The organism is Glycomyces sp. NPDC050141 (assembly GCF_055586545.1).
Genome location: NZ_JBVJHZ010000023.1, coordinates 1 through 55,869 on the forward strand (window position 1 = coordinate 1; position 55,869 = coordinate 55,869).

Annotated in this window: 53 protein-coding genes and 1 pseudogene (1 of these 54 only partly in view); 29 read left to right on the forward strand and 25 right to left on the reverse strand. The window is 70.8% G+C overall.

Annotation, left to right across the window (positions count from 1 at the left end; all coding sequences use genetic code 11):
- The first annotated feature begins 278 nt into the window (after nt 1–278).
- On the forward strand, nt 279–1,154 hold the full coding sequence (locus ACZ60M_RS14925) for an NHL repeat-containing protein (protein WP_465418348.1): 876 nt from the start codon (nt 279–281) through the stop codon (nt 1,152–1,154).
- Between the two features lie 10 nt (nt 1,155–1,164).
- On the opposite strand, the gene ACZ60M_RS14930 is transcribed toward ACZ60M_RS14925, so the two are convergent.
- Nucleotides 1,165–1,722, reverse strand: coding sequence for a CGNR zinc finger domain-containing protein (locus ACZ60M_RS14930; protein WP_465418350.1), 558 nt, complete (start codon nt 1,720–1,722; stop codon nt 1,165–1,167).
- Between the two features lie 85 nt (nt 1,723–1,807).
- On the opposite strand from ACZ60M_RS14930, the gene ACZ60M_RS14935 reads away from it, so the two are divergent.
- The gene (locus ACZ60M_RS14935) at nt 1,808–2,674 is read left to right on the forward strand and encodes an alpha/beta fold hydrolase (protein WP_465418352.1); all 867 of its coding nucleotides are present in this window, start codon (nt 1,808–1,810) and stop codon (nt 2,672–2,674) included.
- A 31-nt stretch (nt 2,675–2,705) separates the two neighbouring features.
- On the opposite strand, the gene ACZ60M_RS14940 is transcribed toward ACZ60M_RS14935, so the two are convergent.
- Nucleotides 2,706–3,152 (reverse strand): PaaI family thioesterase, encoded by a 447-nt coding sequence (locus ACZ60M_RS14940; RefSeq protein WP_465418354.1) that lies wholly within the window; start codon nt 3,150–3,152, stop codon nt 2,706–2,708.
- A 74-nt stretch (nt 3,153–3,226) separates the two neighbouring features.
- The gene (locus ACZ60M_RS14945) at nt 3,227–3,781 is read right to left on the reverse strand and encodes a TetR/AcrR family transcriptional regulator (RefSeq protein WP_465418355.1); all 555 of its coding nucleotides are present in this window, start codon (nt 3,779–3,781) and stop codon (nt 3,227–3,229) included.
- Between the two features lie 61 nt (nt 3,782–3,842).
- Between ACZ60M_RS14945 and ACZ60M_RS14950 the strand changes: the two genes are divergently transcribed.
- Entirely contained in the window at nt 3,843–4,811 is a 969-nt protein-coding gene (locus ACZ60M_RS14950; protein ID WP_465418357.1) for an alpha/beta hydrolase, read from the forward strand.
- A gap of 63 nt (nt 4,812–4,874) precedes the next feature.
- Here the strand turns inward: ACZ60M_RS14950 and ACZ60M_RS14955 are convergent, their stop codons facing one another.
- Nucleotides 4,875–6,164, reverse strand: coding sequence for an extracellular catalytic domain type 1 short-chain-length polyhydroxyalkanoate depolymerase (locus ACZ60M_RS14955; protein WP_465418359.1), 1,290 nt, complete (start codon nt 6,162–6,164; stop codon nt 4,875–4,877).
- 265 nt (nt 6,165–6,429) lie between these two features.
- Entirely contained in the window at nt 6,430–7,062 is a 633-nt protein-coding gene (locus ACZ60M_RS14960; RefSeq protein ID WP_465418361.1) for a LysE family translocator, read from the reverse strand.
- 257 nt (nt 7,063–7,319) lie between these two features.
- On the opposite strand from ACZ60M_RS14960, the gene ACZ60M_RS14965 reads away from it, so the two are divergent.
- Nucleotides 7,320–9,053: a hypothetical protein gene (locus tag ACZ60M_RS14965; RefSeq protein ID WP_465418363.1), complete on the forward strand. Its 1,734-nt coding sequence runs from the start codon at nt 7,320–7,322 to the stop codon at nt 9,051–9,053.
- 41 nt (nt 9,054–9,094) lie between these two features.
- Here the strand turns inward: ACZ60M_RS14965 and ACZ60M_RS14970 are convergent, their stop codons facing one another.
- The 4 genes from ACZ60M_RS14970 to ACZ60M_RS14985 all read right to left on the reverse strand — a co-directional run bounded on the left by ACZ60M_RS14970 (nt 9,095) and on the right by ACZ60M_RS14985 (nt 13,052).
- The gene (locus tag ACZ60M_RS14970) at nt 9,095–9,637 is read right to left on the reverse strand and encodes a histidine phosphatase family protein (protein WP_465418364.1); all 543 of its coding nucleotides are present in this window, start codon (nt 9,635–9,637) and stop codon (nt 9,095–9,097) included.
- A 70-nt stretch (nt 9,638–9,707) separates the two neighbouring features.
- The gene (locus ACZ60M_RS14975; protein WP_465418366.1) at nt 9,708–10,526 is read right to left on the reverse strand and encodes an SAM-dependent methyltransferase; all 819 of its coding nucleotides are present in this window, start codon (nt 10,524–10,526) and stop codon (nt 9,708–9,710) included.
- Nucleotides 10,527–10,808: 282 nt separating this feature from the next.
- The gene (locus tag ACZ60M_RS14980; protein WP_465418368.1) at nt 10,809–12,521 is read right to left on the reverse strand and encodes a cellulase family glycosylhydrolase; all 1,713 of its coding nucleotides are present in this window, start codon (nt 12,519–12,521) and stop codon (nt 10,809–10,811) included.
- 219 nt (nt 12,522–12,740) lie between these two features.
- Nucleotides 12,741–13,052, reverse strand: a complete 312-nt coding sequence (locus ACZ60M_RS14985) for an ArsR/SmtB family transcription factor (RefSeq protein WP_465418370.1) — start codon at nt 13,050–13,052, stop codon at nt 12,741–12,743.
- 117 nt (nt 13,053–13,169) lie between these two features.
- On the opposite strand from ACZ60M_RS14985, the gene ACZ60M_RS14990 reads away from it, so the two are divergent.
- Nucleotides 13,170–14,321, forward strand: coding sequence for an MFS transporter (locus tag ACZ60M_RS14990; protein ID WP_465418372.1), 1,152 nt, complete (start codon nt 13,170–13,172; stop codon nt 14,319–14,321).
- Nucleotides 14,322–14,378: 57 nt separating this feature from the next.
- Nucleotides 14,379–14,861 (forward strand): MarR family winged helix-turn-helix transcriptional regulator, encoded by a 483-nt coding sequence (locus ACZ60M_RS14995; protein ID WP_465418374.1) that lies wholly within the window; start codon nt 14,379–14,381, stop codon nt 14,859–14,861.
- 98 nt (nt 14,862–14,959) lie between these two features.
- Here ACZ60M_RS14995 and ACZ60M_RS15000 read toward each other — a convergent pair whose 3' ends face one another.
- Nucleotides 14,960–16,063, reverse strand: a complete 1,104-nt coding sequence (locus ACZ60M_RS15000) for an NAD(P)/FAD-dependent oxidoreductase (protein WP_465418376.1) — start codon at nt 16,061–16,063, stop codon at nt 14,960–14,962.
- A gap of 86 nt (nt 16,064–16,149) precedes the next feature.
- On the opposite strand from ACZ60M_RS15000, the gene ACZ60M_RS15005 reads away from it, so the two are divergent.
- Complete coding sequence (locus tag ACZ60M_RS15005) at nt 16,150–16,323, forward strand: hypothetical protein (protein WP_465418378.1); 174 nt, start codon at nt 16,150–16,152, stop codon at nt 16,321–16,323.
- A gap of 6 nt (nt 16,324–16,329) precedes the next feature.
- Here the strand turns inward: ACZ60M_RS15005 and ACZ60M_RS15010 are convergent, their stop codons facing one another.
- The gene (locus ACZ60M_RS15010) at nt 16,330–17,049 is read right to left on the reverse strand and encodes an SDR family NAD(P)-dependent oxidoreductase (protein WP_465418380.1); all 720 of its coding nucleotides are present in this window, start codon (nt 17,047–17,049) and stop codon (nt 16,330–16,332) included.
- A 149-nt stretch (nt 17,050–17,198) separates the two neighbouring features.
- On the opposite strand from ACZ60M_RS15010, the gene ACZ60M_RS15015 reads away from it, so the two are divergent.
- Nucleotides 17,199–17,828: a TetR/AcrR family transcriptional regulator gene (locus tag ACZ60M_RS15015; RefSeq protein WP_465418381.1), complete on the forward strand. Its 630-nt coding sequence runs from the start codon at nt 17,199–17,201 to the stop codon at nt 17,826–17,828.
- A 7-nt stretch (nt 17,829–17,835) separates the two neighbouring features.
- Here ACZ60M_RS15015 and ACZ60M_RS15020 read toward each other — a convergent pair whose 3' ends face one another.
- The 5 genes from ACZ60M_RS15020 to ACZ60M_RS15040 all read right to left on the reverse strand — a co-directional run bounded on the left by ACZ60M_RS15020 (nt 17,836) and on the right by ACZ60M_RS15040 (nt 23,807).
- The gene (locus ACZ60M_RS15020) at nt 17,836–18,294 is read right to left on the reverse strand and encodes a hypothetical protein (RefSeq protein ID WP_465418383.1); all 459 of its coding nucleotides are present in this window, start codon (nt 18,292–18,294) and stop codon (nt 17,836–17,838) included.
- Between the two features lie 158 nt (nt 18,295–18,452).
- On the reverse strand, nt 18,453–19,007 hold the full coding sequence (locus tag ACZ60M_RS15025; RefSeq protein WP_465418385.1) for a GNAT family N-acetyltransferase: 555 nt from the start codon (nt 19,005–19,007) through the stop codon (nt 18,453–18,455).
- Nucleotides 18,997–20,493, reverse strand: a complete 1,497-nt coding sequence (locus tag ACZ60M_RS15030) for an APC family permease (RefSeq protein WP_465418387.1) — start codon at nt 20,491–20,493, stop codon at nt 18,997–18,999. The genes ACZ60M_RS15025 and ACZ60M_RS15030 overlap by 11 nt, the downstream gene beginning before the upstream one ends.
- A 35-nt stretch (nt 20,494–20,528) precedes the next feature.
- Nucleotides 20,529–21,212, reverse strand: coding sequence for a GPP34 family phosphoprotein (locus ACZ60M_RS15035; protein ID WP_465418389.1), 684 nt, complete (start codon nt 21,210–21,212; stop codon nt 20,529–20,531).
- Nucleotides 21,213–21,431: 219 nt separating this feature from the next.
- A complete protein-coding gene (locus ACZ60M_RS15040; RefSeq protein WP_465418390.1) occupies nt 21,432–23,807 on the reverse strand; it encodes a xyloglucanase in 2,376 nt (791 codons plus the stop codon).
- Between the two features lie 289 nt (nt 23,808–24,096).
- On the opposite strand from ACZ60M_RS15040, the gene ACZ60M_RS15045 reads away from it, so the two are divergent.
- A complete protein-coding gene (locus ACZ60M_RS15045; protein ID WP_465418392.1) occupies nt 24,097–26,016 on the forward strand; it encodes a glycoside hydrolase family 3 protein in 1,920 nt (639 codons plus the stop codon).
- Between the two features lie 13 nt (nt 26,017–26,029).
- On the opposite strand, the gene ACZ60M_RS15050 is transcribed toward ACZ60M_RS15045, so the two are convergent.
- Nucleotides 26,030–26,596, reverse strand: coding sequence for a DinB family protein (locus tag ACZ60M_RS15050; RefSeq protein ID WP_465418394.1), 567 nt, complete (start codon nt 26,594–26,596; stop codon nt 26,030–26,032).
- 141 nt (nt 26,597–26,737) lie between these two features.
- Between ACZ60M_RS15050 and ACZ60M_RS15055 the strand changes: the two are divergent.
- Nucleotides 26,738–27,721: pseudogene (locus tag ACZ60M_RS15055) on the forward strand (erythromycin esterase family protein); the annotation flags it as partial.
- A gap of 153 nt (nt 27,722–27,874) precedes the next feature.
- Here ACZ60M_RS15055 and ACZ60M_RS15060 read toward each other — a convergent pair.
- Entirely contained in the window at nt 27,875–28,999 is a 1,125-nt protein-coding gene (locus tag ACZ60M_RS15060) for an NAD(P)/FAD-dependent oxidoreductase (RefSeq protein WP_465418396.1), read from the reverse strand.
- A 49-nt stretch (nt 29,000–29,048) separates the two neighbouring features.
- Complete coding sequence (locus ACZ60M_RS15065; RefSeq protein ID WP_465418398.1) at nt 29,049–29,891, reverse strand: RNA polymerase sigma-70 factor; 843 nt, start codon at nt 29,889–29,891, stop codon at nt 29,049–29,051.
- 60 nt (nt 29,892–29,951) lie between these two features.
- Between ACZ60M_RS15065 and ACZ60M_RS15070 the strand changes: the two genes are divergently transcribed.
- From ACZ60M_RS15070 to ACZ60M_RS15080, 3 genes are all read left to right on the forward strand, one after another.
- Nucleotides 29,952–30,668, forward strand: a complete 717-nt coding sequence (locus tag ACZ60M_RS15070) for a YqjF family protein (protein ID WP_465418399.1) — start codon at nt 29,952–29,954, stop codon at nt 30,666–30,668.
- Nucleotides 30,669–30,707: 39 nt separating this feature from the next.
- A complete protein-coding gene (locus ACZ60M_RS15075) occupies nt 30,708–31,742 on the forward strand; it encodes a S66 family peptidase (RefSeq protein WP_465418400.1) in 1,035 nt (344 codons plus the stop codon).
- 67 nt (nt 31,743–31,809) lie between these two features.
- Complete coding sequence (locus tag ACZ60M_RS15080) at nt 31,810–33,015, forward strand: glycosyltransferase (RefSeq protein ID WP_465418401.1); 1,206 nt, start codon at nt 31,810–31,812, stop codon at nt 33,013–33,015.
- 7 nt (nt 33,016–33,022) lie between these two features.
- Here ACZ60M_RS15080 and ACZ60M_RS15085 read toward each other — a convergent pair whose 3' ends face one another.
- Nucleotides 33,023–33,685 carry a cellulose binding domain-containing protein gene (locus ACZ60M_RS15085; protein WP_465418402.1) on the reverse strand — a complete coding sequence of 221 codons (663 nt, stop codon included), beginning with the start codon at nt 33,683–33,685 and terminating at the stop codon, nt 33,023–33,025.
- Nucleotides 33,686–33,953: 268 nt separating this feature from the next.
- Between ACZ60M_RS15085 and ACZ60M_RS15090 the strand changes: the two genes are divergently transcribed.
- From ACZ60M_RS15090 to ACZ60M_RS15105, 4 genes are all read left to right on the forward strand, one after another.
- Nucleotides 33,954–36,305 (forward strand): FdhF/YdeP family oxidoreductase, encoded by a 2,352-nt coding sequence (locus ACZ60M_RS15090; RefSeq protein WP_465418403.1) that lies wholly within the window; start codon nt 33,954–33,956, stop codon nt 36,303–36,305.
- A gap of 33 nt (nt 36,306–36,338) precedes the next feature.
- On the forward strand, nt 36,339–37,160 hold the full coding sequence (gene fdhD, locus ACZ60M_RS15095; RefSeq protein ID WP_465418404.1) for a formate dehydrogenase accessory sulfurtransferase FdhD: 822 nt from the start codon (nt 36,339–36,341) through the stop codon (nt 37,158–37,160).
- A 334-nt stretch (nt 37,161–37,494) separates the two neighbouring features.
- A complete protein-coding gene (locus tag ACZ60M_RS15100; RefSeq protein WP_465418405.1) occupies nt 37,495–38,337 on the forward strand; it encodes an LPXTG cell wall anchor domain-containing protein in 843 nt (280 codons plus the stop codon).
- 255 nt (nt 38,338–38,592) lie between these two features.
- A complete protein-coding gene (locus ACZ60M_RS15105; protein WP_465418406.1) occupies nt 38,593–40,302 on the forward strand; it encodes a DUF6055 domain-containing protein in 1,710 nt (569 codons plus the stop codon).
- A 48-nt stretch (nt 40,303–40,350) separates the two neighbouring features.
- Here the strand turns inward: ACZ60M_RS15105 and ACZ60M_RS15110 are convergent, their stop codons facing one another.
- A complete protein-coding gene (locus tag ACZ60M_RS15110; RefSeq protein WP_465418407.1) occupies nt 40,351–40,926 on the reverse strand; it encodes a TIGR03086 family metal-binding protein in 576 nt (191 codons plus the stop codon).
- 150 nt (nt 40,927–41,076) lie between these two features.
- Between ACZ60M_RS15110 and ACZ60M_RS15115 the strand changes: the two genes are divergently transcribed.
- Complete coding sequence (locus tag ACZ60M_RS15115; RefSeq protein ID WP_465418408.1) at nt 41,077–41,787, forward strand: hypothetical protein; 711 nt, start codon at nt 41,077–41,079, stop codon at nt 41,785–41,787.
- Nucleotides 41,788–41,850: 63 nt separating this feature from the next.
- On the opposite strand, the gene ACZ60M_RS15120 is transcribed toward ACZ60M_RS15115, so the two are convergent.
- Together ACZ60M_RS15120 and ACZ60M_RS15125 are read right to left on the reverse strand one after the other, a co-directional pair.
- Nucleotides 41,851–44,091: a rhamnogalacturonan lyase family protein gene (locus ACZ60M_RS15120; RefSeq protein ID WP_465418409.1), complete on the reverse strand. Its 2,241-nt coding sequence runs from the start codon at nt 44,089–44,091 to the stop codon at nt 41,851–41,853.
- Between the two features lie 207 nt (nt 44,092–44,298).
- Complete coding sequence (locus tag ACZ60M_RS15125; RefSeq protein WP_465418410.1) at nt 44,299–45,081, reverse strand: AraC family transcriptional regulator; 783 nt, start codon at nt 45,079–45,081, stop codon at nt 44,299–44,301.
- A 76-nt stretch (nt 45,082–45,157) separates the two neighbouring features.
- Here ACZ60M_RS15125 and ACZ60M_RS15130 point away from each other — a divergent pair, with 76 nt between their 5' ends.
- Both ACZ60M_RS15130 and ACZ60M_RS15135 read left to right on the forward strand, forming a co-directional pair.
- Nucleotides 45,158–46,318 carry an MFS transporter gene (locus tag ACZ60M_RS15130; RefSeq protein ID WP_465418411.1) on the forward strand — a complete coding sequence of 387 codons (1,161 nt, stop codon included), beginning with the start codon at nt 45,158–45,160 and terminating at the stop codon, nt 46,316–46,318.
- Between the two features lie 141 nt (nt 46,319–46,459).
- On the forward strand, nt 46,460–46,759 hold the full coding sequence (locus ACZ60M_RS15135) for a hypothetical protein (protein ID WP_465418413.1): 300 nt from the start codon (nt 46,460–46,462) through the stop codon (nt 46,757–46,759).
- 7 nt (nt 46,760–46,766) lie between these two features.
- Here the strand turns inward: ACZ60M_RS15135 and ACZ60M_RS15140 are convergent, their stop codons facing one another.
- Nucleotides 46,767–47,585: an NAD(P)H-binding protein gene (locus ACZ60M_RS15140; RefSeq protein ID WP_465418414.1), complete on the reverse strand. Its 819-nt coding sequence runs from the start codon at nt 47,583–47,585 to the stop codon at nt 46,767–46,769.
- Between the two features lie 172 nt (nt 47,586–47,757).
- Between ACZ60M_RS15140 and ACZ60M_RS15145 the strand changes: the two genes are divergently transcribed.
- The gene (locus ACZ60M_RS15145; RefSeq protein ID WP_465418492.1) at nt 47,758–48,162 is read left to right on the forward strand and encodes a MarR family transcriptional regulator; all 405 of its coding nucleotides are present in this window, start codon (nt 47,758–47,760) and stop codon (nt 48,160–48,162) included.
- Here the strand turns inward: ACZ60M_RS15145 and ACZ60M_RS15150 are convergent.
- Nucleotides 48,159–49,187 carry a LacI family DNA-binding transcriptional regulator gene (locus tag ACZ60M_RS15150; protein WP_465418416.1) on the reverse strand — a complete coding sequence of 343 codons (1,029 nt, stop codon included), beginning with the start codon at nt 49,185–49,187 and terminating at the stop codon, nt 48,159–48,161. The genes ACZ60M_RS15145 and ACZ60M_RS15150 overlap by 4 nt on opposite strands.
- A gap of 245 nt (nt 49,188–49,432) precedes the next feature.
- Here ACZ60M_RS15150 and ACZ60M_RS15155 point away from each other — a divergent pair, with 245 nt between their 5' ends.
- From ACZ60M_RS15155 to ACZ60M_RS15190, 8 genes are all read left to right on the forward strand, one after another.
- Entirely contained in the window at nt 49,433–50,254 is an 822-nt protein-coding gene (locus ACZ60M_RS15155) for an SGNH/GDSL hydrolase family protein (RefSeq protein ID WP_465418418.1), read from the forward strand.
- A gap of 137 nt (nt 50,255–50,391) precedes the next feature.
- Nucleotides 50,392–51,207 carry an SGNH/GDSL hydrolase family protein gene (locus tag ACZ60M_RS15160; RefSeq protein ID WP_465418420.1) on the forward strand — a complete coding sequence of 272 codons (816 nt, stop codon included), beginning with the start codon at nt 50,392–50,394 and terminating at the stop codon, nt 51,205–51,207.
- Between the two features lie 61 nt (nt 51,208–51,268).
- Entirely contained in the window at nt 51,269–51,673 is a 405-nt protein-coding gene (locus tag ACZ60M_RS15165) for a YchJ family protein (protein ID WP_465418422.1), read from the forward strand.
- Nucleotides 51,674–51,794: 121 nt separating this feature from the next.
- Nucleotides 51,795–52,355 carry a TetR/AcrR family transcriptional regulator gene (locus ACZ60M_RS15170; protein ID WP_465418424.1) on the forward strand — a complete coding sequence of 187 codons (561 nt, stop codon included), beginning with the start codon at nt 51,795–51,797 and terminating at the stop codon, nt 52,353–52,355.
- 187 nt (nt 52,356–52,542) lie between these two features.
- A complete protein-coding gene (locus tag ACZ60M_RS15175; protein ID WP_465418426.1) occupies nt 52,543–53,286 on the forward strand; it encodes an SDR family NAD(P)-dependent oxidoreductase in 744 nt (247 codons plus the stop codon).
- A gap of 87 nt (nt 53,287–53,373) precedes the next feature.
- The gene (locus ACZ60M_RS15180; protein ID WP_465418428.1) at nt 53,374–53,949 is read left to right on the forward strand and encodes a hypothetical protein; all 576 of its coding nucleotides are present in this window, start codon (nt 53,374–53,376) and stop codon (nt 53,947–53,949) included.
- 40 nt (nt 53,950–53,989) lie between these two features.
- The gene (locus ACZ60M_RS15185; protein ID WP_465418429.1) at nt 53,990–54,826 is read left to right on the forward strand and encodes a family 1 glycosylhydrolase; all 837 of its coding nucleotides are present in this window, start codon (nt 53,990–53,992) and stop codon (nt 54,824–54,826) included.
- A 627-nt stretch (nt 54,827–55,453) separates the two neighbouring features.
- Nucleotides 55,454–55,869, forward strand: the 5' end (the start) of a protein-coding gene (locus ACZ60M_RS15190; protein WP_465418431.1) for a TerC family protein. It continues 583 nt past the right edge of the window; only the first 416 of its 999 coding nucleotides appear in the window; its start codon is at nt 55,454–55,456; its stop codon lies beyond the right edge, outside the window.

Sequence of the window (55,869 nt, forward strand, 5' to 3'; positions counted from 1 at the left end):
CCCCCCCCCCCCCCCCCCCCCCCCCCCCCCCCCCCCCCCCCCCCCCCCCCCCCCCCCCCCCCCCCCCCCCCCCCCCCCCCCCCCCCCCCCCCGACGGCCTGCGCTGTCGTACCCCCGTGTCACCCTTGATGCCGGGGGACCGACGTGCGACCCGCCCGACCGCGCGGGAGGGACGATCCGGGCACGTTGCCGATATTGACCAACCAACCGGTTGGTGTTCTAATGGGGCAATGCGGCAGGAAGCCGATCGATCCGATCCATTACGGAGTGAGCAGACCATGCACGCGAACCCCATGCGGCCCACCGAGAACGCCAACGGCCGGGCGCGGCGCCTCCTCGTCGTCCCGGCGATGGCGGCGATCGTGGCCGCGACCGCATGCACCGCAACCGATTCGACCTCCACCGGCTCCGACTCCGGTTCCACCCAGGGCCCCGGCGAGGCGGTCTGGGGCGACCTCTCCTCGCCCGTGGGGATGGCCTACGACGCCGACGGGGCGCTCTACATCGCGAACTGGTCCGGCGGCACGATCGAGCGGTTCGCCGCCGACGGCGACCGCAGCACCTTTGCGAGCGGCCTCGACGGCCCCTCCGGCCTCGCGATCGACGCCGAAGGCGTCGTCTACGCGGCGTCGTACAGCGGCGACGTGGTGTGGCGGTTCAGCGAGGACGGCGAGCCCGAGGTGTTCGTCGAAGGCCTCGCGACCCCGGCCGGGCTGTCCTTCAACGCCGCCGGGGAGCTGCTCATCGCCAACCGGCAGACCGACGAGATCCTCGCGGCCGACGCCGACGGCGAGACCCGCGTGGTCGCGACCGGGCTCCAGACCCCCGTGGGGGCAGTGGAACTCGACAACGGCGACCTCATGGTCAGCAACATCAACGGCGGCGTCTCGCTCGTCTCGGGCGGCACCGAGGCCGAGCACGTCAACACCGAGCTCGCGAGCCCCGGCCCCGGCATCGCCCCCGCGGGCGGCGGCGCGGTGTACGTCGTGGACTACGGCGGGTCGACTGTGGACATGATCGAGCCGGACGGCACCCGCACCACGGTCGCGGACGGCTTCGACAGCCCCACCGGCATCACGGTCGCGCCGGACGGGCGACTCGCCGTGTGCGACTGGGGCACGCAGTCCCTCTACCTGATCGACGCCATCCACTAAGGAATAGCGGTCAGCGGCCCGCCTTGCGTCGCTCGTAGTGGCGTGCGACGCGGACGCGGTTGCCGCACCGCTCGGGGGAGCACCACTGGCGGCGCGGATGGGCGGGCACGAACAGCATCACGCAGTCCTGCGCGCCGCATCGGCGCAGTTTCGCCGCGGCCGGATCGGTGAGCAGGTCGATCGCGGCCTGGGCGAGTGTGGCGGCGAGCCGCTGCGCCGCGTTGCCCTGTCGCCGCACCGAGGCGGTCACGGCCGTCCCGTCCCAGGTGAGGCGGGTGCGCCCGGGCGCGGCGTTCACTGCCGCCGCGAGGCCCTGCAGGCCCGCTTCAGGCGGGCGCCGGTCTTCAAGGAGCGCGGCGAAGACGGCGGCCGCGTGTCCGCGCACCGCTAGTACCTCGTTGAGCGCCAGTCGGTCCGCGGTCGCGCCGGACTCCGGCAGGCGGTCCGCTTCGAGCGCCAGCCACGCGCGCAGCGCCTCGGGGCCGTCGAGGAAGTCGCCCTCGGCGGTCACGGTGTTCACCAGATCGATGGCCAAGGGCTCGCCGACCAGCGGGGTCATCGCATTCATGAGCCTAATGCTACATCGTTTTATTCATGCGTTAGCATCTTGGGGAGAAGCTAATGCATTATCAAGCCGAGAAAGCGTGTGAACGATGAACCGACTCCCTCTGGTCCGCCACGGCCGCATCGACATCGACGGCGTCGACGTCCACTACCGCGAATCCGTGCCCGACCGCGACGACGCGCCCGTCCTGCTCCTCCTGCACGGCTTCCCCACCGCCTCGCACCAGTTCCGGCGCCTCATCGACGCCCTCGGCGCCGACCACCGGCTCATCGCCCCCGACTACCCCGGCTTCGGCCAGACCACCGCCCCCGCGGACTTCACCTACACCTTCGACCGCCTCGCGGACATTGTGGAGGGCTTTGTCGACCGCCTTGGCCTGCGACGCTTCACGATGTACCTCTTCGACTTCGGTGCGCCCGTCGGCCTGCGCCTGGCCGAACGCCGACCCGAGCTGGTCGCCGGACTCGTCGTCCAGAACGGGAACGCCTACGCCGACGGCCTCTCCGAGGCCGCACGGACCTTCATCGCCCTCTCGCCGGAGCAGACCGGCGCCGAAAGCCAGATCCGCGACCTGCTCACGCTGGAAGGCACCCGGTTCCAGTACGAGACGGGCGCGCCCGACGGAGCGCTCATTTCCCCCGAGGGCTGGACGCTCGACCAGCACTACCTCGACCTGCCCGGCCGCAAGGAGGCGCAGGTCGCGCTGGCCTTCGACTACAAGTCGAATGTGGAGCGGTACGACGGCTGGCAGGCGTGGCTGCGCAAGCACACGCCGCCGACCCTCATCGTCTGGGGCACCGGCGACCCGTTCTTCACCGAGGCGGGCGCCCGCGCCTACCTGCGCGACCTGCCGGAGGCCGAGCTCCACCTCCTCGACGCCGGGCACTTCACGCTGGAGACGCACCTGGACGCCGTCGCCCCGCTCATCGACGGGTTCCTGGAGCGGCAGCGGTGAGCACCGCTGCGGTGCTTGGGCTTCAGGGGCTTTAGGGCTGCGGCGCGTCCCGGATCAGGCAGGTGAGGCGGCCGGTGCAGACCCGGCGGCCCTCCTCGTCGCTCACGACGATCTCGTACGTCGCCGTGGAGCGTCCACGGTGGATCGGGATCGCGGCCCCCTCCACGGTGCCGGACCGGACCGCCCGGTGGTGGGTCACGTTCAGGTCCACGCCGACCGCGATCTTCTCGGGCCCGCCGTGGAGCATCGCGCCGATCGAGCCCAGGGTCTCGGCGAGGACCGCCGAGGCCCCGCCGTGGAGCAGCCCGTACGGCTGCCGGTTCCCCTCCACTGCCATCCGCGCCACCACCCGCTCCGGGGCGGCCTCGAGCACCTCGATCCCCATGCGGTCGCCGAGCTCACCGGCGGAGAACAGCTGGTCCAGGTCCATGCCCGCACCGGCGAACCGGTCGCGGACCTCGGCGGGAAACTCGGTCATCTCGGGCGGCTCCGTTCAAGTCCTGCACGTCGGTGTGCACTCGGTGGGCCCAGTCTAGGTCGGCGCCGCGAAGCTCAGCGGAAGACGCCGAGGACCATCGCGATGAGGGCTTCGACGTCGTCCTCGGCCATCGGCTCGCCCGAGATCCCCATCCGGTGCAGCAGGGTGCCGACGATGACGTCGATGACGAAGCGGACGCGCGCCTCTGATTCGCCGAGCGCCTCCTGCAGTACCGCGAGATGCGGGGCCTGCAGCTGCGTGGACAGGATCTCGCGCAGCTCCGGGTCGCTGACGGCGTCGGTGAACACGCCCGCGAACGCCGCGCCGACCCCCGGCTCGCTGATCTTCGCTGCGGCCCAGCGGATCGCGGTGGTCAGGAGCTCGTCCCGGTCCTCGCTCGCGACCGGCGCCGGGCCGAACGCGTCCACCAGGCATGCGGTGATCAGCGCGCCCTTCGACGGCCAGCGCCGGTAGAGCGTGGTCTTCGCGACGCCCGCCGCGACCGCGATCCGGTCCATCGTCGCGCCCGCGTACCCGAACTCGTGCACTGAGCCGAGGGTCGCGGCGAACACGCCCGCGTTCAGGTCCGAACGGGGGCGCCCGGCCGCCGGGGAAGTGGATGCCTGCACGGGATCAGGCTATCCTGTCAATTACGCTACCGGAAGTAGCGTTATTGATCCGGGAGGACACATGAACAGCAAGGCCCCGCTCGGCGCCCGCCTCATGCTCAAAGAAACGTCCGACTGGGACACCCTCACCGCCGACGACGTGACCGCCGGACGCGCGAAACTCGCCCGCCTGCTCCGCAACCCGGTCATGCGCCTCGTCGCCGGGGTCCCCGACCGCCGCGCCCGCATCGAAGAGCAGACCATCGAACTGCCCGGCCGCCGCCTCACCCTGCGCGTCCACCGCCCCAGCGGCCGCCACGGCAGGCTCCCGCTCGTCCTCTCCTTCCACGGCGGCGGCTTCATCACCGGCACCGCCGCCCAGAACGACTGGCTCAACAGCGGCCTCGCCGCCGGACTCCCCGCCGTCGTCGTCGCGGTCGAATACCGCCTCGCCCCCGAGCACCCGCTGCCCGCACCCGTCGAGGACGGCTGCGACGTGCTCGACCGGCTCGCCGAGGACCCCTTCGGCTGGGGCATCGACCCCGACCGGATCGCCGTCCTCGGCGAGAGCGCCGGAGGGACGATCGCCGCGCAGCTCGCACTGCGCTCCCGCGGCACGGGCCCGGCGCTGCGCGCCCAGGTCCTCGTCTACGCGGCCCTGGACTGGACCGCGACCATGACCGACTACCCCTCGGTCGCAGGCAATATCGGGCAGCCCGGCCTCTCCGCCGCCGAACTGCGCTTCGCGCGCCGCTTCGCCCTGCCCTCCGGCTTCGACCCGGAACGCGTGTCCCCCTTGACGACCGCGGACCTCGCGGGCCTGCCGCCCGCGCTGGCCGTCGCGGGCGAGCTCGATCCGGCCTACGACCACGGCCGCGTGTACGTCGAACGCCTCCGCGCTGCCGGGAACGACGCCCGCTTCACCGGGTACCCGAACGCGGTCCACAAGTTCATCAGCGTCCCCGGCATCGTCCCGGCCGCGCGGATCGCGCGCCGCGAGATCCTCGGCTTCCTCGGCAGCCGCCTGCGCGCGGGTGCGGCGGTGCAGTAGCGACGACCGGGGCCGCGGACGCCTGCGCGTCCACGGCCCCGGTGCGGCTCTGGGGGAGCCGGGCTACGCCGGCGTGCAGGTCACGGCCGGAGCGACCGCGGTTCCCGTGCCGATGAAGCCCCACGCGGAGGTCTTGGTCTGGCCCGCCGCGACGGCGCCGTTCCAGCCCACGTCCTTCGCGGTGACCGACGAGCCCGACGAGGTCACGCCCGCGTTCCACGAGCTGGAGATCGTCTGCCCGCTCGGCCAGGTCCAGTTCAGGGTCCAGCCGGTGATCGCGGCGCTGCCCGCCGTCACGTCCACATTGGCCTGCCAACCGGAGTTCCAGGTGCTGACCACCTTGATGACCGCCGAGCAGCCGCCCGTCGGGCCCGCCGTGGGGCTCGTGGTCGGCGTCGTCGGGACGGTGGTCGGGGACGTGGTCGGGTCGACCGGCACGTTGAGCCCGAAGAACTCGAGGGCCTTGGCCGCCATGCCGTTCGCCATCAGGTTGTGGCCGACGCCCTGGAGGCTGATCGCCTCGACCGGCGCCTGCGTCCCGGTGCCGCCGTAGCGGGTCCGGTTCCAGTTGGTCTGCGGCGTGTCGGAGAGCTCAGGCGTCTGGTCGGTGCCGTTGACGTTCGTCCACTGGTCGATCTGCTCCTGGAAGTTCTGGTAGAACAGGACGTCGTCGTTGGTGCCGTGCCAGATCTGCATGCGCGGCCACGGGCCGCTGTAGCCGGGGTTGGTCGCGCGGACCTCGTCGCCCCACGCCTGCGGCGTGCGGTTGATCTGGCCCTGGGAGCACTGCGAGTTCCACTCGGAGCCGTTGTCGGTCCTGAAGCAGGTGTAGGGGACGCCGGAGAAGGCCGCGCCCGCTTCGAAGACCTCGGGGTAGACCCCGAGCATGACGTTGGTCATCATCGCGCCGGAGGAGATGCCGGTGGAGAAGATCCGGTCGGTGTCCACATTGTGCTGGGCGATCGTCCAGTCCATCATGGACTTGATGCCGACCGAGTCGGAACCGGTGCCGCTCAAGGAGGCCGCCGAGGCGACGTCCCAGCACTTGCTGGAGCGCGTGACCGACGGGTACACCACGATGAAGCCGTACTGGTCGGCGAGGCGGGCCCACTCGGTGCCGCTGTAGAACGCGTTCGCGTCGCCGCCGCACCAGTGGATGCCGAGGACCAGGGCGGGCTCGGGGGCCACGTTGTCGGGCACGTACAGGTACATCTGCAGGCTGCTCGGGTTGTTCCCGAAGCTCGTGATCTGGGTGAGCGACGCGGCGCTGGCGGGCTTGGGGATCATGACCGCGACGAGCGCGACCGCGGCGACGAACACCGCGGCGGCCGCGGCGATCAGGCCTCTGCGCATGCGGGGGAGGGTGGTGGCTGACATGGGGTCCTCTCTTGGCGCTGCCGGGTGCGCCTTGACGGCCCGGGGGATCGGGCCGTGTGTGCCGGAAGAAGATCGATGGGGATCATCGCGGTGAGGGTCCACACACTATATATCTATGAGTTTCGATATGCAAGCGCTCCCAAGGAGGCTGGGGTCGGTGTCCGGCCCCCGGGGTCGGGTGTGTCGGAGCGCGGCGCCCCCGGTACCGATGATCGCGCGGGGGTACGACAGTCCGTCCCGGTCAGGCGCGCTCGCCCGCTGCCGCCGCGATGCCGAGGCCGATGAGGGCGGTGCCGCCGGTGCGGTTGAGGATCAGCTTCGAGCGGGGGCGGCGGAGCACGTCGCGCGCGGCCGAGGCGACGAGGCCCCAGACCGTGTCGCATGCGGCCGCGAGCACCGCGAACGTCGCGCCGAGCAGCAGCATCTGCAGCGTGGCCGAACCGGCTTCGGCGTTGATGAACTGGGGGAGGATCGCCAGGAAGAACAGGATCGTCTTCGGGTTCAGCATGCCGACGACGAAGCCCTCCGCCATGGTCGCGAGCGCCCGCTTCGGAGTCCCCGCCTCGTCGGGCGCCGCCATCACGCCCTTGCGGTCCCGGAGTGCCTTGACGCCCAGGAACACCAGGTAGGCCGCGCCCGCGTACTTCACGATCGCGAACGCCAGCGCCGACTCCTGGATGAGCGCGCCGAGGCCGACCGCCGCGAGGGTCGCGGCGGCGAAGGTGCCGATCGCGTTGCCCCAGGCGGTGAGGACGGCCTGCGTGCGGCCGTACGCGAGGGCCCGGCTGATGGTGAACATGACCGAGGGACCGGGGATGAGGATCAGGATGAGCGCGGCGACGACGAAGCCCAGGTACTGCGCGGTGCTTGGCATGCTCCGATCAAAGCACCCGCCCGCGACGACGGCAACCCCATTCCAGAGGAGCCCGGTCGGGCGGCGCGGCGCGGCGCGCGCCGCGCGCGCGGTGGGCGTAGGGCGTGCCCCTTCCCACCCGCATCCGCCTTCGCCCAACCGAAAAAGGCGATAGTCCCACGAGGGTGCGACAGCGATGTGTGCCCGCTTGATTTCCGTTGGGTGACGTGGCGCATAATTTTCATGACCTCCCACCCTTTATCCATACAGGAGTGTTCATGGACCACCCGCCCCGCGCCGGCGGACCGCCCCCGTCGTCCCGTTCCGCGCCCGCCCGCATCGCGCCCCAGTTCCTGCCCGCCCCGAACCGCACCCCGCCCCCTCGGAACGAGGTCGAAGCGCCGAAGGCTGCCGCTGCTGAGCGCCCGCACACTACCGGTGCTATCGAGGTCGATCCTTCGTATTCGACGCTGCTCCAGACGCAGAGCGACGCCGCCCGCGTCACGCTCGCGATCCTGCTCCTTGCCGCGCCTGTGATCGCCGCCTTCAGCGCCTACCTCCTGCCGACCATCCGCACGATCCAGCTCAGCCGTATCGAAGGCCTCAGCGTTTTCGGGTCTGCCGAGACCATCGGCTCTGCGAATTATCAGGAGGTTTTCGACGAGGGGCTGTTCGCCGACGGGATTGCCTCTCTTGTTGGGCCGGTTGGCATCATGGTTATCGTCGCGGCGGTGATCGCTCCCCTTGCGGCTTGGCTCATCCACCGCGCCGGGCGGCGCCTGCGGACCACCGCCACCGTGGTTTGGAGCCTCGCCGCTCTTACTTTCGCGCCCGCCGCCCTCACCGTCGCCTGGCTCATCGCCCGCCTCGTCTCCGGCAGCGACCGCGAAGCGAGCCTCTACGACTGGCCCGGCCTCATCTCCGGCGTCGTCCTCGGCCTCTGCGTCCTCACTGGACTCGCCGCGATGCGCGGCACCGCAACGGGAAAGCCGACCGCGCTCCTCGTCACCGCCAGCCTCGCCGCATTCGCCACCGCCGCCGCCGGACTCCAGACCTTCGCCTACAGCACCATCAGCGGCCTCCCGCAAGACACCGGCACCCCCGTCGCCCAGATCTTCGACGGCCTCTACTCAGGGATCTCCCCGGGCCTGTCCACCGCGAAGTCCGTGCTGCTCATGGCGATCCTCGCCGCACTCGGCATCGGCGCCGCGACCGTGTTCGCCACCGCGCGCACCAGGATCGACGTCGGCCCGGTCGACCCGGCACCGGCCCGGCCGCTGGCGGTCGTCCTCGGTATCGCCGCGCTCGTGCTCCTGCTCGCCGCCGCCGGGTCCTACCTGCTGCCCTGGCTCGCCCGCGCAGGCGAGGACACCAGCGAAGGCGCCGACCTGTGGCTCGCGGTCCGCCGCACGTGGGGCCCGCCGCTCATCACCACCGCGATCGCACTGCCGTGCGCGGCCGCAGGCGGCTACGCCCTCGGTGCCCTGCGGCCCTTGGGGAACGCCTCGCGCTGGCTCCTGCTGCCGTTCGCGCCCTGGCTGTTCATCGGCTCCGGGCCGCTCGGCGCCGCGAACCTCGAAGTGGTCGCGGGCGAAGGCGAGTACATGGTCATCGGCTCGTTCCCGCCTCGCGCCTGGGTCGCGGTCCCGCTCCTGTTCGTCTTCACGGCCCTGTTCTGGGGCCTGGAGGACCGCCGCCGCGCCGCGATCCTGCAAGGGGCCGAGCCCCGCGCGGCCCGCCTCGCGTTCCTGAACGCCGCCTGGCCCATGGTCGCGCTCATGGGGCTCGCGCTGCTCCTGGTCAACGCCCAGGACCTGTTCTGGCAGCAGCTGACCTTCCAGGACATGCTGTCGTCCGGCCCGATGATCACGGCCCTGGAGAACCTGGAGCTCGAGCGTTCCGGTGTGGCCCTGGGCTTCCCGGTCCCGATCCTGCTCGCGTACGCGCTGGCCGCGGCGGCCGCGGCGGTCTGGTACCTGCCCCGCGTCGCCATCAAGACGGGGAAAGCGTGAACGAGGGGCCGGCGGCGACGCCGGCCCCTCGCTCCAAGTCCTTAACCGCGGACGAACTCGATGTCGTGGAAGCGCCGCGCGGCCGTGTCGTAGTGCAGCCGTGCGCCTTCCATGTACCCGAACAGCGCGCCCCACTCGTCGTGGTCGGCCTCGGGGAACAGCGTCACGAGCCCGCATTCGATGTGCCCGCCGTGGCCGATCACCAGGGCCGCGTCGCCGGGGCCGAGCGGGGACATCAGGTCCGACCACTGCCGGGCGAGTGCGTGCGAGTAGTCCGAGGCGGTGGAGCCGCGGCGGTTGACGAGCCGCGCGAGCCGGGTGAACGGCGCGCCGATGTCGTACGTGGCGGCCTGCGACTCCTGCAGGAAGCCGTTGACGTTGGGGAGGGTCGGCAGTTCCAGCGTCACCGCGAACCCCATCGCGATCGCCGTCTCCCTGGCCCGGGGCGCGACGCTCGTGGCCACGACCTCGAAGGGCCCCATGAGCGTTCCCGACCATCGCGCCAGTTCGACGCCTTCCTGGGAGAGGTGGACGGCCTCGTCCCCTTCGCGCTTGCTGTGCCGGCGGATTTCGAGCATGGGCATTGGCGGTCTCTTCTCTTCTCGAACACGCTGCGCGGTACCAATCTACGGCGCGGCCGCCGGGCGCCCCGCGTCAGGGCTTGACCGCGATACCGGCCATCTGCGTGCGCTCGTACGGCTCGAAGTCCTCGAATTCGGGGACCTTCCGGTCGGGCTCCTCCGGGTACCAGCGGGAGACGTACTCGGGGACCATCGGCATGCCCTGGAAGTGCTTCTCGAGGCGCTCGACCGGCCTGATCCAGCCGTTGCCGAGCGTCTCCAGGCACCCCTGCGAGAGCCCGCGCTGGGCCGGGTCGCCGGTGTCGGGCCAGGCGGTGAGGAACAGGTGCGAGCCGGACGCCAAGGGCTCCATGAGGGTGGCGATGATCTCGTCGGGCCGCTCGTTCTCGTGGATCTGCATGATCATGCCGACGATGACGACGGCGATGGGCCGCTCGAAGTCCAGGTGCGCGCGCACCTCCTCGTTCGCGAGGATGCCGCCCGGGTCGCGCAGGTCGGCGGTGACCACAGTGGTGGTGCGGTTGTCGGCGAGGAGCGCGCGGCCGTGGGAGAGCACCATCGGGTCGTTGTCGACGTAGACGACGCGCGTGTCGGGGTTGATCTCCTGGGCGACCTGGTGGGTGTTCTGCTCGGTCGGGAGGCCGCAGCCGATGTCGAGGATCTGGTCGATGCCGGCGCCGCGCACCAGGTACTGGATGCCGCGGATGAGGGCCTTGCGGTTGAGCCAGGTCGCTTCGCGCACTTGGGGGATGAGGCGCTCGAAGACCTCGACGGCCTCGCGGTCGGCTTTGAAGTTGTTCTTGCCGCCGAGGGCGGCGTCGTAGACGCGCGCGGTCGAGGGGACCTCGGGGTCGATCCCCGGCGGCGGCCATTGCGGTGCTGCGTCGTTCAAGACGTTCCAATCGGCGCTGAATGGGCGGGTGACAGGGGAGCGGGGGCGTCGCGTCGGGCCGTCGCGTCGCACTAGGCGCTGGAGCGCGCTAGCGGTCCCTCACCGGTGCGGGACGTCGGTCCAGACTAGCCCATCGGGGGGTTGAACACGAGCTGCCGCACACCGGTAGTGGCGGCCGGTTCCACCCCCGCGGGCTGGGGAAACGCTCCCAGATCGGGCCGAAAACGGGGCGCCCGACGGCCGGGCGCCCCGTTCGAACGGTTGTTTATATAGGGCGAGTTCCTATGCGGCGCTGCCTGTTACGGAGGTGCCGGAACGCTCCAGGGTGTACTGGACGGTGGCCCCGCTCCAGAAGTGGAAGGTGAGGTTCACGGTCGAATTGTCGTTCACCTCGGCGAAGAACTCGTCGGTGAGCGCGATGGTCCCGGCCCCGTAGTCGGGGGCGAACGCGACGGCGAACTCCTTGTAGGCGGTCCAGTCCTGCGGGCCCGCCGGGGTCCCGTCCGGGTAGGCCGCCTCCATGGTCGCGAGCTGGTCCCCATTGAACTGGACCGGGACGGCGAGCCCGGTCGTGGTGCCGCTCGCGTCCCGCGCGACCGGGGCCTGCGAGGCGATCACGTGGAGCTCCCACGGCACGCCGCCGGAGAACCGGGCTTCGAGCACCGCCCGCTCGCCGAGCCCGCCGCCTTCGACGAGGCCGCCGAGCAAGGCGGCGCTGAGGGTCAGCTCCATGCCGTCCAGCGTGTAGTCACTGCCTTCGGCGAGCTCGCTGTCGCCGTGCCACAGGCCTTCGAAGGCGAGGCCGTTGTCGTAGAGCGGCACGGTGTGCGCCTCGGGCGCCGCACCCGCAGGCACGTACACGAGATCGGAAGCGGCCGTGGCGGAACGGGTCGTCCACGCGGACTCGACGTGCGCGAACAGGTCGGGGTCCTTCCAGCTGAACGCCTCGCGGTCGAAGTGCTGGCCGTTGTCCCACCACATGGTGGTCACGCCGGTCCGCTTCGCGTAGTACCCGAGGTACTCGAAGAACTTCAGCTTCTCGCCCTGCTCGACGACGCCGACGTGCTTGTCGAAGCCGAGGAGGCCCCATTCGCCGAGGATGACCGGCACGCCCTGGTCGATGAACGTGGCCTTGACGCGGTCGAACGCGGCCTCGATGTCGGCCCGCACCTCGTCGTTGAACGTCGTGTAGCCCGCGATGTTGACGCTGAAGGGCCAGAACCCGTAGTAGTGCACGGTGGCGGCGACCATCGGGTCGTTCAGGTCCGCGATGCTCGCGGCGGTCGCGTCGAGGCGCGCCTGCTCGCTGCTGGTGTGCAGGGTCGGGATGACGAGCAGCCGGTCGGCGTTCTGGCCGCCGGAGCCGCGCACGATCTGGTGGAAGGCGTCGTTCAGCTCGTCGAGCAGCGCGTCGCCCTCCTCCTCGGTGACGTCCGCGAACTGGGGTTCGTTGAGGTTCTCGAACACCAGGTGCGGCGGGGCGTCGGCGAACGCGGCCGCGATCTGCGTCCAGGCGGCGTTGTAGCGCGCGAGGACCTGGTCGTGCTGGGTCGGCATCTGGTTGACCCACTGCCACGAGTCGTGGTGGATGTTGATGAGCACGTAGAAGCCGTCTTCGAGCGCGAGGTCGACGACCTCCTGCACGCGCGCCAGGTACTCGGCGTCGATCGCGTAGTCGCCGCTCTCGGCCTGGTGCGCCGACCACGTGACGGGGATGCGGATCGAGTTGAAGCCCTGGGCCCGAACGGCATCGAGCAGTTCAGGGGTGATGCGCGGGTTGCCCCAGGCGGTCTCGTCCTCGCCGACGGCGTCGAGCGAGTTGCCGAGGTTCCAGCCCGGCTGCATGGCCGCGACGGTCTCGGCGGCGGTGAGCGCTGCCGCTGCTGATTGTGGGGCTTCAGGTTCGGCGAAGGCGGTCCTGACGGTGAGCGCGGCGGCGACTGCCGCCGCCACCGCAACCAGGGCCGCTATGAGCCTGATCGGTTGGCGTCGCAAGGGTGATCACTCTCTCTGCGCGCCGCGGGGAGGGCATGCCGGGTCGGCCTCCGTGCGGCGCTTCGGTATTGATCTGCCGGGAATATCCTGTATTGCGGGGTCGAAACGCTCCGGCAATGATTCCAGGACCATTGCCGCATGTCAACCTTTTGATCGCCTGTAGCAACAAAGAAACTCCCTGTCACAACCGTTGCGGCAAGGAGTTTCGGGCGCTCGGGCTCAGGCGTCCAGGGCGTTCAGGACCGAGTCGAGCAGGCCGGGGAAGCGCTCGTCGAGCGCCTCGCGGTTGAGGCGGAGGTACCGGTCGCGGCCGTCCACTCTGGTCCTCGTCACGCCGGATTCGCGCAGGACGCGGAAGTGGTGGGACAACGTGGACTTATGCACCTCGATGTCCTCGGCGAGCATGGTGCAGTTGTCCTCGAAGCCCCCGGCGACCCGCCGGACGAGCTCCAGGCGCACGCCGTCGCTGAGCGCGTGCATGACTTCGCTCAGCTGAATGTCCGCCGTCGCGGGGTGAGGCAGCTCACGCATGGTCGTCACCTGGCCTTTCGTCTTGCGGCCTAGAGTAGCGCGCGTCAGATGGTTGCACAACTATCGAACAATGCTTTAGTTTGATGATCACCCAACCATCAAATTGAAGGAAACCCCATGGACCGCAGGCTCATCCCGCTGGTCGCCGCCGCGTTCGCGGTCGGCACCGACGCCTTCGTCATCACCGGGCTCCTGCCCGCCATCGGCGCCGACCTCGACGTCGGCACCGCCGCCGCAGGCCAGCTCATCACCGTCTACGCCCTCACTTACGCCCTCGCCGCCCCCGTCCTCGGCGCCCTCACCGCAGCCCTCGACCGCCGCACCGTCCTGCTCGCGGCCCTGGCGGTGTTCGTCGCCGGGAACGCCGCCATGGCCCTCGCGGGCGACTACGGGTTCGCGATCGCCGCACGGATCGTCACCGGGCTCGGCGCGGCCCTGATCACCCCGCAGGCCAGTGCGATCGCCGCCTCGATCGCGCCGCCCGAGCAGCGCGGGCGCTTCCTCGCCGTCGTCATGGGCGGCCTGACCGCGGCCACCGCGCTCGGGGTCCCGCTCGGGTCCCTGCTCGGCGCCCTCGACTGGCACCTGACGCTGTGGGCGGTGGCGGTGCTCGGCGTCCTCGCCGCGGCCGGGATCGCGGCGCTCCTGCCGCCGCTGCAGGCGCCCGCGGCCGGCCTGGCGGCGCGCCTGGCCCCGTTGCGCGACAAGGCGGTCCTGGGGATCGTGACCACCACCGGCCTCGTCCTGGCCTCCGGGTACGCGCTCTACACCTATTTCGGTGCGGCCGCCGAGCCCGTGACGGGCGGTTCGCAGGCGCTGCTGACATTGATACTGCTGGCGCAGGGCATCGGCGCGGTCATCGGCAACCACCTCGCGGGGCGCCTGACGGACCGGTTCGGCCCCGAGCGGCTCATGCTCGCCGTCCAGGCGGTCATGGTCGTGCTGCTCGCCCTGGCGCCCTTGGCGTTCACGAACCTCGTGGCGGGCACGGCGACGGCGTTCGTGTTCGGCATCGTGGGCTGGATGGCGATCGTGCCGCAGCAGCACCGGCTGATCTCGCGCCACCCCGACGCCGCGATCGTCCTGATCGGACTGAACTCGTCGGCGCTGTACGCGGGCATCGCGCTGGGCGGCCTCATCGGCGGCGTCAGCCTCAACTGGCTCCCGGCGACCGGGCTCGGCCCGGTCGGCGCGGTCGTCGGCGTGGCCGGTCTGGTGCTGACGCTCGCGATGGTGCGCGCGCAGCGCCCGGCCCCCGTCTCGGTGTGAGGCAGCGGGTGGCCGACGACACCGGCACCGGCCGTGGCCTGCAGGTAAGCTTGGTCTATGGAGGAGTACGCGGGCGAGGAACTGGGCATGGGGTCCGCGCTGGTGCGGACCGCTTTCCTGGTCGACGCCGTGTACGCGGACTCGGTGCGCGAGTTCGACCTCACACTGCAGCAGGCGCACCTGCTGTGCATCCTCATCCCCAGGCCCTACGGGATGTTCGAGCTCGCGAAGAGCCTGAACCTGGCGAAGTCGAGCATCTCCGGGCTCGTGGACCGCTCCGAGAAGCGCGGCCTGGTGCGCCGCGAGGCCGACCCGGGGGACGGGCGCGCGTTCCGCGTCGTCCTGACCGACAAGGGCGCCCAGCTCGCCGAGCAGTTCCACGACGAGACGACCAAGCGCGTGGCCGAGCTGCCGCTGGGCCTCAGCGCTGAGGAGCGGGACGTCCTGGTCGGCCTGCTCACCCGGGTCGTCGCCGACAACCATGTGCCCGTGGTCTTCAGCGAATCGGGCTGCCCGGAGTCAAAGAACTGTACTGAGTAGTCAAGGCGCGCAGCGCTTTCCGCTGATACGACGAAGCCCCCACTGCGGTTGCAGTGGGGGCCTTCCCGTCCTTGTGACGATCAGCGGAACGGGGAGCCTTACTGTGCCGGGGCGGGCCGGTACATCGAGTCGAACATGCCGGTCATGAGGTCGCGGCCCTTCCACTGGACGACGGACTCGAGGGGCAGCTGCACCGGGCCGTTCTCGGTGAGCATCTGGCCGACGCCGAGCTCGGGGCCGAGCGGCACGATCACCTGGAACGGCGTGGACTGGTACTCGCGCTCCGGCGTCTCGCCGCTGATCTGCGCGATGATGTTGGCGGCCACGACCTCAGCGTGCTGCCCGGCCGCGGCGGCGCGCTTCTCCTCGGCGACGTCCGTGATGTCGCCGATGGCGTAGACGTGCCCATGTCCCTCCACATTGAGCTTCGTGGTGACGGGGAGCTGCCCGCGCCGGTTGAGCTGGGCGATGCCGCCCTCCAGGTACCCGGAGTTGGTGCTGGCCCCGAAGGCGCGGAACCAGATGTCGGCCTCGATCGGCTCGCCGTTCGCGGTGACCGCGACTGCTCCGGCCCTGCCGGATTCGATGCCGGGCTCGTCGTCGAGGGTGACGCCGAGGCGCACGTCGATGCCGAGCTTCTCGAGCTGCGCGTGGAGTTCGGCGCGCAGTTCCGGCTCGTAGCCGGGCATCAGCTCGTCCGCCGGGTCCACAATGGTGATCTTCTTCTCGGGCCAGACGGCCTTGATCTCGCCCGCCAGTTCGAGGCCCACGGGCCCGGCCCCGGCGATGAGCACCCGCCCGGCCCCGGCCAGTTCGGCATGGGTCTCCTTGAAGTGGGCGAGGGCCTCGTCGGTGGAGTCGGTGCGGGTCTTGGCCGGGTACGGGTAGCCCGAGCCGGTGGCGAGCACGATGTAGTCGGCCTCGACGCGCTCGCCGGAGGCGAGGGTCACGCCGCGTTCGTCCACACCGGATGCGTACTCGCGGACGTGTCTGCCTCGCTTGAGGAAGGCGTCGTACGGGTAGAACATGCGGGCGGCCCACTCCTCGGGCTGCGTCAGCGCCCGGAGTGATGCGGCGGCGTGGACGAAGGCGTCTTTGGGCTCGATGAGGACCACGTCGGCGTGCTCGTCCAGCGCCTTGACGAGGGCGGCTCCGCCGTACCCGCCGCCGACGACCGCCACGGTCTTCCCCTGCTGCGTCATGTCGTTTCCCTCCGGGAATCTAGTTCGTACTACGAACCATAATAGTTCGCATCGCGAACTACAAGGGCCATGTCGGGCCAACCTCCGTGACGCCCGACACCGTCGGCCGCACGCCCGTCAAGGCGGTCGTCCTCGGCGAGTCCAAAGGCGACACCGCGCAGGCGGTGAAGCTCCCCGACTCGACCCTCGCCCGCAGCGGCGAGCGCGAAGCCGCGGCGGGCGCGCTCGCGACCGCCGCGGATCTGGTGAAGCAGCTCTAGCTCGTGTCAGTGCGCCGGGAGCTCGGGGTGGAGCTGCTCGACGCGGTCGCGCTTGGTGTGCATGTCCCAGTAGAGGTCGGCGAGGTCGGCGGCCTCGACGACCGGGAACTCCACCCCGGAATCGGCGATGGTCTCGGCCGCGGCCTCGCCGACTTCGCTACCCGCGATCATCGCGCCGATGGCGAGCGTCCCGGCGTAGACGCCGGACTCGGCGAGTTCGGCGTTGAGCGTGAACAGCCAGTTGCGGGCGGCCGACATGAGCGGGCCGATGCCGCTCATGTGCGGCATCGGGACGACCGCGGAGAGGCCGTGCGTGAGCAGGAACGACCCTTCGCCGCGCTCGGTCCACTCAGGCAGGACCGCCTGGGCGACCTCGACGGGCGTGAACAGCAGCAGCGGCGCCATCGCTTCGAGGGCGGCCGCGTCGAGCGCGCGGGCGGGGATGAAGTTCTGCTCGGTGCCGACGGGGCCGTACTCGACGACGTCGATGCGGCCGAAGCGCTCGCGGATGGCCGCGACCAGGGCGGGCACCTCGGCGGGCTTGGAAAGGTCGGCAGGGAACGCGGCGGCTTCGATGCCCTCGGCCTCGAGTTCGGCGACGAGTGCGTCCAGGCGGTCCTTGCGGCGGGCGACCAGGGCGACGCGGAAGCCTTCGCTCCCGAACCGGCGGGCGACGGCGGCGCCGAGACCGGTCCCGGCCCCGAAGACGGCGATGACCTTCGACATGGGTGTGCTCCTTGCTTGCGAGAATAACTTGACCATAGGGTCAACTTCTTGGACCGACGGTAGCATGGAACTTGACCCCACTGTCAAGTTGATGTGGCCGGGAAGATGGGAGCATTGAGCCCGACCCCCACCGCCGGAAGGAGCACCTCATGCGGGCCGATGCCCAACGCAACGCCGACAAGCTGCGGCAGGCCGCGATCGAGCTGTTCCACGAGCGCGGCCTCGACGCGCCGATCAAAGAGATCGCCCGCCGCGCCGGAGTGAGCCACGGCACCCTCTACAACCTGTTCGGCACGCGCGAAGCGCTCATCAACGCGGTCCTGCCCGACCTCGCGGTCGACCGGCTCGAAGCCATCGCGAAGCGCGCCCTGAACGCCGAGGACGCCTGGGACGGCTTCGTCCTCTACGTCGAAGGGCTCTGCGAACTCCAGGCCACCGACCCGGCGATCTCCGACATCCTCAGCGGCCGCTACCCCGGGATCGCGCCGCTCATGACCGCCTGCAACCAGACGTTCGCCGTCACGCAGCAGATCACCGAACGGGCCCGCGACGCCGGGGCGCTGCGCGCCGACTTCGCCCCCGAGGACATCCTCTTCCTCCTCGGCACCAACGCCGCCCTCGCCCGCGCCGCCGCCGACGCCGCCCCCGACGCGTGGCGCCGCTGCCTCGCCTTCATGATCGACGGCCTCCGCGCCGAAGCGGCCCACCCGCTCCCCGCCGACCCGCTGACCCCCCAGCAGTTCTTCGAAGTCATGTCCAACTTCCCCGGCAAGCCCTAAGCGCCGCCTAGTAGTACTTGGTCCGCTTCTTGGGCTTCGGGTTGCGAGTGCTTCTGCGCTGCTTGACCTTCTCGGTGATGTCGTAGACCAGGTAGGCGGTGCCTGCCGCGAGCACCAGGGCGAAGACGAGTTGGGCGATGCCCCATCCGGTCTCGGTGACGACGGTGTCGGCGACTTCGGCGCAGATGCGGTCGACCGGTTCGCCGTCGGTGCCGGTGGTGGTGCACCAGTCCGCGGCCTGGACTTCCTCGCCCTGGTAGACGAGGGTCGTCTCCTCGCCGGGGAGCGCGGCCAGAGTCAGGAGCACGGCCAGGACGAGGGCTGTCACGGCGATGAAGCCGGAGAAGAGCGGCGAGAACGGCAGCGCGATGTGGTGGCGTTCGGAGGTGTCGGGCCTGACGGGGAAGGCCGTGTAGTTGTCCGGGTCGGGCATCTGCTCGAAGTCGAAGTGCGGGGAGTCGTCCATGAGGGGTGCCTTCGGTGCGGGGCGGCGGTCGGGGCTGGCCGCTTCCCTGATGCTAACCCGCAGGTCACTACGGTGGGGTTCCCGTCGTCAGTCGCTTTGCCGCAGAGTGGGCAAGCCGCCGCGAGTCATGGGACTCGCGGCGGCTTGCAAACAGGGCGCTAGCTGGCGGGACGCCACATCGGGTAGAGCGGGGGGCCGCCCTCGCCGATGCGGAACGGTTCGCCGTGCCTCCGGTAACCCAGGGAGGCATAGAGTGCCGCGGTCTGCGGCGACACCGCCTCCAGGTACGCGGGGGTGCCGCTAGCGTCGAGGCGTTCGTGGTGGGCGCGGAGCATGTCGCTGGCGATGCCGCGCCCGCGCGCGTCGGCGCGGACGCCGACGAGCGCCACGTAGTTGTGCGGCTCGGCCGGGTGGTGCTCGTCCATGATCCGGTCGAGCTCCGCGAAGCCGTCGTAGTGCTTGCCGCAGGCTTCGCGAAGGCGCGCATCGTAATCCGGGATCGGGGGCTCCTCGCGGGTGCGGTCGAACCAGACCACGGCGCCCTCGTCCCCGGCGGTGACCACGCCGCCGTGGGCGACGGCGTGCTCGACCAGGATCTCGAACTGGCCCTGAACGGCCGCAACGCGTTCGGCGGGGTCCTCGATGAGCCAGACCGCCGTCGGCACGTCGACGAACGCCTCGGCGAGCAGCCCCGCCACGTGACTAGCGCCCACCGGCCACCCCGACCGGCTCGGCCTCCGCCGTCACCAGCGCGGCCTTCGCGCCGTGGCCGATCCCGGCGTAGATCTCCGGGCGGCCCCATTTGAGGTACGCGCCCCAGCCCGCGCCGAGGACCGCCAAGGCCGCGAACAGGATCGGCACGAGCACCGGCAGCGTCGATCCCTTCTCGACACCCAGGAGCGTGTGGAAGTGCAGGACTGAGAGGTACAGCACCCACAGGAGCGCCGCGACCGACAGGATCGGCGCGATCCTGCTGGCCCACAGCGACTCCCCGCGCCGGTCGCGCCAGAAGTACACGACCACCGCGACCGCGCACGTCGCGATCAGGGCGAGCAGCCCGATCCCGGCCGCCGTCCCGAGGTAGTAGAACAGGTGCACCAGCGGGTCGAGGCCCAGCGCCGCCCACGCGACGATCACGACGCCGCCGACAATGGTCTGTGTGAGCGACGCGGCGACCGGCGCGCACGTGCGCGGCGAGGTGCGGCCGAGCCAGCCCGCCGCGACCCGCTCGCGTCCGAGCGCGAACAGGTACCGCGCTGTGGTGTTGTGGAAGCTCAGCGCCGCAGCGGTAACCGAGGTCAGGAGCATGACCTCACCGATGATGGACCACGGGCTGCCGAGCTGGTCCCCGGCGAGCGCGAACATCAGCCCGGCCGGGTCCGCCGCGGCGGCCGCGACGACCTCGTCCTCGCCCACAGCGGTGATGATCGACCACGACGAGAAGATGTAGATGAACGCCAGGATGCCCACCGTGGCCACGGTCGCCTGCGACACCGTGCGCCGCCGGTCCTTCGCCTCTTCACCGTACACAGTGGGCGATTCGAAGCCGATGAACCCGACGACTGCGAGCGCCAAGACCGCACCGGCCGCTTCGCCGCCGAGCGCCGACGGCGAGAGCGCCCCGAGCGGCACCCCGTCCGCCGCGTGCAGGAAGTTCGACGCGCTGAACAGGAGGATCACCGCGATCTCCACGGCCAGCAGCACCGCGAGGACCTTCGCGTTGATGTCCACCGCGCGCGTCCCCAGTAGACCGATGAGCAGCCACGCCGCCAGAGCGCAAGCCCACCAGGGGAACTCGATGCCCATGCGCGCCAGCACGCCCTGCGCGGTGAGGCCCAGCAGGCCGTACAGGCTGATCTGCAGCGCGCAGTAGGAGGTCGCCGCGACCCAAGCGGCCGCGACGCCCGGCACGCGGCCGATGCCGCGCGCGATGAACGCGTAGAACGCGCCCGCGTTCGTGATGTGCCGCGACATCGTCGTGTAGCCGACGCTGAACAGCCACAGGCAGGCCGCGATGATCACGTACCCCAGCGGGATGCCGATCTCGCCGGCGAGGGCGAACATGACCACGACGCCGCCCGCGATCACCGTCAGAGGCGTTGCGGCGGTGAGGGAGAAGTGCAGGAGGCTGAGGGTACCGAGCTTGTCGCGGGCCAGGACGGCTTGCACCGCGCTGGGAGGTGAGGACGGAGTGGACATGGGGCAGTGACTCCTTCTTCGTGATGGGGGAGGTGTCAGCGGCCGCTGATGGCGATGTCCGCCACCGTGGCCGCCAGATGCGCCAGGAGGGCGCGCAGCGCGGCGGGCAGGGCCTGCCGGCGATGTTCGGCGTACATGCGTGCGCCGGAGGGAAACTGGTGGTACAGCGGCTTGGAGAGGCCCACCGCCTCGGTGAGCCCCAGCAGGTACACGTCCTCGACGGACACGTCCCGCTCCGAAAGGGACAGATGGCGGCGCAGCCGCGAGAACGCCGCGTTCGCGATGAGCGCGTCGCTCGGCTCGTAGCCGACCTCCACGCGCTGGCGCCACCGCGAGCGGTACTCGTGGCGGACCATCAGGCCGAGCATCGCCATGTGCTCGGCGGTCTTCGTGTACACGTCTGCGGCGGCAAGGAACTCGAGCCAGTCGCGGACGCTGAGGCTGGTGCGCTCGGCCCGGACGTGCTCGACCAGCCACAGCGCAAGGGAGTCGTCCGGCGGCCGGTACCCCTCGCCGGAGCCCACGTAGTCGATGCACACCAGGTCGACCCCCTTGGCCGCCTGGAGGAGCAGGTGCCGCGAGAGCACGAGTTCGGCCAGGAGCGCCGCGCCGATGCCGAGCCCGGTCACGCGAGTGCTGGTGGCGGGCTTGTACACATCGTCGAGGGAGGTGATCAGGAGGGCGTCGTAGACCAGACGAGTGGAGGGCACGTCGGGCACCAGGGGTAGTCCTTCCTATACAGGGCGATATACGCGATTACCATACCGGTGCCGATCAGCCGTTCGTACCGGGTATTACCGACAGTCCACGACAAGGAACCGCATTCTCCGTGGAAGCGCTCTCGGGGCAACGAAAAGCGCCGACCGCGGGACCGAACGGTGGTCCCGCGGCCGGCGGCCGCTCCCCAGAGAGCGTCTGGAAGGGGGTGTCCTGCAGTGCTAGTCGGCGATGTCGCCGTAGATCAGGCCCCGGCCGTTGGTCGCGATGTAGACGCGGCCGTAGACCTCGGGGTCGCCCGTGATCGCCTTCCCGGTCCAAGCCCACTGGTGCGCATCGTCATTGATGCGCTGCCAGCTCAGGCCCTCGTCGAGGGAGCGCCAGATGCCGCGCTGCCCGCCCGCCTTCGCTGACGTGTAGACCGCGGGGTAGCCGCGCCTGCCGCGGCCCTTGCCGAAGCCGACCGCGTCGGCCTCTTCGAAGTCCCGGACGCGACGCCACGTGATGCCGCCGTCGAGGGAGCGCCACATGCCGTACACGCCGTCGGCCTTGCCGCCCGCGAGCCACAGGTGCTTCCGCTTGCCAGGGACCGCGCGCAGGTCGACGTCCCCTTCGGACGGCAGGCCCGTCGCGGCCGTGGCCGCGAACGTCAAGCCGCCGTTGGTGCTCGCGTAGAGCTGACCGGCCGCGATCGCGTACAAGCGGTTCGGGTCGACCCGGTCGGACCGGACCTTCGCCCCGGCGGGCAGGCCCTCGACGGGCGTCCACGTCTGACCGAGGTCGGTGGTGAACACCGGCGCGGTCGCGTTGTCGCCGGGCGTCCACACGATGACCGCGCCGTCGGCGCTCACGGCGACGGTGCCCGCGTTCGCGCCTCCCGCAACGCCTTCGAGCCGCTTCGTGGTCAGCCAGGTCGCGCCCCGGTCGACCGAGACGCCCACGTGGCCGTCGACGTCCCCGTGCACGTCGCCGGTGCCGACGACGATGTCCGGGTCGAGCGCGGCGAAGTCGACGCTGCGCCCCGACGACCAGTCAGGGCGGCGGATCTGCCTGCCCGCCTTGCCGAGGTCGTCCTGCACGAACCCGCCGAGGTCGCCCATCGCGGACACGAGGGTGCCGCCGAGCGCCGCGATGTCCTGCACCGCGGTCTCTTCGAGGCCCTCGGCGCGGACGGCGACACTGAACTGCTCCACCGGCAGTGCGACCTGGTGCCCGGCCGCGGCGTCCCAGCCGACGAGCGGGCCCTGCGCGTCCCATTCGGTCAGCCGCTCGGTGCCCCAGATGGTCGCGCCGGTGCCCCACATGATCCGGTCGGAGTCGTGCGGGTCGATCGCGAGCGCGTCGATCATCCAGCCGTGCTTCACGGCGTAGGCGACGCCGTCGTCCTTGGCGCCGAAGGAGAGCCATTCGCTGCCGGAGGCGTCCATAGTGAACCGGTCGGCGCGGGCGGGCGGCCATGACCAGTTCGCGTCGAACGCGTAGTCCCAGCTGGTCTCCCAGGTCGCGCCGGAATCCCTTGAACGGTAGATGATCTCGTCGGGGTACCAGTTGTTCTCGCTGGCGGCCATGAGGGTGCCGGGGCGCTGCCGGTCGACGGTGACGCCGCCGAAGCCGGGGGTCTGGCCGGTCGGGCTGTAGGCGGGCGTGACGTCCTGCCATGCGCCGGTGGCGAGGTCGAGACGCCAGATCGCGCCGCCGCTGCCGGAGGCGGGGGCGCCGTTGTAGGGGCCGGGGTCCCAGCTGGTGACGATGAAGAGGTGGCCGTTGGCGTGGTCGATCGCGGCCTGCTTGGGGATGGCCTTGTTGGCGCCGACGGTGCCGATCTGGGCGGCGCCGGGGACGGGCTGCCAGGTCTGGCCCCGGTCTTCGGAGACGTAGAGGGGGTCGGCGGGGTCGGCGACGCCGACGAAGACGCGGCCCGCCTGGTCGAACTCGATCCAGAGGACGCCCTGGTTGTCGTCGGAGTAGTCGCCGGAGGGGTCCTGCACGAAGTTCCCCGGGTTGGGGAACGCCTCCACTTCGGACCAGTTGCGGCCGTGGTCGACCGAGCGCCAGAGCCCGTTGCCGTTCGGGGCACCGAGATAGATCTGGGAGTTGTCGCCCGGGTCGACGGCGAGGCGTTCGCCCATACCGCGCCCAGGCATGTTGCCGCCCTGCTTGAAGGGGAGTTCGGCTGCGCCCCAGGTCTTCCCGTAGTCGTCGGAGTAGAGGACCGCGCCGGGGCTGGGGTCCCAGTCGTTGGTGTAGGTGCCGACGGCGGCGTAGACGCGGCCGGTCTCGACGGGGTCGGTGGCGACGGAGACGACGCCGGACCAGCCCCAGTTGTCCCAGCCGACCCAGTCCAGCAGCGGCGTCCAGGTCTGGGTGCCCTCCTGCCAGCGGTAGAGGCCGCCGATGTCGGTGCGGGCGTAGATGAGGTCGGCCTCGGTCTCGTTGAAGACGATGCCGGGGACGTAGCCGCCGCCGTTGACCACGGCGTTGCGCCAGGTGTAGGCGTCCTCGCAGCGGCCGGAGGTCGAGGCGGCGGCGGCGCCGGGCACGGCGGTGGCGGCCACCGCGGCGGCGCCGAGAGAAGCGGCGAAAGTGCGTCGTCGCACGGGTGCTCCTAGGGGCAAGAGGGAAGTCGGGGGTCCGGCCCTGAGGGCCGCCGAAGGGTTAGTTTGGAGACCCAACATAACAGGGGGCGGTGGCACTCGCAACCAGGCGGCGAAAAACTTTCCGGCCGCTCCTCGCGGTATATGACGCGTGCCATGTGACATATCACCGAGTCGCCGGGAGGGTCGCGCTGCGCGCCTCGGGCGCCTCTAGACATGGGAGCGCTCTTCCATTACAGTCGAACGAGGTTGGGGCCGTAGTCGATCGCTCACCTCTCAAGGAGCCCGCCCCATGGGCGCACACTTGCCCGCAGTCCTCCGCCGCCCGGCCGTCCTCTGGACGGCCCTGTCCGCCGCGCTCGCCGCCGCCGTGATCACCGTGCTCGTGGTCGTCCCGAGCAAGCCCGACGAACGGTCCTACATGGACCCTGATTCGCCGGTGTCCGACCGCGTCGCCGCACTCCTCGCCCGCATGACGATCGAGGAGAAAGTCGGCCAGATGACGCAGGTCGCGGTGCCCGCGATCGAGGGCGTCCCGTCGGACATCGGGCTGCTCGGCATCGGCTCGCTCCTCAGCGGCGGCTCGGACGCGCTGCACGACACCCCGGAGGGCTGGGCCGGGATGATCGACGGCTTCCAGCGCGAGGCCATGGAGTCGCGCCTGGAGATCCCGCTCATGTACGGGATCGACGCCGTGCACGGCAACGGCGCGCTGCCGGGGGCCGTGGTCTTCCCGCACAACATCGGGCTCGGTGCTGCCCACGACCCGGACCTCGCCGCGCAGGCCGCCGCGGTCACCGCCGCCGAGACGCGCGCGACGGGCGTGCACTGGACGTTCGCGCCGTGCGTGTGCGTGGCCCGCGACAGCCGCTGGGGCCGCACCTACGAGTCCTACGGCGAGGACCCGGGCCTGGCCGTCGAGTACGCAGGTCCCGTGGTTCGGGGCTACCAGGGGGAGGACCTCGCGGCGAACACGAGCGTCCTCGCCACCGCGAAGCACTTCGTAGGCGACGGCGGCACCGCTTTCGGCACCTCCACCACCCCGAACGACCTGCTCCCGTCCGGTTCGGCGTACCTCCTCGACCAGGGAGTCACCAGCGTCACGGAAGACGAGCTGCGCGCGATCCACCTGGCGCCCTTCAAAGCCGCGGTGGACGCGGGCGTCGGCTCGGTGATGGCCTCGTTCTCCTCGACCGACCTGGGCGAGGGCCCGGTGAAGGCCCACGCCGACGCGTACCTCATCAACGAGGTGCTCAAGGGCGAACTCGGCTTCGACGGGTTCGTGGTCTCCGACTGGCAGGCGATCGACCAGATCAGCGACGACTACGCCGAGGCGGTGCGGGTGTCGATCAACGCGGGCGTCGACATGGTCATGGTGCCCTTCGAATACCGCCGCTTCATCGACACGCTCGTGTCTGAAGTGGAGTCCGGCGGGGTGAGCGAGGACCGCATCGACGACGCGGTCGCGCGCATCCTCACGCAGAAGTTCGCGCTGGGCCTGTTCGAGGAGCCGTACGCCGACACCTCCGGCGCGGCCGACATCGGCTCGGCCGAGCACCGCGAGCTCGCCCGCCGAGCCGCTGCGGCGTCGCAGACGCTGCTGCGCAACGACCGCGATCTCTTGCCGCTCGCGGCTGACGCGTCGGTCTACGTCGCCGGTTCGGGCGCGGACTCGCTCGGGCGCCAGATGGGCGGCTGGACCGCCTCCTGGCAGGGCAGCGTGGACGCGGTCACCGAGGGCACCAGCATCCTCGCCGGGATGGGGGAGGTCGCGCCGGACGCGTCGATCACCTACAGCGAGAACGCGTCAGAGCCGATCGGCGATGCGGAGGTCGGGGTCGTCGTGGTCGCCGAGGACCCGTACGCCGAGGGCGTGGGCGACGCGGGCGCGGGCGCGCACGACATGCGCGTGTCCGATGCGGACGCCGCCGCGATCGACACTGTCTGCGCCGCAGTGGACTGCGTGGTCATCGTCGTCTCGGGCCGCCCGATCGAGATCACCTCGCACCTCGCCCAGGTCGACGCGCTCGTGGCGGCCTGGCTGCCGGGCAGCGAGGGCGCCGGCGTCGCCGATCCGCTCTTCGGCACCACGCCGTACGGCGGCCGCCTGCCGGTGACGTGGCCGCGCGCGAACGACCAGGAGCCCATGAACGTCGGCGACGACGGCTACGACCCGCTGTTCCCCTTCGGGTACGGCCTCCAGACCGCCTGAGCGCGACCGGGGCTCAGCGGCCGAGGCCCTCGGCACGGTAGAGGTCGCGGAGGAGGCAGATCTCGGCGCCGTGGGCCATGACCTCGCGGTTGAGGTGGAGGACGAGGTCCGCCATGGTGTCCTCGGCGAACCAGGCGCCTTTCGGCCCGAGCGGCCGTTCGATCGCGGCGCCGTCGAGGGCGCGCACGCCGTCGCGCCAGTGCGCGTAGGCGGCTTCGAGCATGTCGACGGCGTCGTCGGCGGTACCGGGCAGCGGGTCGGGCCATAGGCGCTGGTCCCACATGTCCGCGTCCTCCAGGCTCGCATGGGGTCCGAAGAACGCGCGGGCGCGGATGCCGAGCACGTCTCGTCCGATGTGGACCATTCGCCAGGCGATGGTGGTGACCGGCGGCGGTTCGGGGGCGGGGTCGGTCTGATCGGCGGCGAGGGCGCCGTCGGGGCCGGGCCGCAGGCTCCAGCATTCGGCGACGGGCTCCCACAGGTACTCGTCGTCGGTGAGACCCTCCAGGCGCGGCCGGAGGTGGAAGTCCCAGTAGAACTCGAGCTGCCCGAGGATCGCCTCGGGCCATCGCATCGTCATGCCCCGACCTTAGGGCACGGGTCCGACGCACCGTCGTCTCGCGCTGGGCCGCATTCACCCCGTTTTGAGGCTTCGGTGCCTGCAGTCGAGTCCTGGCCCGGTGAAAGTGTCAACCGTACTTTCAACGATACGTTTGAGGCCATGACTCAGGACCTCCGCGATTTCGTGACCGACGCCCACCGCCTCGTCGCCCTCGGCGAGCCCGACCACCGTGAGCCCGCGTTCGGCGCGGTCCGCAACGAGCTGTTCGCGCAGCTCGCCGAGCACGGCTTCCGGTCGTTCGCGCTCGAGTCGGACCGGGTGGCCGCGTTCGCCGTGGACGACTACGTCCGGCACGGCACCGGCTCGCTCGATGCGGTTATGGCGCAGGGCTTCTCGCACGGTTTCGGCGCGTTCGAGGCGAACCTCGCGCTCGTGGCGTGGATGCGCGAGTACAACACCGGCCGCGCCCCGGCCGACCGGCTCGCGTTCCACGGCATCGACGCGCCGTTCGAGTTCACCGCGGAGAGCCCCCGCCGCTACCTCGAGCACGTCGCGCGCTATCTCGGTCTCGACCTCGACATCCGTTCCCTCGCAGGGGAGGACGGGCACTGGTCGGGCATGGAGGCGGTCACCGATCCGTCCCGGTCCCCGGGCGGCAGCCTGGAGGCCGCGCAGCTGCGCGTGATCGCCGACGACCTGCTCAACGAGCTCTACCTCCGCGCCCCCGAACTCGTCCCTGCGTCCCGTGCGCAATGGGACCGCGCCCGCGTGCACGCGACGACCGCGCTGGGGCTGCTGCGCTACCACCGGGAGGCGGCCCGGCCCGGCGAGGACGGCGCCCGGTGGAGCCGCCTCGGTGCCGTCCGGGACGCGGTCATGGCGCAGAACATGCTCGACATCCTCGACCTGGAGGCCGACCGGGGCCCGACCCTCCTCTACGGACACAACCTCCACATCCAGCGGAACCCGAGCCGGATGTCCATGGGCGGCATGGACCTCGAGTGGTCCGGGACGGGCGCGATCCTGGCGTCGCTGCTGGGGGACCGGTACGCGTGCGTCGTGGGCAGCCTCGGCCGCAGCGAGGGCATCGGCGTGCCCGCGCCCGCCCCGGACACCCGTGAAGGGCGCCTGCAGGAGCGCTTCGACTCGTGGGGCCTGGTCGCCGCCGCCGACGTCCCGGAAGCGTCCGAGCGGGCCGACCTGACCGCGCCGCAGGGCCCCTTCCCGCTGGATCGATTGATGCTTGAAGGGGCCGATGCCGTGCTCCATGTGAGCGAGGGCCGTGCGGCGCGGGCGTTACGCCACAACGGGGTTGCGGCGGCCGCCGGTGCGTCCGGTCATGCGGGCCGGGACCGACATCCGCGACCGGTAGAACTTCAGGGGGCTGCCGCTGACCGCCTCCTTGTAGGCGATCGCGGCCTTCCCCTTGAGGTACCAGCGGCTCGGGGTGTCGTCGTGGTTGGTGAACTGGATGACGGCGTCCCTGCGGCCGAGCGAGACCGGCTGGTGGATGTAGCCGAACCGGAACGGCTTGGGCGCCTTGCCCTTCAAGACGCGGGTGACCGACTCGGCGGTGTGCGCGGCCGAGGGGATGCCGCTCTGGCAGGTGCCGTGGATGACGCCGTAGGCCTGGCGGATCGCGGCGGCGTCCCCGATCGCGAAGATCTCCGGGTGCGAGACCGACCGGAGCCCCGAGTCGACGAGGACCCGTCCCGTGTCGTCGACCGCGATCCCGGCTTCGGCGGCGAGCGGCGCCCACCGCACTCCAGTCGTCCACAGTGTCGTGTCGGTGGCGAGCTTCTGCCCGTCTTCGAGGACGACCGCGTCGGGCAAGACCTCGGCCACGGTGACGCCGGTGCGCACCTCGACGCCGAGCCGCTCGAGCACGGCCCTCATGTAGGCCTTCGCCTTGGGGCCCATCATCGATCCGGGCTCGCCGCGGCTGAGCAGCCGCACCCGCATGTCCGGGTAGGCCTCGGCGATCTCGGCGGCGGCCTCGATGCCGGTGAGCCCGGCCCCGCACACGGTGAGGACGCCGTCGGGCCGCTCGCGCAGGCGCACGGCGAGCGCCGGGTCGTCGATGGTGAAGGCGCCCTGGACCTTCCGGGTGGCGCTGCCGATCGCGTACACGAGCAGGTCGTAGCGCAGCTCGCTCCCGTCGGCGAGCGCGACGGTGCGCGCGTCGGCGTCGATCGCGGCGGCCCGTCCCTCGACGAAGCGGATGCCCGCCGGTGCGACGAGGTCGGGGATGCGGTGGTCGCCGAGCTCCTGGCCTGCGGCGACCTGGTGCTGGCGGAGCCGCTCGTTGAAGCGGTCGGTCGGGTTGAGGATCGTGACGCGGGCGTGCTTGTTGCGGCGCGCGATGCCGTGGGCGGCCATCATGCCGGTGTAGCCGGCGCCGATAACGAGGATGTCATTCATGCCCCAAGGACGAGACGCCCCCGCGAAACGTGAGTCAATGTGACCACCGTCACACTGCTCCGAGTTTCTTGGGGTTGCTGACCAGGTGAATCTCCTCGATCACCCCGTCCACGAGGTACAGCATGACGACCACCGCGGCCGCCCCGCCCGACCGGACCACGATCGCCGGGCCGCCGTTCACCTCTTCGAACCCGACGCTCGGGTCCTCCGGCATACGCCCCGCGAACGTGATCAGCGCGTTCGCCACCAGCTCCAGGCCCTGCAGCGTGCGGCGCGGCGCCGGGGCCAGCCCGCCCCCGTCGCACACCAGCGTCACGTCCGGCGCCAGGACCGCCATCAGCCCCGCCAGGTCCCCGCCCGCCGAAGCCTCCAGAAAGGACTCCGCCGCGCGCCTGCGCGTCACCGGGTCCGTGTCGTACCGGCGCCGCCGCGCCTCCACATGCTCCCGGGCCCGCATCGCCGTCTGCCGCACCGACGCCTCACTGCGGTCCAAGACTTCACCGATCTCCTTGTGCGAGTAACCGAACGCCTCCCGCAGCACGAACACCGCCCGCTCCAGCGGCGACAGCGTCTCCAGCACCAGCAGCATCGCCGACGACACCGTGTCCGCCAGCGCCACGTCATCGGCCACGTCCCCGCCCGTGAGCACCGGCTCCGGCAGCCACGGACCCACATACGACTCGCGCCGCACCTGCGCGCTCCGCAACCGGTCGATCGCCAACCGCGTCGTCACCTTCACCAGGTACGCCGTCGGGTCCTCCACCGCGCCCGCATCGACCCCATTCCAGCGCAGCCACGCCTCCTGCACGATGTCCTCGGCGTCCGACACCGTCCCCAGCACCCGGTACGCCACGGCCTGCAGCAGCCCGCGCCGGTCCTCGAAGATCTCCACGCCCGCAGCGTAAGCGCCCGACCCCCACCGCCGCCACCCCGGCCCTGCGATCCTGGGGGCATGCACCCGCAGCCCGTCACGCCCGACCCGCCCGAACCGATCACCCGGCCCCTGCTCACCCAGACCTGGACCGACCTCGCCTTCCTCCACTGGCCCGTCCCCGTCGCCGACGCCGCCCGCCTCGTCCCGCCCGGCACGGTCCCCGACACCTTCGACGGCCGGACCTATGTCGGCCTCGTCCCCTTCCGCATGCACCGCGCCGGCTGGTTCCGCCTCCCCGGCATCCCCTACCTCGGCACCTTCCCCGAGACCAACGTCCGCCTCTACACCGTCGACGCGCAGGGCCGCCGCGGCGTCGCCTTCCGCTCCCTCGACGCCGCCCGCCTCGTCCCCGTCCTCGCCGCCCGCACCGGCTTCCACCTGCCCTACACGTGGTCCCGCATGGACCTCCGCACCACCGGCGCCACCCGCACCTACACCTCGACCCGCCGCTGGCCCGGACCCCGCGGCGCCCGCGCCCGCATCACCGTCCGCACCGGCGCGCCCCTGACCGACCCGACCCCGCTCGAGCATTTCCTCACCGCCCGCTGGGGACTCCACCACACCGTCGCCGGGCGCCTGAAGTACCTCCGCAACGACCATCCGCGCTGGCCGCTGCACCGGGCCGAGCTCCTCGAATGCGACGAGAACCTGTTGGCCGCAGCGGGACTGGAGGTCTCGGGCGAGCCGGTGAGCGTGCTCGCCTCGCCGGGCGTCGCGGTGCGCTTCGCCCGCTGACCGGCCGCGCCGGGCCGGTGCCGCCGGTAGCCTGTGCGAGTGCTCTACCCGCCGAAACCTGTTCCGGGCGACCGGGTCGCGATCGTCTCGCCGTCTTCGGGCCTGCCCGCGGTGCTGCCCCTGCCGTACGAGCTGGGCCTGCGCCGCCTGACCGAGTCGTTCGGGCTCGTGCCGGTCGAGTACCCGGCGACGCGGCGGATGGGTGCGAGCCCGGCCGACCGCGCCGCCGACCTGCACGCGGCGTTCGCCGACCCGTCGGTGAAAGCGGTGATCGCCAGCATCGGCGGGGACGACCAGATCACGGTGCTCCCGTATCTCGACCGCGACCTGATCGCGGCGAACCCCAAGCCGTTCTTCGGGTTCAGCGACTGTACGAACCTGCTCGCGTACCTCGCCGAGACCGGAATCGTCGGCTTCCACGGCGGGACGGTCATGACCGCGTTCGGCCGGCCCGGCGCGATGCACCCGGCGACCGAGGCGTCCCTGCGGGCCGCGCTGTTCACCTCAGGGCCCTTCGTGCTCACCGAGCCGGCGGAGTTCGGCGAGACCTCGGGGGACTGGGCCGACCCGGCCACGTTCGCGCACCCGCCCGCGATGCGCGCGGCCGCGCCCTGGGAATGGCGCAACCCCGGCCCGGCGGTCGAGGGCCCGACCTGGGGCGGGAACCTGGAGATCGTGTCGTGGCTGCTCATGGCCGACCGCTGCGTCCCGGACCCGGACCGGTTCGACGGTGCGGTGCTGTGCTTGGAGACCTCGGAGGAGATGCCGAGCGCCACGGACGTGTACCGCGTCCTGCGGTCGATCGGCGAGCGCGGCCTGCTGCAGCGGTGCGCGGCGTTCCTCATGGGGCGGCCCAAATCCTCCAGTATGGACCGCAGGCTCGACGAGGCCGACGCGGACCGGTTCCGCGCCGAGCAGCGCGAAGCGGTCCTGCGCGCCCTCGACGAGTACGCGCCCGCGACTCCCGCCGTGCTCGGCGTCGACTTCGGACACACCGACCCGCAGCTCGTCATCCCCTACGGCGGCACGGTCTGCGTCGACGGCGAGGCCCGCACCCTCACTGCGACCTACTGAACCCGCTGCGCTTGCATCCGCACCCCAGAATGGGCGGCTCAGCCGATACCGTTCGAACGGAGGCGCGATGCGGGTGCTGCTCTCGACCTACGGTTCGCGCGGCGACGTCGAACCGGTCGCCGCACTCGCCGTCGCCCTCCGCGCGCTCGGCGCGGAAGCGGTGGTGTGCGCGCCGCCCGACCCCGAGTTCGCGCGGCTGCTCGCCGCCGCCGACATCCCGATGGTCCCGGCCGGGCAGCCCGTGCGGCCCCTCGTGACCGGCACCGCGCCACCATCTACAGGAGACTTCACCGCGCAGACAGACGCGATCCTCACCGAACACTTCACCCAGATCAGCACGGCCGCAACCGGATGCGACGCGATCGTCGCGACCGGCATGTTCCCCGTCGCCGCCGCGGCCCGCACCGCCGCCGACGCGCTCGGGCTCCGCTACCGCCACGTCAGCCTCCAACCGGTGCTCCTGCCCTCAAGCGGCCACCCGCCGCCCGAACGGCCCGGGCGGCCCCTCCCGGCAGGCCCCGACAACCGGGCGCTCTGGGCCCACGACGCCGCCAGCATGCAGTTCCTCTACGGCGAACCGGTCAACCGGCTCCGGGCCGCGAACGGACTGCCGCCCCTCCAGAACGTCCGCGACCACGTCCACACCGCGCACCCCTGGCTCGCCACCGACCCCGTCCTCGACCCCCTGCACCCCAGCGACCACACCATCGTGCAGACCGGCCCGTGGCTCCTCACGGACCGGCGCCCGCTCCCCGCCGCGCTCGAAGCGTTCCTGGACGCCGGACCGCCACCCGTCTACATCGGATTCGGCAGCATCCCCATGCGCCCCAAAGGCGACATCGCCCGCATCGCCGTCGGCGCCGCCCGCAGGCAGCACCGCCGCGTCATCCTCGCCAGCGGCTGGGCCGATCTCGCCCGCATTGACGACCGCGACGACTGCATCACCGCAGGCGACATCAACCAGCAACTGCTCTTCCCACGCGTCGCCGCCGTCGTCCACCACGGCGGCGCGGGCACCACCACGGCCGCCGCGCTCGCGGGCACGCCCCAGACCGTCCTCCCGCAGATCGTCGACCAGCCCTACTGGGCCCGCCGCGTCACCGAACTCGGCATCGGCACCGCTCACACCGGCCCGACCCTCACCACCCGGTCCCTAGCGGCCGCAATCGAAACCGCCCTCACGCCCGAGGTCCGCGCCCGCGCCGCCGCCACGGCCGCCCGAATCCGCACCGACGGCGCCGCCGCAGCGGCGAAACGCCTCCTCGACTCCTGAACCCGCGTCACGACAGGGCCGTGCACGGCACCGAACCGGGCAGCTCCGGCTGGCCGTCGACCTCCGCCTGGAACCCCGCCACCGCGTCCTCGCCCGGATCGAGACGGGCGTTCCAGTCCTCACTCCCGAACCAGCCGCGGTCGAGCTCCCGCATATTCCAGTAGTGGTAGATCGACACGTCGCGCAGATCCAGATCGATCTCCCACGCCGCCAACGCGACACCGCCCGAGTTGACCACCTCGACGCTCACCTCCACCGAGTCCTCCCACGCCTGTTCCACAGTGAGGCTCGCCGTACACGCCGCCGCCCCGCCCTCCTCGACCGCCGCCGACGTCTCCACGGGCTCGGACGGGCCCGCACTCGAAGGCGACTCCGAAACGGCGGCATCGGAAGACGGCGCCGCCGACGACTCCGAAGGCGACTCGACCGCCGCACTCGTCGCATGCACCGAAGCCGCCGACTCGCCCGCACCCTCCGGAATGGACAGCGACTCCAGACCCTCCACCACACTCACCGCGTCACGCTCAGGATCATCACCGAACACCCCGAACTGCCACAGCGCGACCGCCACCGCAACCGCCGACACCCCGCCCAGCACCTGCAGCAGACGCCCGTGCAGACGGCCGCTCACACCCGGCGCACCACCATGCGCGCCACCGGACTCCGCCACCGCCACCGCCTTCCACACAGGACCGCGACACGGAGCCAGGAGGGAGGACCCGCGCCGGTCCGCACTCCACAGGGTACCCGGACCACTACCCCGAGACAGCCCCCGCCGAATCGCCCCGATACCCCCTTGAACTGGGACGACAACCCGAAACCACCCCGCTCCACCACGAAACCCGGCCCGCCCCGCACCCGCTCTGCACGCACACCCCGCACCCCGCCACCGACGAGTTCACCACCGAACCCGCCGGGCCCCGACCTACACTTTCCCGATGAGCAAGGCGCCCGAACACGACCCCGCCCAGGACAGCCCCCGCGTCCGACCCCCGCAGCACCACGCCGTCGGCCTCCCCGCCGTCGCAGGCTCCCTCCGCCACGTCCACACCCAAGCGGGCACCAAACGCGGCCTCCCACTCCTGCGCAACATCAACCAGACCAACGGCTTCGACTGCCCCGGCTGCGCCTGGCCCGAACCCGCCCACCGCCACCCCGCCGAATTCTGCGAGAACGGCGCCAAAGCCGTCGCCGAAGAAGGCACCCGCCGCCGCGTCGACCCCGAATTCTTCACCCGCCACCCCCTCACCGACCTCGCCGAGAAGACCGGCTACTGGCTCGGCCAGCAAGGCCGCCTCACCCACCCCGCCTACCTCCCCGCAGGCGCCACCCACTACCAGCCCATCACCTGGGACGACGCCTACCGGCTCATCGCCGACGAACTCACCGGCCTCGACACCCCCGACGCCGCCGCGTTCTACACCTCCGGCCGCACCAGCAACGAAGCCGCGTTCCTCTACCAACTCATGGCCCGCAAACTCGGCACCAACAACCTCCCCGACTGCAGCAACATGTGCCACGAATCCTCAGGCGCCGCCCTCTCCGAGACCATCGGCATCGGCAAAGGCAGCGTCACCCTCGACGACCTCCACCAAGCCGACCTCGTCATCGTCGCCGGACAGAACCCCGGCACCAACCACCCGCGCATGCTCACCGCCCTCGAACACGCCAAACGCGCCGGCGCCCGCATCGCCCACGTCAATCCCCTCCCCGAAGCCGGGATGCAGCGCTTCAAGAACCCCCAGACCGCGCGCGGGCTCGCCGGACGCGGCACCCAGCTCACCGACCTCTTCCTCCAGATCAAAGTCGGCGGCGACCTCGCCCTCTTCAGCATCCTCAACCGCATGATCCTGCGCGCCGCCCAGACCCGCCCCGACGCCGTCGACCGCGACTTCATCGACACCCACACCCACGGCTTCGACGCATTCGCCGCCCACCACGGCGCCGACGACCCCGACGGCGACGCCGCCGCGCTCGCTGATGCGGTCGAGCTGACGGGCCTGGCGGCGGAGGAGATCGAGCGGCTGCTGGCGATGGTCCTGGCCGCCGACAAGATCGTGGTGTGCTGGGCGATGGGCCTGACGCAGCACCGGCACGCCGTGCCGACGATCCGCGAGGTCGTCGCGTTCCTGCTGCTGCGCGGCAACATCGGGCGGCCGGGCGCTGGAGTGTGCCCGGTACGCGGGCACTCGAACGTGCAGGGCGACCGGACGATGGGCATCTGGGAGCGCATGCCCGACCGGTTCCTGGACGCGCTGGGCACCGAGTTCGATTTCGCGCCGCCGCGCGACCACGGCCTGGACACGGTGGAGACGATCCGGGCGATGCGCGAGGGCCGCGTCAAGGTCTTCTTCGCGATGGGCGGCAACTTCGTGGCGGCCACGCCGGACACGGCCGCGACGGAGGAGGCGATGCGCGGGTGCTCCCTGACGGTGCACGTGTCGACGAAGCTCAACCGGTCGCACGTGGTGACGGGCGCGCGGGCGCTCATCCTGCCCGCGCTGGGCCGCACGGACGTGGACGCGCCCGGCGGGCGCGAGCAGTTCGTCACGGTCGAAGACTCGATGGGGATTGTGCACGCCTCGCGGGGGAGCGTCCCGGCGCTGAGCCCGGAGATGCGCTCGGAGGTCGCGATCGTGGCCGGGCTGGCGCGGGCGGTGTTCGGGCCGGGCGACCCGGTGCCGTGGGAGGAGTTCGCGGCGGACTACGACCTGGTGCGGGAGCGGATCGAGCGGGTCGTGCCGGGGTTCGACGAGTACAACGCGCGCGCCCGCGTCCCGGGCGGGTTCGCGCTGCCGCACGCGCCGCGCGACGGGCGCGTGTTCCCCACGGCCACCGGCAAGGCGAACTTCACGGTGAACCCGGTGACGTCGCCGGAGGCGGGGCCGGGGCGGCTGCTGCTGCAGACGCTGCGCAGCCACGACCAGTTCAACACCACGATCTACGGCCTCGACGACCGCTACCGGGGCATCCACGACGGGCGGCGGGTGGTGCTGGTCCACCCCGAGGACGCGGCCGAGCTCGGCCTGGTGGACGGCGCGTTCTGCGACCTGGTGAGCGAGTGGTCGGACGGGGACCGGCGCGCGCCGCATTTCCGGGTCGTCCACTACCCGACGGCGCGCGGCTGCGCCGCCGCGTACTTCCCGGAGACGAACGTGCTCGTGCCGCTCGACTCGGTCGCGGAGTTCAGCAACACCCCGACGTCGAAGTCGATCGTGGTGCGCTTCGAGCCCGACAGCGGCGAGCTGACCGGAGCCGCGACGCCCGGCCGCGCTATACAAGACGAGTAGCGCTCGCCGAATCTGAAGGGAACCTGAAGCCGCATGGGTCGCGTCACCGTCCGCCGCAAGACCGTTCGCGTCGCGGGGGAGCACCGCTCCGTGCGGGTCGACACCCTCGCCGTCGAGGAACCCCTCGAACTGCGGGTCGGAGGCGAATCGCTGCAGGTCACCATGCGCACTCCCGGGGACGACTTCGACCTCGCGGCCGGGTTCCTGCTCGCCGAGGGCGTCATCACCCGGCCCCGCGACATCGTGAGCATGCGCTACTGCGCCGGCGTCGACGCGGACGGCGAGCAGACCTACAACCTCCTCGACATCGTCCTCGCCGCCGACGTGGCGGCCCCGCCGAAGTCGGCGAAGCGGAACACGACGGTGACCTCGGCGTGCGGGGTGTGCGGCAAGGACAGCCTCGAGGACGTCCGCACGAAGGCCGCGTGGAGCGTCGCCGAGGACGACACCGCAGTCAGTGCCGACACGCTCGCGTCGCTGCCCGCACAGCTGCGCAAGGCGCAGAAGATCTTCGACCGCACCGGCGGTCTCCACGCCGCCGGGCTCTTCACCGCCGACGGGACGCTCCTCACCGCGAAAGAGGACGTGGGCCGGCACAACGCGGTCGACAAGGTCCTCGGGCAGGCCCTCCGCGAGGGGCAGGTCCCGTTGCGCGGCAAGGTCCTGGCCGTCTCCGGCCGGGCCTCCTTCGAACTCGTCCAGAAGGCGGTCATGGCCGGAATCCCCGTCCTCGCAGCGGTTTCGGCCCCGTCGTCGCTCGCCGCAGAGCTCGCCGAGGAGTCCGGGCTGACGCTCGCGGGCTTCGTCCGCGAGGACACGATGAACCTCTACAGCCGGCCCGACCGCATCGTCTGACCCACCGGTAACTTTGCAGCACTAGTACTTTCGGTCAGGTCCGAATAACTGTTCGGGGGATATCGACGTGGTGGAAACCATGTTTATCCTAAAACGGAACCATTCGATCCTTGCCTAACGAGTTGATCGTCTTCGATGAGTTCTTACGCCTGACCATCGGTCCCGGCCGCGCATCCTCCGGTTGAGACCCCCACGGGTGAGCACCCGCGGCAATCGGCCGCGCAGCGCGCCCGTTCTGCGCACGGCGCCGTGCCCGCGATCCGGCGCCGCCGGAAGTTACTGCGCCCATTCGCTTTCGCGTGCCCACGACCGGCACATCCACCGGGAGGCGACCATGTCTCTCAAGTCATTCCTGCGGGGCACGGTGTTCGCCGGCGCCTCCGCATTCCTTATCGCAATTCCGATGACCGCCAGCGCCTCGCACGGCGTGGACGTCGATGTAGACATCAATCCAGGGAACATCCCAACCACCGCCGAGGACTTCGGCGGCGGCTGCGATAACCTTCCCGAGCTCGGCGAGTTCGAGGACGGCTGGGTGTTCGTGCTTCCAGCGGAAGGCGATCCCGCCGCCCACTTCAACTCGCTCTCGGCGACCTTCGAGGACAACGAGGGCGGCGAGCAGACGCTCGGCGGCACGCTCGTCGAGGGTTCGGGTGACAACAAGGCCTACGTCGTCACCGAGGCGGGCTGGACGCTCATCGGCGCGTCCGCGTCGATCAACACGGTGGAGGGCGGCGCCGATTCGTTCAACCTGACGCACGCCTGCCCCGGGACGCCTCCGCCTGAGGAGCCTCCGCCGGAGGAACCGCCTCCGGAAGAGCCTCCGCCAGAGGAACCGCCGCCCGAGGAGCCTCCGCCTGAAGAACCGCCTCCGGAAGAGCCTCCGCCTGAGGAGCCTCCGCCGGAAGAACCGCCTGCTGAAGAACCTCCCGCCGAGGAGCCGCCTGCCGAGGAGCCCCCGGCCGCGCAGGAGCCCCCCGCTGAGGAGGAAGCTCCGATGCAGGAAGAGGAGGAGCAGGCACCCGCTCCCGAGGAAGAGGAGTCCGAGCCTCCGGCACAGCTGCCGAAGACCGGCGAGGAACTCACCGGCCTGCTGCTCGCAGCGGGCGCGCTCACGGCAGCCGGCCTGGGCGCCTACCTCTTCGGCCGTCGTCGCGGCCCCAGCGGTACCGATTAACCGACCTTCTACAGGCCCCGGCGAGCTGAGTGCGCCGGGGCTTCAATCTGCCCGGCGCCGGGCCGAGTCCTGCGTGGAGCGCGGGGAGTTTCGGAAACGCCAACCGCTTGCCCCGCTGGCTGGCACCGCGATCTAATATTTACGTCCGTAAATATTAATTGCGGCGGGCGCCGCGGGTCCGGCAACGGCTGCGCCCGGGCCGCCGCCGCACCGGTCGCGGGCGCAATGCAGCGCCCGAGCGAAGGAGTGCGACCCGTGGAAGTCACTCGAACCCGGAAACGGCGGCTCGGCGCCGTCGGACTGGCGGTGGGGGCGGTCGTGGCTGCGACCGTCGCAGTAGTGGCGGCAGCTCCGGCATCTGCCGCCGCCTGCGACGCCGTCCAGTACTCGATCACCTCCCAATGGGGCACCGGCCACAATGCCGCAGTGTCCATCAAGGCCGGTTCTGAATCGATCAACGGCTGGAAGGTCGAGTTCGACCTGCCGACCGGATCAAGCGTCCAGAACGCCTGGAACGTGGACTACACCCAGTCCGGGACCCACTTCACCGGCGACGACGTCGGCTGGAACGCCCAGATCGCCGCCGGGCAGACCAAAGAGCTCTTCGGCATGACCGTCACCGGCACCGGGACGACGCCCACGAACTTCAAGGTCAACGGCCAGGCCTGCGGCGGCTCCAGCACCCCGACGAACACCCCCACCAACGCGCCCACCAGCAGCGAACCCACCGGGCAGCCCCAGCAGCAGAAGCAGACCCGCACCCCCGCGTTCCTCATCGAGGCCGGGGCCTCCACGTCCAACTTCGTCGAGTCGGAGAACTTCACCGTCCGCTGGGGCGACGCGGTCAACGCCGTCACGTGGGGCCAGCAGCACGGCTACAGCAACTACCCGCAGTGGGTCGCCGACCACATGGAGGAGATCTACGACTACTACGTCGACCAGGTCGGCTTCGTCGACCCCGCCGACCACGACACCGGCTCCCAGTACCGCATCAACGTCTACCTGTGCGGCACCTGGTCGAACGGGTTCCTGCCGCCCGCGAACTGGGCCGGGCCGGACGAGATCGGCGTCGGCCACATCTGCCTGCCCTACGACAAGATCTGGGACAACTGGGTCGAGTCGCACGAGTTCAACCACATCCTCCAGTCCTACGCCGTCGACATCAACATCGACATGGGCAACGGCGGCGGCTGGGGCGCGGGCAACCCGATCGCCGGGCCGGTGTGGGAGGCGCACGCCAACTACATGGCGCGCATGAAGCGCCCCGAGGTCGTCCTCGGCTCCGGCTACTACCTCGAACGGCAGCACTTCCGCTGGCTCGCCCAGGAGACCTACTACGGCGACTGGCTCATGTTCGACACCATCGCCGAGCTGTACGGCGCTGAAGCCGTCGACCGGCTCTGGTTCGAAGCGCGCCAGGGCGAGCACCCCATCGACACCATCAAACGCGTCCTCCAGCTCGACCACCAGGAGTTCGCCACCCTCATCGGCGAGATGACCTCCCGCCAGGTCGTCTACGACTTCGACCAGGGCGCCGCGATGCGCACCGACCTGTGGCGCGGCGGCGGCGCGTACCGCCCCCTCCACACCGACCCGCTCACCAGCCTCGGGTCCAACCGGTACCGGATCGCCTCTACCGACGCGCCGCACCAGTACGGCCACAACACGATCCGCCTCAACCCGACCGCGAGCAGCGTCGGCGTCCAGCTCACCGGGGCCTCCAGCCTCGCCGGAGCGGACTGGCGCTTCCGCCTCGTCGCCGTCAAGGCCGACTTCTCGGTCCGCTACAGCCCCTTGTACTCACCGGGCCAGACCGCGAACTTCTCGCTGCAGAGCGGGGAGACCCACATGATGCTCGTCGTCGCCGCCACCCCGTCGCAGCACCGCAACTACACGATGTGGGAGACCGGCGTCGGCGACCCGTTCCCGTACGAACTCACCATCACCGGCGCCACACCTTCATAACCTCCCAACACCATTGAACGGGGCGGGCCGCTCGGCCCGCCCCGTTCGCTATGGGCGCCAGGCGGGGTCGCGGCCGGTGAGGCCGATCATGCGGTCGAGCGGGTCGGCGCCGGCCGGGAGGTGGAGGGCCGGGCCGTAGATGCCTTCGCGGGCGGCCTGGTCGTCGGCGTCCTGCGCGGTGAACGCCGTGAGCGTCTCGATGACGGCGGGGTCGAGCTCGTAGGGCTGGCCGGTCGCTCGGGCCAGGTCCCAGCCGTGCACGGCGACCTCGTTGAGGGCTACGAGGCCCATGATCGAGGCGGGGAGCGTCACGCCGCCCGCTAGCGCGTCGCCTTCCCAAGCGGTGTCCTCGGCCCAGGCGTCGGCGAGGATCTGGAGGCGTTCAGCGAGTTCGCTCCTCCATCCGGGTTCGAGTGTCGAAGCGGGTTCGGCCGGCGGCGCCTCGTTGTGCGGGCCGGTCTCGCCCCGCGCGGCGGCGGTGAACGCCAGGCACAGGCCGAGCAGGTGGTTGAGCAGCTGCGCCTGCGTGTAGTGCCTGCACGGTGTGGGGCCGTGCAGCTGCGCGTCGGAGACGCCCTCGAGCAGGCCCGCGACCTGGTCGGTGACGGGCTTGAAGTCGTTCATGCGGTGTCGCTCCCGGGTGTGGAATGGTCCTTTCGCGTTGAGACGACACGGGCCGCGCGAAATCATCGATGCGTGAGGAAGCTTCAGGTACGCGGGTACCGCTGCGGGCGTAGGCTTGAAATGAAGGGCCCCCACCGGCCCGGAGGAGCCATGCGCCTGACGCGGATACCCGCCGCTCTCCTGCTCGTCGCAGCCGGTCTCGCCGCCTGCGGCGACGACCCCGCACCCGAAGCGACTCCCTCCCTCGCCGACATGCCGGACCCCGCCTCCTTCACCACCGCCATCGACAACCCGTTCATGCCATGGACGCCGGGCGCCGTCTACACCTACGAAGGCGGCGCCGAGCGCATCGTCGTCGAGGTCACCGACGAGACCCGCGAGGTCATGGGCGTGACCACCGTCGTCGTCCACGACACCGTCAGCGAGAACGGCTCGGTCATCGAGGACACCTACGACTGGTACGCCCAGGACGCCGACGGCAACGTCTGGTACTTCGGCGAGGACTCCAAGGAGATCACCGACGGCGTCACCACCAGCACCGAAGGCTCCTGGGAGGCCGGCGTCGACGGGGCCGTGCCCGGCATCGCCATGGAAGCCGACCCGCAGGTCGGCGACTACTACTACCAGGAGTACTACGAGGGCCACGCCGTCGACACCGGCGAGGTCGTCGCCCTCGATGAACACATCGACGTCGCCTTCGGGTCCTACGACGGGTGCCTGCGCACCGAAGACGTCAACCCGCTCGACACCACGGTCATCGAGCACAAGTTCTACGCCCCGGGCATCGGCATGGTCCTCGAAACCGGCGTGAAAGGCAGCGACGAACGCATCGAGCTCGTCGAGTTCGATCCCGGAGACTGACCTTTCCGCGAGAAGGGCCGGGGCCCGCGACGACGGTCGCGGGCCCCGGTTCGCACAGGAGCGCTAAGGCGTCCGGATCGACGGGAACGGATAGCTGGTCACGTCGCTGCCGATGTAGAAACTCGGGTGCGGCGGCTGGTTGTACGCCGTGTTCTGCCACGCCACCGCCACCCGGTACTGCGGGTCGTGCATGAGCGTCGCGATACGCAAGGCAGTCGTGGAGGACGTGGCGTAGATCCGCAGCGCGGTATTGTCGCTGGTCCGCCACACCACCTCCTCACGCCAGTCCCCGAACAGGTCCGCCGACAGGCCCGGCGTCGCCTTCGTGCCGTTGTTCGACGCGACACCCGAGCCCGACAGGAGCGTCCCCGACGGGTAGTTCGTGATCGCCGTACCGTCCAGCAGCTCCCGCTCGCCGTCGCCGTCCCACCACGACACGAAGTTGATCGACGCCGGTTTCGCGCCGATGTTCGCGCCCGAAGCGTTCAAGAGACCGCTCACCGCACTCGACCAGTACTCCGACCCCGCATTGGAACCCAGGACGTTCGCCGCCACGCCGCGGCCGTTGTCGCAGCACGCCGGGGTCTGGAACAGGATCGCGCCGTTCGAGCCGTTGAGGCTGGACGACGGCTGGCTCGTGCTCTCATGCGGCATGAACACCTCCTGGCCCGCCCGGCTCGGCACATGGTCGCTCACGTGCAGCGCATCGCCGTGCCCGAACCCGGTCGTGTACAGCGCCTGCCCGTTCGAGCCCACCGCCATCGCGCCGAACACCACGTCCTGGTTCCCGTCGCCGTTCAGGTCCGCGATCGAGAGGCTGTGCGCGCCTTGGCCCGTGTACTGGGACCCGGCGCTGTTGGAGTCGAACACCCACCGCGACACCAGGTCTGTGCCGTTGAAGTCCACCGCCCAGATCACGCTGCGCGTGTAGTACCCGCGCGAGAAGACCATGCTCGGATGCTGACCGTCCAGATAGGCCGTACCGGCCAGGAACCGGTCCACCCGGTTGCCGTAGCTGTCGCCCCAGCTCGACACCGTCCCGCGCGCGGGCTGGTAGTTGATCGTGTCCAGGACCGCGCCGTTGGCGCCGTTGAAGATCGTCAGGTACTCGTTGCCGGTGAGGATGTACCCGCTGGAGTTGCGGTAGTCCGCGCTCGCGGAGCCGATCACCTGCCCGGTGCCCGAGACCGTCGCGTCCGAGGTCTTCATCGCGATCTCCGCGTCGCCGTCGGAGTCGTAGTCGTACACCTGGAACTGCGTGTAGTGCGCCCCGGCCCTGATGTTGCGGCCCAAGTCGATCCGCCACAGGCGCTGGCCGGTGAGCTCGTACGCGTCGATGTAGACGTTCCCGGTGTAACCGGACTGCGAGTTGTCCTTCGCGTTGCTCGGGTCCCACTTCACGAGGTACTCGTACTGGCCGTCCCCGTCGAGGTCGCCCACGCTCATGTCGTTCGCGTTGTACGTGTACGCCTCGCCCGACGGCGTCGTCCCGCCCGCCGGTGCCTGGATCGGGATGTCCTTGTACCCGCTCGCATTGAACACCGCTTCCGCGCCCGACTGGGACCCGACCGTCCCGCTGTTCACCGCCGCAACGGTGTACGTGCCGCTGCCGCCCGTGTCGAGGTAGTTGGTGGCGCCCGTGATCGGACTGCTGTTGAGCAGGGTCCCGTTGCGGTACACGTTGAACGCCGTGCTCGAGGCGTCGGTGCCCAGGAGCCGCCAGCTCACCAGGTTCCCGCCGCTGGCCGGGACGACGGTGACGCCGCGCCCCAGGTCCTCCATGATCGCCCCGGTCTGCGCCACGGCCCCGTCGGTGACCTCGATGTAGTCGATGTTCGCCAGCCCCGCGGCCGTGGAGGCCTCGAGCCGGACGGTGTTGCTCCCGGCGTTGAGCGGGACCGTGACGGTCTTGGTCGACCAGCTGGTCCACGCCCCGGTCGCGGCGAACGCGCTGGCGGGCTCCACTGTGGCACCGTTGACGACGATGTTCGCCGGGCGGGAGTCGGTGGCGCCGTGGGCGTACCGGATCGCCACGGTGGCCGTCCCGGCGCTCGCGGCGCTGACGGTGAACTGGGCGGCGGCTCCGGCCGCGTTGCTGGAGTTGCAGAAGCCGCTGCCGGAGTACCCGGTGTGGTTCGACTCGATGAGGCCGTCGCAGACGGCCGGGGCGGTCTCGGCCTCGTAGCGGACGGTGGCGGCGTTCGCGTGCGTCATCGCGGTCAGCGTCGCGGCCGCCGCGACCAGTCCGATCGCGGCCGCCGCGGGTGCCCGCAGGCGCCTGCGCCGCGGGGTTGGCTCGTTCATGTTCGCTCCCAATCTGATGGAGTGGGCACCCGGGCCCCGGCGCTGGACGCCGTGCGGGGGCGCGCTGCGGCACAAGGGGAAGGCACGCGGGCAGAGCGCCGTGCCGGGGGCGCGCGACCGCTTCGAGCAACATCGAAACATTGAATTGAATCGATATAATGGAGTGCGTTCAGGATAGCGTGCGAACGCTTACATCGCAATGGCCGCCTACAGGCGAAGATCCGGCTCGCGCCGCAGGTACTCCCCGGGCGTGCACCCGAACGCCTCCCGGAACGCCCCGATGAACGCGCTCGGGCTCGCATACCCGCACGCCCCCGCGATACGCGTGACCTGGTGCCCCTCCGCGAGCAGCACCAGCGCGTGGTGCAGCCGGAACTGGCCCCGCCACTGCGCGAAGGTCATCCCCGCCTGCTCCCTGAACAACCGGCTCAGCGTCCGCTCGGACGCGCCCACCGCCGCCCCGAGCTGCGCCAGCGTCCGCCGGTCGGCCGGATTCGCTTCCAGCAGCGCCACCACCTCGCGCAGGCGCGGATCGGGCAGCGCGGGCAGGAACCGCTGCGGCGCTTCGACACCGCGCAGCAGATCGAGGACGACCCGCTCCAGGTGCCCCCGCGTGCCCGCCTCAAGCGCGGCGTCGTCGGTCAGGCACGTGACCGCCTCCCGCAGCAGCGGCGTGAACGCGAGCACCGTCGGGTGCCCGATGTACGGCCCCGGGCCGTCCGTCGCGAACAGGATCGCGCGCATCTCCGTCGCCCCGCACGCGCGGTGCGCATGATCGTGGCCCGCCGGAATCCACACGCCCTGCGACGGCGGCACCACCCACACGCCCGAGGCCGTGAACACCCGCAGCACGCCCCGCCTCGGGTAGATCAGCTGGTGCCCGTCATGGCGGTGCCGGTCGATCCGCTCCAGGTGCGTCAGCATCCGGATCGGCGCGCTCGGAATGCTGCGCCCCTCAACCTGTTCCTCAACGTGGCCGTCAATCGACATAACTCGGCAGAATACCGTTAGCCGGAGGCCGCGGCGAGTCGGAATCCTTGGGCCATACGGACAAGGAGTACCGAACATGACCCAGACCGCCGCCCTGCCAGAGGCCCGGGACGCCGCACCTTCCCCGCTGCGGCGCATGTGGCTGTGGGGCACCGCCCACGCCGTCGACGACCTCTACCAGGGACTCGTCCCCGCCGTCGTGCCCTACTTCGTGCTCGACCGCGGCTACGGCTACGTCGCCGCCACCGGCCTCACCCTCGCCGCCGCGCTCGGCGCGTCGATCCCGCAGCCGTTCTTCGGCCTCCTCGTCGACCGTCGCCGCCTCGACTGGTTCGCGCCCGCAGGCGTCGCCCTCGCAGGCACCGGCCTCGGCCTCGCCGGACTCGCCGGGCCCTACCCGCTCGTCCTCGCCCTGATCTTCCTCTCCGGCCTCGGCGTCGCCATGTTCCACCCGGCCGCAGGCAAAGGCGCCCGCGAAGCCGCGGGCGACAGCGCCGCGGGCATGAGCATCTTCGCAGCGGGCGGCTCCGTCGGCTTCTTCCTCGCCCCCGTCCTCGCCACACCCGCACTCATGGCCATGGGCGTCGGCGCGACCGCCCTGTTCATCCCGCCCGCCGTCCTCATCGCCTTCGTCATGCTCCGCAAGCACACCCGCACCAACGCGGGTCCAGCGAAGGCGCGCACGGGCACCGACCGCTGGGGCCCGTTCGCGGTCCTCACCGCCATCGAAGTGGTCCGCTCGATCCTCTGGGTCGGGATCATCACCTTCATCGAGCTCTACTGGATCCGCCACCTCCACGCGAGCCACGCCGCGGCCGGAACCGCCCTCGCGGGCTTCATGCTCGGCAGCGTCGCGGGCACCCTCATCGGCGGACGCCTCGCCGACCGCTTCGGCGCCGTCCGCACCACCCGCATCGGCGGCGTCCTCATCATCCCGCTGCTGGTCCTGCTCAGAGTCGTGCCCGACGAGTACGCGGCCGTCGCGGTCGCCCTCGCCGTCGGCATCGCGATCAACATCCCCTTCGCGGTGCTCGTCAAACTCGCCCAGGACTACCTGCCGACCCGCCCCGGCACCGCCGCCGGGGTCACCCTCGGCCTCGCCATGAGCGTCGGCGGCCTCTTCGCCCCCGCCTTCGGCCTCATCGCCGAACACCACGGCCCCGAAGGCGTCTTCACGGTGCTCTGCGCCGTGCCGCTCGCCGCCGTCGCCCTGGGGCTCTTCCTCAAGAAGCCATGAAACGGCACGTCAGGGCCGCAACCGCATGAATCCCCGAAGCCCTGACACGTCGAGCCGGGCGGGGTGTGATGGAGGTGCCGCCCGGTTCCACGGGCGCCTCACGCGCGCACGGCCGTCGCGGCAACAAGGGGGACGATTCAGATGCGAGTCTGCTTGAAAGTCCAGATCCCGGTCGAAGCCGGAAACAAGGCCATCATGGAGGGCAAGATGCAGCCGATGCTCGAGAAGTTCCTCGGCATGCTGAAGCCCGAAGCCGCCTACTTCTTCCCGCAGGACGGCATGCGCTCCATGATGATCTTCTTCGACATGAAGGACACCTCGCAGATGGTCGTGAACGGCGAGCCGCTGTTCGAGGAGCTGCACGCCAAGATCGACCTCACCCCCGCCATGAACCTCGACGACCTCATGGCGGGCATGAAGCAGATGCAGAACAACCGGTGACCGGCTGTTAGCCGTTGTCCCGCAGCCACTCGGCGAACGGTCTCGCCGGGTGGCCGGTCACGCGTTCGACGTTGTTGTTGACCGTGGCCGGGCGGTCGCCGAAGTTGGCGGCCACGTCCAGGAGCGAGGCGAACATCGCCTCGGGGAACCAGTCCGGGCGGGTCTCCAGCGCCTCCTGGCGCGTCAGCTCGCGGACCCTGATCGGCTTGCCGTTCGCGTCCGCGATCCGGGCGATCACCTCGCGCTGGCTGAGCGACTCGGGGCCGGTGAGGATGAGGCTGCGGCCCCGGAACCGCTCGTGCAGAAGGAGTTCGGCGGCGACCTCGGCGATGTCGTCGAGGTGGATCGGGTTGACCCGCCACTCGGGGTGGGCGATCGCGACCTCCCCGGCGCGGATCTGCTCGGCCCAGTCGCGGGCCGGGTTCGTGGCGAGCCAGGACGGGTAGAGCACCGTATAGCCGAGCCCGGAGTCGCGCACGGCCGCCTCGATCTTCTGGTGCGCGGCGCCGATCGGGCCCGCGTGCTCGACCGGGTCGTACGCGGCGGGGGAGGAGAGCAGGACCACGTGCCCGACCCCGGCTTCGGTTGCGGCCTTGAGGAACCCGGTGATGTCGCCGAACGTCGGGTAGAGGAACGCGGTCGTGATGCCCTGCAGCGCAGCGGGGTCCGGGTCGGTGAGGTCGAGCGCGGCGGTCTCGGCGCCCTCAGGGGCGTCGAGGCCGGTGGTGTCGCGGGCCGTCGCCCGGACGCGGTGCCCGGTCGCGGCGAGGCGGGCGGTAAGGCGGGAGCCGATGTTGCCCCTGACGCCGGTCACGAGGATGGTCATGGTGTCGCTCCTGTTCGGAGGGCGCGCGAGCGCAGAGCGCGGAGGGCGCCCTCGGGTAGCATGAACCTGGAATCTCTTTGCTTTGCTTGCAAATATTATTTGATGTCAAAGATAATTTGGAGGTGGGCGCTTGTCAAGCCCCGACGACGCGATCCGGGAGCTCCTGCTGCTCATGCCGCGCATGGTCGGCCGGGCCAAGCGCCTGCCCGTGCCCGAGCGCGTCCGGTCGCTCGAACTGAGCCCGCGCCACCTCTCGCTGCTCGCGCTCCTGCTCTTCGACGGCCCCGCCCAGGTCAATGACCTGGCCGTCCGCCTCGAAGTCGCGCCCACCACGGTGAGCCTCATGGTCGCCGAACTCAGCCGCAAAGGCGTCCTCGAGCGCCGCGAGGACGAGACCGACCGCCGCCGCCGCATCGTCAGCATCGCCGACGCAGAGCGCGGCGAGATCGAAGCCTGGCTCGCCGGGAGCGCCGCCGCATGGCGTAAAGCCTTGGCGCCCTTGACGAGCGCGCAGCGGCGACAGTTCGTCGACACGCTGCTCGCCTACGAGCGCGCGCTCGAAGAACCGGAGGGCTAGCGCGGCGGGGCGGTGGACTCCCGGATCACCAGGCTCGTGGCGAGCTGCACGTGGTGGGAGTCGGGGACCTTGCCCGCGGCGAGGTCGAGCACGGTGCGGGCGGCGACGCGGCCCATCTGCCGCAGCGGCTGCTTCACGGTGGTGAGCGGCGGCTCGACCCACATGGCGTTGTACGTGTCGTCGAAGCCCACGACGCTGAGGTCCCCGGGCACGTCGAGGCCGCGCTTGCGGGCGGTGCGGATGACGCCCACGGCGATGCTGTCGCTCGCGGCGAAGATCGCGGTCGGCGGGTCAGCCAGGTCGAGCATCCGGTTCGTCAGGGCCGCACCGGTCTCGGCATTGAACGTGCCCGAGCCGGTGAGCGCCGGGTCGACCTCGATCCCCGCCGATTCGAGGGCCTCGCGGTAGCCGTGCAGCCGCTCGCGCGCGGGCAGCGACCCGGGCGGGCCGCCCGCGAACCCGATCCTGGTGTGCCCCAGGTCGAGCAGGTGCCGGGTCGCCTGCACGCCCCCGGCCCAGTTCGTGGCCCCGAGGCTCGTGACGCGCTCGTCGAGCGGGTTGGCCGGGTCGATCACGACCAGCGGCAGCCCCAGCTGCTCGCAGGTGTCCATCTCCTCGGTCGTCAGCTGCGCGGTCACCAGGACCAGGCCCGCGGCGCCCTGCGCGGCGATCTCCTTGATCCGGTCGGTGCCGATCGGGTCGTTGTGCCCCGGCGTCTCGGCCTCGAGGGAGCTGGTGACGATCTCGACGCCGAGCTCCCTGCCGCCGCTCACGATCCCGTCGAGGACGTACACCGCGTACATGTTCAGGAGCGTGTCGAACACGACGTGCACGGTCTGCGGCGCAGGCGATTCGCGCGGACCGGTGGTCGGCACGTACTCCAGCTCCGCGATAGCCTCGCGGACGGCCCTGCGGGTCTCGTCGGCGACGCCGGGGCGGCCGTTGAGGACCTTGGAGGCGGTGGCCTTGGAGACGCCCGCGCGCTCGGCCACCTCGGTCAGGGTCGCCCGGGGGCGGTTGCTCATCTGCTGCACCTCTTCGACGTAGTGCCGACATCCTAGCCGAATCAGGAAACTGTTTCTCGTGAGTGTCGTTACATTTCTGGAAACAGTTTTTCAGACGACCGGCCGGAACGGGCCCTCGTGACGCATAGTCAACGCATCGTTTCTATTGCGGCACAATGGACTTCGCTGCCTATAATGACGCGGTCCTCCGGCGGGCGGCACCTACCCGGTGCGTCCGCCGGTCCTGTCGACAACAAGGAGACCCTGTGTCCTTCAAGGAAGGCAAGCCGCGCCGCGTCCTCGCCCGCGTTGCCGCCGTCGCGGCCGCCGCCGGCCTCGGCGTCGCCGGTCTGGCCGGCTCCGCTTCGGCCGACGTCACCATCCAGCAGTACGTCGCTCTCGGCGACTCGTTCGCCTCCGGCGTCGGCGCGGGCGACTACGCCGACGACGGCACCGACTGCTACCGCTCCGCGAACGCCTACGCCAAGCAGGCCAACGCCGAACTCGGCGAACGCCTCTGGTTCGAGGCCTGCTCGGGCGCGCGCATCGAGGACGTCGTCGCCAACCAGCTCGGCCACCTCTACGCGGTCAACACCGAGCACGTCACGATCGGCGTGGGCGGCAACGACGCCGGGTTCTCCTCGGTCCTCACCGCCTGCGCGGGCACCGACACCGCGCTGTGCAAGACCGCGATCACCAACGCGCGCACCGTGATCACCGACTCCCTCCCGGCCGAGCTCGACGACCTCTACACCCAGGTCGAGACCAAGGCCGCCAGCGCCGACATCGTCGTCGTCGGCAACCCGCGCCTGTTCAACGAGACCGCCTGCGCGGGCGCGCTCGCGATCACCCCGGAGGAGCAGGCGCTGCTGAACGACGCCGCCGACCTGCTCGCCGAGACGACCGCCGCCGTCGCCGCCGACCACGGCTTCGACTTCGCCGACCCGCGCGCGGCCTTCGAGGGCCACGGCGTCTGCTCGGCCGACCCGTGGATCTTGGGCTACACCGGGACCCTCGAGTCCTTCCACCCGACGGCCGCGGGCCAGGACGCCTACACCGGCGTCGTCCTGCCGCTGCTCGACTACTAGGCACGACAGCTGAACGGCCCGCGGGATTCGTCTCGCGGGCCGTTCGCGTTCACGGCATTTTGGACTGGCGCGCATACAATGCCGGGACCCTCACGGGTCGGGCCTCCCTGGCCCGGCCCGCAACCAGAAGGAGACCCATGTCCCGACACTCCAGCAAGCGCATTGCGCGCATTCTCGCCTCGGCCGCGGTCGCCGGTATCGCCGCCGCGTCGTTCGCGACCCCCGCGTCGGCCCAGTTCACCTGGTCGCCGCGGTACGTCGCGCTCGGCGACTCGTACGTGTCCGGTGTGGGCGCCGGCGACTACGCCGACGACGGCACCGACTGCTACCGGTCCGCGAACGCCTACCCGCAGCTGGCGGCCGAGGCGATGGGCGCGCGCCTGTCGTTCGACGCCTGCTCGGGTGCGCGCGTCGAGGACGTCGTCGCCGAGCAGCTCGCGAACCTGACCTGGCGCACCCGCGAGGTCTCGATCGGCGTGGGCGGCAACGACGCCGGGTTCTCGTCGGTGCTCGGCGCGTGCGCCGGGACCGACACGGCGCTGTGCCAGGGCGCGGTCGCGAACGCGCAGGCCGTCATCACCGGGTCGCTCCCGGCCGAGCTCGATGACCTGTACACGCAGGTCGGCGACCTCGCGCCGTTCGCGGACGTCACCGTGGTGGGCAACCCGCGCCTGTTCGGCGGCGTCTCGTGCTCGGGCACGCTCGCGATCACCCCCGAGGAGCAGGCGCTGCTCAACGAGACCGCGGACCTGCTCGCCGAGACGACCGCCTCGGTCGCGGGCGAGCACGGTTTCGGCTTCGCCGATGTGCGCGACGCCTTCACCGGCCACGAGATCTGCTCGGCGGACCCGTGGATTCTCGGCTACACCGGCACGATCGAGTCGTTCCACGCGAACGCCGCCGGTCAGGCCGCGTACGCCGAGGTCGTCACCCCGTACCTCGAGGACTGCTAAACCGCGCTGCCTCAACCGCACCGCCGCACCGGCCCCCGGGCCGGTGCGGCACAATCCTGTGGTGCCCCGACGCTCCCGCCAGCCCCGCCCGTGCCCGTGCGGCTCCGGTGCCGCGTACGCCGACTGCTGCGGGCCGCTGCACGCCGGGACCGCGAAGGCCGCCACCGCCGAAGCCCTCATGCGCTCGCGCTACAGCGCGTTCGCGCTTCGAGACGCCGCCTACCTGCTGCGCACCTGGCATCCCGGAACCCGCCCCGAACGGCTCGACCTCGCCGACGACGGCCGCCGCTTCACGGGCCTCCAGATCCTCGCGACCACCGGCGGCTCCCCGCTGCACACCCAGGGCACCGTCCGCTTCCGCGCCGACTACACCGACGCCGACGGGCCCGGCTCGCAGACCGAGGACAGCGCTTTCGAGCGGATCGGCGGCGACTGGGTCTACGTGGACGCGATCAGCTTCACCTGACGCGACCGGTCTCACCTGACGCGCGACAGATCGGTACGTCGAACGACTTGTCGAAGGATCGACACGTGTCTAACCTCGTCGGGTGAGCCTCCCGACTCCCGCACCCGCCAAAGACCGCCGGGTGCGACGAACCCGCGCCGCCCTCCTGGGCGCCGCGACTGCCCTTGTCAGCGCGCGCGGCACCGCGAACGTGCCGGTCTCCGACATCGCCGATGCCGCCGGAGTGAGCCGCCAGCTCGTCTACCTCCACTACGGCGACCGCGACACCCTGCTCTTGGAGGCGGCGCTCGACCTGGCCCGCCGCGAGCTCACCGAGCCGTGGGAGGACGATCCGGGGGCGGCGGCTGGGCGCGGCCGGGCCCTCGCGGTAGCCCGCCACTTCGCCGCGCACCGCTGCTTCTACCGGGCGATGTTCGCCACGGCGAGCGCGTTCGCGATGAATCAGGTGGTGAGCGGCCTGCTCGCGCCGCTGCGCCGGGACGCGCTCCGGGTGCGGTTCGGCGATTCGGTGCCGCCGCGCATGGCCGAGGACCTGGCGGTGTTCGTCTCCGGCGGCGGCGCGGCGCTCATGAGCGACTGGCTCGCCTCGGGTGAGGACCCGCTCGACCCGGAGGCGATGGCCGACCGGCTCGAGGCGATCGGCAACCTGTTCGCCGGGGCGCTGGAGTCCGCCGCCGAATAGGTCGCCTCTCGGGGATGACCGATCTCATGGCCTGCCCGTTCGCGGGGGCGCACTGATACGCGTTAATGTTAAGTCAAATGATTGACTTAATCATTGGGATCGAGTGAATCCACTGCTCTGAGCCCCGCTCAGGGGAATACTGCGACACGGGCCGCCGTGGAGGCGGCCCGGGAACCGAGGGAGACCCATGGGAACTGCAGACCGCTTCTCCGGCAAGACTGTCATCGTCACCGGCGCGGGCTCGGGCATCGGCCGCGCCACCGCGCTCCGCCTCGCGGGCGAAGGCGCCCACGTCATTGCCGCCGACGTCAACCAGGAGAGCCTCGACAAGCTCGCTTCCGAGATCGACATCCGCGCCGTCGCGGGCGACCTCACCGCCGCCGAGGTCATCGACCAGGTCGTGGCCGCCGCCGACGGCAAGGTCGACGGCCTCGCGAACGTCGCGGGCATCATGGACGGCTTCCTGCCCGCCGCCGAAGTGGACGACGCCACCTGGGACCGCGTCTTCAGCATCAACGTCACCGCGCCGATGCGCCTCACCCGCGCCGTCCTGCCGCTCATGCTCGAGGCCGGGTCCGGCTCGATCGTCAACGTCGCCTCCGAGGCGTCCCTGCGCGGCGCCGCCGCCGGAGCGGCTTACACCGCCTCCAAACACGCCATCGCCGGTTTCACCAAGAACACCGCGTTCTTCTACGGCCCCAAGGGCATCCGCACGAACGCCGTCGCGCCCGGCCCGACCATCACCAACATCGAGGGCACCATGAAGTCCCAGTACGCCGGTGAGCGCGTCGGCCCGATCCTCCAGACCGTGATCCCGACGCCGGTCAGCGCCGACGTCCTCGCCAACTCCATCGCCTGGCTCCTCAGCGACGACGCGACCAACGTCAACGGCGTCGTCCTCCCCAGCGACGGCGGCTGGTCCGCCGTCTAGCGCCGCCCGGGGCGCCGCCCGCCGAAGGCGGCGCCCCCGCCCCCGCCTCGGTACGATGAGGAGCACGGGCCGGGACGAGGAGGGCTGATGGACGAAGGCGGACTCAAGTCGATCGCCCTGCTTCTTCAGGCGCGCAATGAGATCGACGCCCGCATCGCCGACATCGTGGGCCGCCCGGTCGTCTCAGGGCACCTCTCCGACTGGATCGCCGCCCAGATCTTCGACATCGAACTCGAACCGGTCGCGAACCGGCCCATCGACGGCTGGTTCCGCAGCGGCCCCCTCGCCGGAAGCACCGTCAACGTCAAGTACTACTCCCGCAACCAGGGCCTGCTCGACATGACCGATTCCGAGGAGCTCGACTACTATCTGGTGATGACCGGGCCGCGAGGCCCCGCCGCGGGCTCTGCCGGAACCCACCTGCCCTGGTCCATCGAGCACGTCTACCTCTTCGACGCCCAGGAGCTCTACGACCAGCTGAGCGAGCGCCTGCGCCGCATCGGCGTCGCCACAAGCGTCCGCGCCGAGCAGTGGCACGCCGCCGAGATCCATCCCCGCGCCGCGGTGCAGGGCTTCAAACTCGCCCCGACCCAGACCGCCGCGCTCGACGGCTTCCGTTCCTTACTCTCCGGTATTCCATTGCGGGCCTTCCCATGCCTATGATGTGAAAGCACAAAACGGGGGAGAAACGGAGCATTCCCCCATGCGCGCCTTCGGTCGACTCCTGGCCTGCCTCGTCGTCTTCGCCTCGCTCCTCGCGGCCTCGCCCGCCTCGGCCGCAGCGGAGGTCGCGCCGCTCCCCGACGACTTCCTCTGGGGCGTCTCGTCCTCCGGGTTCCAGTCCGAAGGGAGCAACCCCGACTCCAACTGGCTCAGGTACTCCGAGACCAAGGAGCACGTGGGGAACGCCGTCGACTTCCGCCACCGCTACGCCGAGGACATCGCGCTCGCGGCCGACATGGGCGTGGAGGTCTACCGCTTCGGCATCGAGTGGGCCCGCGTCGAACCCGCCCCGGGGGAGTGGGACGAGACCGAGCTCGCCTACTACGACGACGTCGTCCAGCGCATCCTCGACGCGGGGATGCGCCCGATGATCACCCTCAACCACTGGGTCCACCCCGGCTGGGTCGCCGACCAGGGCGGCTGGAAGACCGACGCCACCCTCGTCGACTTCACCGCCTACGCCGAGCGGATCACCGCCCGCTACGCCGACGCCGACGCCATGTGGGTCACGTTCAACGAGGCCACGCTGTACGTCTACCACGAGATCGACAACGGTGCGGCGACCTGGTTCGACGCGCCTTGGATCTTCGACCGGCTCGCGAAGGCCCACAACGCCGCCTACGACCTCATCCACGCGCAGCAGCCCGATGCGATGGTCACCTCGAACCTGGCATTCATCCCCTTGTCGCCGTGGCTGTTCGACGCCGCGTTCATCGACAGGATCCGCGGCCGCCTCGACTTCGTCGGCATCGACTACTACCTCGGGCTCAGCCTCGACAACCTCACCGCCGCAAGGGCATTCGGCGACCTGCACTGAACGTGAGTAACTCGAATCCATGTGTTACGCTGACTGCGGCCAACGGCGCGAGTTCGTGTCGAGAAGGTCCTACCGCAGGGTATGCGGAACGTCAAGCCTGTGGAGCCCATGTCAGACCGGCATTGTCGGCAGTGGACGCAAACATCCGAAAGGGACGGAAGCAGGAACCCATCCGTAGTCGTGTCGCACCAGCGATCCGCGAGCCGGGATCTTCTCCTCCGGGAGAAGTGGATGCCAAAACTACTGGTCGCTGACTGCGGCACTGAGCGGGGGCCATTGCCCCCGCTTTGTTTTTGCCGTCTGGACTGCGACACCCGGCCTGGAGCGTCGGCCCACCGACGGCGTCGCCGCGTATACCGGGGTCATCGCGGGCGGCGGCGTCCCCGGCGACTACGAACCGGTCGTGCGCCAGTCGATCTGCTCCCTCATCGACCCGCCCCTCAGCTGCCTCGTCCCCGCGCGATAAAACCGATTCGGCTGCAATGTGACGCATGTCGTGCTTTGGTCGAGATCACGGCCCCGCAGGGGTAGTCGTGACAAACGCGCCCGGGTGCCGTTAGGATGCGGGCACTGCGGGGCTGGTGTCAGACCTGCAGTCGTGATGATGGCAATCTGACGGAGGAAGCGTTGCTCGATATCAGCCCACTCACTTGGGCCGGAACCATCGGCCTCATCGTCGTCCTGCTGGCGGTGGACCTGATCCTCGCGGCGATGCGCCCCCACCACGTCGGCTTCAAAGAGGCCACCGCCTGGTCCGTGTTCTACATCGCCGTCGCGATCGTGTTCGGCATCTGGTTCGGCGCCCAGTACGGGAACGCCGCGGGCACCGAGTACTTCGCGGGCTACATCATCGAGAAGAGCCTCTCGGTCGACAACCTGTTCGTGTTCGTGATCATCATGAGCACCTTCGCGGTACCCGACCACCACCAGCACAAGGTCCTCACCTTCGGCATCGTGCTCGCGCTCATCATGCGCGCCATCTTCATCGCCCTCGGCGCGGCCCTCATCAACTCGTTCTCGTTCATGTTCCTCGTGTTCGGCCT

Excerpts from the sequence above, each read along its gene's own strand:
- ACZ60M_RS15180 (WP_465418428.1), top strand. The coding sequence starts at position 53,374 with ATGGACGAAGGCGGACTCAAGTCGATCGCCCTGCTTCTTCAGGCGCGC.
- ACZ60M_RS14940 (WP_465418354.1), bottom strand. The coding sequence starts at position 3,152 with ATGACCGAGTTTCCCGCCGAGGTCCGCGACCGGTTCGCCGGTGCGGGC.
- ACZ60M_RS15015 (WP_465418381.1), top strand. The coding sequence starts at position 17,199 with ATGCGGGCCGATGCCCAACGCAACGCCGACAAGCTGCGGCAGGCCGCG.
- ACZ60M_RS15115 (WP_465418408.1), top strand. The coding sequence starts at position 41,077 with ATGCGCCTGACGCGGATACCCGCCGCTCTCCTGCTCGTCGCAGCCGGT.
- ACZ60M_RS14925 (WP_465418348.1), top strand. The coding sequence starts at position 279 with ATGCACGCGAACCCCATGCGGCCCACCGAGAACGCCAACGGCCGGGCG.
- ACZ60M_RS15110 (WP_465418407.1), bottom strand. The coding sequence starts at position 40,926 with ATGAACGACTTCAAGCCCGTCACCGACCAGGTCGCGGGCCTGCTCGAG.
- ACZ60M_RS15020 (WP_465418383.1), bottom strand. The coding sequence starts at position 18,294 with ATGGACGACTCCCCGCACTTCGACTTCGAGCAGATGCCCGACCCGGAC.
- ACZ60M_RS14970 (WP_465418364.1), bottom strand. The coding sequence starts at position 9,637 with ATGCCCATGCTCGAAATCCGCCGGCACAGCAAGCGCGAAGGGGACGAG.
- ACZ60M_RS15120 (WP_465418409.1), bottom strand. The coding sequence starts at position 44,091 with ATGAACGAGCCAACCCCGCGGCGCAGGCGCCTGCGGGCACCCGCGGCG.
- ACZ60M_RS14950 (WP_465418357.1), top strand. The coding sequence starts at position 3,843 with ATGAACAGCAAGGCCCCGCTCGGCGCCCGCCTCATGCTCAAAGAAACG.
- ACZ60M_RS15050 (WP_465418394.1), bottom strand. The coding sequence starts at position 26,596 with ATGACGATGCGATGGCCCGAGGCGATCCTCGGGCAGCTCGAGTTCTAC.
- ACZ60M_RS15125 (WP_465418410.1), bottom strand. The coding sequence starts at position 45,081 with ATGTCGATTGACGGCCACGTTGAGGAACAGGTTGAGGGGCGCAGCATT.
- ACZ60M_RS15175 (WP_465418426.1), top strand. The coding sequence starts at position 52,543 with ATGGGAACTGCAGACCGCTTCTCCGGCAAGACTGTCATCGTCACCGGC.
- ACZ60M_RS14955 (WP_465418359.1), bottom strand. The coding sequence starts at position 6,164 with ATGCGCAGAGGCCTGATCGCCGCGGCCGCCGCGGTGTTCGTCGCCGCG.
- ACZ60M_RS14960 (WP_465418361.1), bottom strand. The coding sequence starts at position 7,062 with ATGCCAAGCACCGCGCAGTACCTGGGCTTCGTCGTCGCCGCGCTCATC.
- ACZ60M_RS14965 (WP_465418363.1), top strand. The coding sequence starts at position 7,320 with ATGGACCACCCGCCCCGCGCCGGCGGACCGCCCCCGTCGTCCCGTTCC.
- ACZ60M_RS15000 (WP_465418376.1), bottom strand. The coding sequence starts at position 16,063 with ATGACGCAGCAGGGGAAGACCGTGGCGGTCGTCGGCGGCGGGTACGGC.
- ACZ60M_RS15185 (WP_465418429.1), top strand. The coding sequence starts at position 53,990 with ATGCGCGCCTTCGGTCGACTCCTGGCCTGCCTCGTCGTCTTCGCCTCG.
- ACZ60M_RS15100 (WP_465418405.1), top strand. The coding sequence starts at position 37,495 with ATGTCTCTCAAGTCATTCCTGCGGGGCACGGTGTTCGCCGGCGCCTCC.
- ACZ60M_RS15160 (WP_465418420.1), top strand. The coding sequence starts at position 50,392 with ATGTCCCGACACTCCAGCAAGCGCATTGCGCGCATTCTCGCCTCGGCC.
- ACZ60M_RS14930 (WP_465418350.1), bottom strand. The coding sequence starts at position 1,722 with ATGAATGCGATGACCCCGCTGGTCGGCGAGCCCTTGGCCATCGATCTG.
- ACZ60M_RS14990 (WP_465418372.1), top strand. The coding sequence starts at position 13,170 with ATGGACCGCAGGCTCATCCCGCTGGTCGCCGCCGCGTTCGCGGTCGGC.
- ACZ60M_RS15150 (WP_465418416.1), bottom strand. The coding sequence starts at position 49,187 with ATGAGCAACCGCCCCCGGGCGACCCTGACCGAGGTGGCCGAGCGCGCG.
- ACZ60M_RS15090 (WP_465418403.1), top strand. The coding sequence starts at position 33,954 with ATGAGCAAGGCGCCCGAACACGACCCCGCCCAGGACAGCCCCCGCGTC.
- ACZ60M_RS15080 (WP_465418401.1), top strand. The coding sequence starts at position 31,810 with ATGCGGGTGCTGCTCTCGACCTACGGTTCGCGCGGCGACGTCGAACCG.
- fdhD (WP_465418404.1), top strand. The coding sequence starts at position 36,339 with ATGGGTCGCGTCACCGTCCGCCGCAAGACCGTTCGCGTCGCGGGGGAG.
- ACZ60M_RS15030 (WP_465418387.1), bottom strand. The coding sequence starts at position 20,493 with ATGTCCACTCCGTCCTCACCTCCCAGCGCGGTGCAAGCCGTCCTGGCC.
- ACZ60M_RS15140 (WP_465418414.1), bottom strand. The coding sequence starts at position 47,585 with ATGACCATCCTCGTGACCGGCGTCAGGGGCAACATCGGCTCCCGCCTT.
- ACZ60M_RS15130 (WP_465418411.1), top strand. The coding sequence starts at position 45,158 with ATGACCCAGACCGCCGCCCTGCCAGAGGCCCGGGACGCCGCACCTTCC.
- ACZ60M_RS15135 (WP_465418413.1), top strand. The coding sequence starts at position 46,460 with ATGCGAGTCTGCTTGAAAGTCCAGATCCCGGTCGAAGCCGGAAACAAG.
- ACZ60M_RS15070 (WP_465418399.1), top strand. The coding sequence starts at position 29,952 with ATGCACCCGCAGCCCGTCACGCCCGACCCGCCCGAACCGATCACCCGG.
- ACZ60M_RS15010 (WP_465418380.1), bottom strand. The coding sequence starts at position 17,049 with ATGTCGAAGGTCATCGCCGTCTTCGGGGCCGGGACCGGTCTCGGCGCC.
- ACZ60M_RS15145 (WP_465418492.1), top strand. The coding sequence starts at position 47,758 with ATGCCGCGCATGGTCGGCCGGGCCAAGCGCCTGCCCGTGCCCGAGCGC.
- ACZ60M_RS15060 (WP_465418396.1), bottom strand. The coding sequence starts at position 28,999 with ATGAATGACATCCTCGTTATCGGCGCCGGCTACACCGGCATGATGGCC.
- ACZ60M_RS15045 (WP_465418392.1), top strand. The coding sequence starts at position 24,097 with ATGGGCGCACACTTGCCCGCAGTCCTCCGCCGCCCGGCCGTCCTCTGG.
- ACZ60M_RS14985 (WP_465418370.1), bottom strand. The coding sequence starts at position 13,052 with ATGCGTGAGCTGCCTCACCCCGCGACGGCGGACATTCAGCTGAGCGAA.
- ACZ60M_RS14935 (WP_465418352.1), top strand. The coding sequence starts at position 1,808 with ATGAACCGACTCCCTCTGGTCCGCCACGGCCGCATCGACATCGACGGC.
- ACZ60M_RS14995 (WP_465418374.1), top strand. The coding sequence starts at position 14,379 with ATGGAGGAGTACGCGGGCGAGGAACTGGGCATGGGGTCCGCGCTGGTG.